Here is a 55280-nt window from a genome sequence, read left to right on the forward strand (position 1 = left end):
GGATGAAGAGGGGCGGGGCGTCGTCCTGACCCTGCATGATCTGGACGCCGCCCTGCGCGTGGCGGATCGGGTGATCGTCCTGGCTGAGGGACGCGTGCTGGCCGACGCCGCCCCGGCCGAGGCCCTGTCGCCCGAGGTGCTCAAGACGGCGTACGGCGTCGAGGCGCGCACCCTGGACGGCGCGCGCGGCCCGGTGCTGGAGATGGTCGGCCGTGCCCGTTAGCAGCCTGCCCACGCCCTGGATCGTCGCGGGCGCCCTGCTGGTCGAGGGCGTCGTCGGCTGGCCCCGGCGCCTGTCGCATCCGGTGGCGTGGATCGGCGCCCTGATCGCCGTGCTGGAGCGGCGCTGGAACAGGGCGGAACGGCCGGAGCGGGCGCGCCGCATCCTGGGCGTCGTCACGGTCCTGACCCTGATCGCCGTCGCAGGCGGCGCGGGGTGGGGCGTGCAGGCGCTGGCCGCCGCCTCGTCCTTCTGGCCGGGGGTGGCGCTGCTGCTGGTCTGCGGCGCGACGGGGCTGGCGGCGCGCAGCCTGTTCGACCACGTCCGCGCGGTGGCTCGACCGCTGAAGGCAGGCGACCTGCCCGCCGCGCGTCTGGCGGTCGGCATGATCGTCGGCCGCGACGTCGAGGCGATGGACGAGAACGAGATCGCGACCGCCGCCCTGGAAAGCCTGGCCGAGAGCTTCTGCGACGGCGTGGTCGCGCCGGTCTTCTGGTTCGTGATCGGCGGCCTGCCGGGGCTGTTCATCTATAAGGCGGTCAACACCGCCGACAGCATGATCGGCCACAGGGAGCCGCGCTGGCGAGCCTTCGGCTGGGCCGCGGCGCGGACCGACGATGTGATGAACTGGATCCCGGCGCGGATCGCGGGCGCCCTGATCGCCCTGAGCGGCGCAGGCGGCTGGCGCATTATGTGGCGCGACGCGGGCGCGCACGCCTCGCCCAACGCCGGGTGGCCCGAGGCGGCGATGGCGGGCGCGCTGCGGGTTCGACTGGGCGGGCCGGTCCGCTATGACGGCGTCATGACCGACCGACCTGTCTTCGGCGACTGGGCGCCGCCGTCCGCCCATGATCTGAAACGCGGGCTGAAGGTTTACGGCGTCGCCTGCGCCCTGTTGCTGATGCTGCTGATCGGCGGGGGCTTCGCATGGCCGCGCTGATGATCCAGGGCTGCGGCTCGGACGTGGGCAAGTCGGTGCTGGTCGCCGGTCTGTGCCGCGTCTTCGCCAATCGCGGCCTGACAGTGCGGCCGTTCAAACCGCAGAACATGTCCAACAACGCCGCCGTCACTGCGCCCGATCCTGAGGGCCGCATCGGCGAGATCGGCCGCGCCCAGGCGCTTCAGGCTTTGGCCTGCCGCACCCCGGCGACCGTCGACATGAACCCTGTCCTGCTGAAGCCGCAGAGCGACACGGGCGCCCAGCTGGTCGTGCGCGGTCAGGTCGAAGGCGTGTGGCAGGCGGCGGGTTATCAGGACCGCAAGGCCGCCCTGCTGGACGTGGTGCTGGACAGCTTCCGCCGTCTTCAGGCCGAGGCCGACCTCGTGATCGTCGAGGGCGCGGGCAGTCCGGCCGAGACCAACCTGCGCGCCGGGGACATCGCCAACATGGGCTTCGCCCGCGCGGCGGACGTGCCGGTGGTGCTGGTCGGCGACATCGACCGGGGCCATGTGATCGCCTCCCTGGTCGGCGCCCATGCGGTGCTGGACGACGAAGACCGGGCGATGATCCGAGGCTTCATCATCAACAAGTTTCGCGGCGATCCGGCCCTGTTCGATCAGGGCCGGGCCGAGATCTCGCGGCGCACAGGCTGGGCGGATCTGGGCATGGCGCCTTGGCTGGCGGATGCGCGGTCGCTTCCCGCTGAGGACGCCGTGGTGCTGGAGCGGTCGGGCGGCGCGCGCGGGGGTAAGGTGCGGATCGCCGCGCCCATGCTGTCGCGCATCGCCAATTTCGACGACTTCGATCCGTTGCGGCATGAGCCGGGCGTCGACTTCGGCTTCGTGCCGCCGGGGCAGGCCCTGCCGGGCGATGCGGACCTGATCATCTTGCCGGGGACCAAGGCGACGTTGGCCGATCTGGCGTTTCTGCGGGCGCAGGGCTGGGACGTGGACATCGCCGCCCATGTGCGGCGCGGCGGGCGGGTGCTGGGCGTGTGCGGCGGCTATCAGATGTTGGGCCGCACGATCAGCGATCCTGACGGCGTCGAGGGCGTGGCGGGTTCGGCGCCGGGGCTGGGCCTGCTGGACGTCGAGACGGTGCTGGCGGGGGCCAAGACCCTGCGCCGGGTTGAGGGACGGCTGACGCCCTCGGGGGCGGCGGTTCAGGGCTATGAGATTCACATCGGCCGCACCGACGGGCCCGACACGGCGCGGCCGGTCGCCGTGATCGACGGAACGGCGCACGGCGCGCGCTCATGCGACGGGCGGATCGCGGGCCTCTATGTCCACGGCCTGTTCGACCGGGCCGAGGCGCGGGCGGCCCTGTTGGCGGAGGCCGGGGCCGCATCCGACGGCGTGGATCAGGGCGCGCGGGTGGATCAGGCGGTGGACCGCATCGCCGCCGTTCTGGAAACCCATTTCGACATTCCGGCGCTGGCCCGGATCGCAGGACTGACATGACCGAACTGACCGAGCTTTTCTCCGTTCCGCCGCTGGATCAGGGGCTGCGCGCGCCGCTGCGGCAGGCGCTGGACGGCAAGGCCAAGCCGGTCGGCGCCCTGGGGCGGATCGAGGATCTGGCCCTTACGCTGGGCCTGATCCAGCAGACTCTGCGTCCGACCGTGACCCAGCCGGTGCTGCTGGTCTTCGCCGGGGATCACGGGCTGACGCGCTCGGGCGTGGCGGCCTATCCGTCGGGCGTGACCGTGGCCATGGTCGACACCCTGCTGACGGGGCGGGCCAGCGCCAACGCCTTCGCCGGGGTCGTCGGGGCCGAGGTGCAGGTGATCGACGCGGGCGTCGCCGCCGACCTGTCGGACCGTGCGGGCCTGATCCACGCCAAGGTCGCGCCGGGTACGAAGGACGCCTCGGTCGAGCCCGCCATGACACGTGATCAGGCCGAGGCCGCCCTGTTGGAAGGCGCGGCCATGGCGCGGGCCGCCATCGACGAGGGCGCCGATGTGATCGCCCTGGGCGAAATGGGCATCGGCAACAGCGCTTCGGCGGCCCTGTTGATGCACCGGCTGGCGCCTGCGCCGCTGGCCGACTGCGTGGGGCAGGGGGCGGGGCATTCGCCCGAGGGCATGGCGCGCAAGCAGGCCGTGCTGGCCAGGGCCGCCGTCCGGTCGGGCGCGACGGCTCCGCTGGAGGTGTTGACCCAGTTCGGCGGCTTCGAGATCGCCATGATGGCCGGGGCCCTGCTCGGCGCGTCCAAGGCGGGCGTGCCCGTCGTCGTCGACGGCTTCATCGGTTCGGCGGCGGCCCTGCTGGCGATCCGGCTGGCGCCGAACGCCCGCGACTACTGCATCTTCGCCCACGCTTCGGCCGAGGCGGGGCATCGTCGGATGCTGGAGGCGGTGGAGGCGCAACCCCTGCTGGGCCTCGACATGCGGCTGGGCGAGGGGACGGGCGCGCTGCTGGCCGTGCCGCTGTTGAAGGCGGCCTGCGCCCTGCTGTCCGACGTGGCCGAGCTGAAGGACATATTGGAGGCCGCGCGATGATCGGGCGCGAGGGGCGGCTGTTCGTCTGCGCCCTGCAGTTCCTGACGCGCCTGCCGACGCCGTCGCTGCGCGATTTCCAGCCGGAGTGGATCCAGCAGAGCGCGCGCTGGTTCCCGCTGGTCGGGCAGGTGGTGGGGCTGATCGCGGCGGCCATCCTGTATGGCGCGGCGCAGGTGTGGAGCCCATGGATCGCGGCCCTGCTGGCCGTGGCGGCGGGCGTGGCGATGACCGGCGGCTTCCACGAGGACGGGCTGGCTGACACCGCCGACGGTCTGGGCGGCGGCCAGACGCGGGCGCGGCGGTTGGAGATCATGAAGGACAGCCGCCTCGGCTCATACGGCGCGCTGACGCTGGGGCTGACGCTGGCGCTGCGGGTTGCGGCGCTGGCGATGTTGGTCGCCGTCTCGCCGTGGATGGCGGCGGCGGCGCTGGTGGCCTCGCATGGCCTGGGCCGGGCGGCGGCGGTCGGGGCGATGGCGCTTATGCCCTATGGCGGCGACCCCGGAATGGCCAAGGAGGGCAGGCCGGACCGGGCCTCGATCGCGGGACTGGCGGTGGCCGTGCTGGTCGCCCTGTGGCCGCTGGCCCTGCTGCCGGTCGCGGCGGGCGTGGTCGGCGTGGCGGCGGGCCTGGTCGTCGGCGCAGTCCCGGCGTGGCAGGCGCAGCGGCTGATCGGCGGACGCACCGGCGATGTGCTGGGCGCGGTCGAACAGATGTTCGAGGTCGGCTTCCTGCTGGCCGTCGCCGGCGTTCTGGCGGCATGAGGTTGATCGTCTCGCCCCTGCCGCAGGTCGAGCGGCTGCTGGCCGAGCACCGGCCGTCGCATCTGGTGACGCTGGCCTCGCCGGAGGCGGAAGCGGCCTTTGACGCCGAGCATCGGCTGGACCTGCGCTTTAACGACATCGCCGCCCCGCGCGAGGGTCTGGTCGCGCCGTCGCTCGAACACGTCGAGGCCCTGATAGAGTTTGCGCAGGGATGGACCGGCGCACGGCCCATGTTGATCCATTGCTGGGCGGGGATCAGCCGCTCGACGGCGGCGGCCTATGTTATCGCCTGCGCCCACACGACGCCGGGGCGCGAGGCCGCGTGGGCCGCGCGTCTGCGAGACGCCGCGCCGACCGCTACGCCCAACCCTCTGATCGTCGCCCACGCCGACCGCCTGCTGGATCGCGACGGCGCCATGATCCGCGCCGCCCACGCCATCGGCCGGGGCGTCGAGACCGACTGGGGCGCGCCCTTTGAACTGGACCTGACCGCCGAAGGAGACGGCCGCCGATGAGCGATCCGCACGACGCCGAACTGAACGCCCGCCACGCCGAGAAGATGAAGCGCATCCAGGCCGCCCGCGCCCGGATGATGCAGTCCAAGACGGTCGAGCGCGGCCTGGTCATCGTCCACACCGGGACGGGCAAGGGCAAGTCGACGGCGGCCATGGGCATGGTCTGCCGCATGATCGGCCACGGGATGAAGACCTCCATCATCCAGTTCATCAAGGGGGCGATGGAGACGGGCGAGCAGACCCTGTTCGACAGCTTTCCCGACCTGGTCGAGATGCGGCCGATGGGCGAGGGCTTCACCTGGGACACCCAGGACCGCGCCGCCGACATCGCCAATGTCCGTTGCGCCTGGGAGGCCGCCAAGGCCCGCATCATGGACCCGGAATGGAAGATGGTCGTCTGCGACGAACTGAACATCGCCCTGCGCTACGACTACCTGCCGGTCGAGGAGGTGCTGGAGGTTCTGGCCGCTCGCCCGGCCGACACCCACGTCGTCATCACCGGCCGCAACGCCCCGGACGCCCTGATCGCGGCGGCGGATCTCGTCACCGACATGCAGATGGTCAAGCACCCATTCCGCAGCGGGGTGAAGGCCCAGGCCGGGGTGGAGTTCTGATGACAGAGGCGACGGCGCGACTGGTCGTCTGCACCACCTGCCGTCTGTCGCCGGACGAGCCCGTGGATGCGGACGGCGTCTCGGGCGGGCGGTTGCTGCTTCAGGCCGTGGCGGCGGCGGCTGAACGCGCGCCCGAGCTGCGTGTCGAGGAGCAGGCCTGCCTGTGGGCCTGCCGCAGCCATTGCACGGTCTATCTGGCCCAGGGCGGCAAGCCCGGCTACCTGGCCGGAACCTTCGCCCCGACGGCCGAGGCGGCCGAGGCCATCGTCGACTTCGCGCGCCGCTACGCCGCCAGCCCGGACGGCGCCGTGCCCTATCGCGACTGGCCCGAGGGGATAAAAGGGCATTTCATCGCCCGCCTGCCCCAGGACGCCTGATTTAGCACGCTTGACCTTCCCTTGATGGGAAGGTTTACAGGTGTCGTCGTCAAAGGTTTACGAGGACGACGTCATGGCCGCCGAAGGCTTGAGAACACTGGATCTGCCCGTCCTGGGCATGACCTGCGCCAGCTGCGTGGGGCGCGTCGAAAAGGCCATCCGCGCCGTGCCGGGCGTGACGGAGGCCCAGGTCAATCTGGCCGCCGAGCGGGCGCAGGTGTCCCTGTCGCCCGACGGTTCAGCCGCCGCCGTCGCGGCCGCCATCAAGAGCGCCGGCTATGAGCCGATGGAGGAAGAGGTCGTCTATCCCGTGCGGGAGATGACCTGCGCCTCCTGTGTCGGCCGGGTCGAAAAGGCGCTGGCCGCCGTGCCGGGCGTGCTGTCGGCCAGCGTCAATCTGGCGACCGAGCGGGCGACGGTGCGCTTCCTGTCGGGGGCGACGACGTTCCAGGATCTGGCCGCCGCCGTCGAACAGGCCGGCTATGTGCTGGAGGCGCCCGAGGACGCCGGGCCGGACGCCAGCGACCGCGAACAGGCCGCCCGCGACGCCGAGATCAAGAAGCTGGCCCGCGCCGTGCTGATCGCGGGCGCGGCGACCCTGCCGCTGTTCGTGCTGGAGATGGGCTCGCACTTCGTGCCGGGGATGCACCACTGGGTCAATGAGACCATCGGCGCCTTCAACTGGAAGGTCATCAGCTTCGTGCTGGCGACCTTCGTGCTGTTCGTGCCGGGGATCATCTTCTACCGCAAGGGCGTGCCCGCCCTGCTGCGCTGGGCGCCGGACATGAACTCCCTCGTGGTGTTGGGCGCGACGGCGGCCTGGGCCTTCTCGACTGTGGCGACCTTCGCGCCGCAGTGGCTTCCTGCGGGCACGGCCAACATCTATTTCGAGGCGGCGGCGGTGATCGTCACCCTGATCCTGGTCGGGCGCTGGATCGAGGCGCGCGCCAAGGGCCGCACCGGCCAGGCGATCCGACGCCTGATGTCGCTTCAGGCCAAGACCGCGCGCGTGGTGCGCGACGGCGTCGAGCAGGACGTGGCCGTTGATGCGGTCAGGGTCGGCGACGTGGTCGTGGTGCGTCCTGGCGAGCGGGTGCCGGTCGATGGCGTGGTCACGGACGGGGCCTCCTTTGTCGATGAATCCATGCTGACGGGCGAGCCGATCCCGGTCGAGAAGACCGCCGGCGCCGACGTCACGGGCGGCACGCTGAACACCACGGGCGCCTTCCGTTTCGAGGCGCGTCAGGTCGGCTCGCAGACCGTGCTGGCCCAGATCGTCAAGATGGTCGAGGCCGCCCAAGGGGCCAAGCTGCCGATCCAGGCGCTGGTGGACAAGGTGACGGGCTGGTTCGTGCCCGCCGTCATGGCCATCGCGGCCCTGACGTTCGCCGTATGGTTCCTGTTTGGGCCGGACCCGGCCTTGGGCATGGCCCTGGTCGCGACCGTGGCCGTGCTGATCATCGCCTGCCCGTGCGCCATGGGCCTGGCGACGCCGACCTCCATCATGGTGGGCGTGGGCCGCGCGGCGGAACTGGGCGTGCTGTTCCGCAAGGGCGAGGCGCTTCAGGCCCTGCAGGGTGTGGACGTCGTCGCCTTCGACAAGACCGGCACCCTGACCGAAGGCAAGCCGACGCTGACCGATCTGGTCACGGCCGAGGGCTTTGATGAGACGACGGTGCTGGCCCAGGTGGCGGCGCTGGAGATCCGTTCCGAGCACCCGGTGGCCCGCGCCCTGGTCGCCGCCGCCGAGGCGCGCGGCGTGACGTTGGCCCGGCCGCAGGACTTCGCCTCCATCCCCGGCAAGGGGGTGACGGGTCTGGTCGAGGGCGCGCGCGTCGCCGTCGGCGCCGACCGCTACATGGCCGAGTTGGGCTGCGACGTGGCCGTGTTCGCCGAGGCGGCGGCCCGTCTGGGCGACGAGGGCAAGACGCCGCTCTACGCCGCCGTGGATGGTCGATTGGCCGCCATCATCGCCGTGGCCGATCCGGTCAAGGCGACGACGGCCGAGGCCATCGCCGCCCTGCACGAACTGGGGCTGAAGGTGGCGGTCATCAGCGGCGACAATCGCCGCACCGCCGCCGCCGTGGCGCGCCGTCTGGGCATCGATGAAGTCCACGCCGAGGTCATGCCGGACGGCAAGGTGGCGGTGATCGAGGCGCTGAAGGCGGGCGGGCGCAGGGTCGCCTTCGTCGGCGACGGGGTGAACGACGCCCCGGCCCTGGCGGCGGCGGACGTGGGTCTGGCGGTCGGCGGCGGCTCGGACGTGGCGATCGAGAGCGCGGACGTGGTCCTGACGGGCGGCGACCTGCGCGGCGCGGTCAGCGCCATCGGCCTGTCCCGAGCGACGATGAACAACATCCGCCAGAACCTGGCCTGGGCCTTCGGCTACAACGTGCTGCTGATCCCGGTCGCGGCGGGGGTGCTCTATCCGGTCTTCGGCCTGATGCTGTCGCCCATGCTGGCGGCGGGAGCGATGGCCCTGTCCAGCGTCAGCGTGGTGCTGAACGCCCTGCGTCTGCGGGCCTTCAAACCCCATATCGGTTCGAACAGCGTGAAGGGAGCCGCGTGATGAACATCGGCAAGGCTGCACAGGCGACCGGGGTCACGGCCAAGATGATCCGCTACTATGAGGCGCAAGGGCTGATCCGCCCGGCGGATCGGACTGACGGCAACTATCGTGATTTCAGCGAGCGCGACCTGAACGACCTGCGCTTCATCCGACGGGCGCGGGGGCTGGGGTTCTCGATCGAAGAGATCAGCCGCCTGCTGTCGCTATGGCGCGATAACTCGCGGCCCAGCCGCGAGGTCAAGGCGATGGCCCAGAAGCACCTGGTCGACCTGGACGCGCGCATTCTCGAGATGCGCGAGATGGCCGACACCCTGCGTCATCTGGCCAATTGCTGCGCCGGGGACGAACGGCCGGACTGCCCGATCCTGTCCGACCTGGCGGGCGATACGTCGCAGGACGCGGCCGGTGCGACCGCTTGACCTTCCTATGACGGCAAGGGGTCCAATGAACCGTCGCGTATCCAGAAAAGGAGCATCGTCATGATCTCGCTCAACATCCCGAAAATCCGCTGCGGCGGTTGCGTCGCCTCGGTCGAGAAGGCCGTCCTGTCCGTCGATCCGGCGGCCAGGATCACGGCCGATATTCCGGCGCGCCGGGTCGAGGTCGAGACGACGGCGTCCCCGCAATCCCTGGCCGACGCCCTGGCGGCGGCCGGTTATCCCGTCCAGGAGAACTGAAGATGAAGATGCCTGTTAAGCTGGCGGCGATCGCTGTCGGGGCCGTGGCCGTCGGCGGCGGCGTATTTCTGGCCGAGGGCTTCGCCCGGCCCGCCGAGGCGGCCGAGATGACCGTCTACAAGAGTGATTCCTGCGGCTGCTGCGGCGGTTGGGTCGAGCATATCCGGCGTTCGGGTATCGAGGTGAATGTGATCGCGACCGATGACCTGGCGCCGGTCAAGCAGCGGCTGGGCGTACCGCAGTCGCTGTGGAGCTGCCATACGGCCGTGATCGACGGCAAGGTGATCGAGGGCCATGTCCCGGCGGCGGGCGTGAAGGCTTTTCTGAAGAAGCCCGGTCAGGCGCGGGGCATCGGCGTGGGCGGCATGCCGACCGGCTCGCCCGGCATGGAGGCGCCCGGTTATGCGCCCGAACGCTATGACGTCATGAGCTTCGGTGAGGGCGCGCCGGCGCGTTTCATGACCTTCGTCGGCGCTGATCCGGCCTGACCTCGGTTCTGAGCCGAAGACGACGACGGCGGCGCCCCCTGCGGGGACGCCGCCGTTTTTCGTTCCGGCCGGGGCATGAGGCCGGAACGAAAGCCTTCGGCCGTTAGGCCAGCACCATGATGGCGACGCGGCGGTTCTGGGCGCGGCCTTCACGGGTGTTGTTGGGAGCCACCGGCTTGGCGGCGCCATAGGAGATGGTCGCCATACGGTTCAGGGCGATGCCCTGATCGCTCAGGAAACGACGCACCGCTTCAGCGCGCTCCTGGCCCAGACGCTCGTTGATCTGGTCGGTGCCGGTCGAATCGGTGTGGCCCTGGATCTCCAGATAGACGTTGGCGTTTTCGGCGCGCAGGCGCTGGACCAGTTCGGTCAGGCGCTGCTCGGCTTCCGGCGACAGCTCGGTGTGGTTGACCGGGAACTTCACCGAGTCATCCGACAGCACGACCTCGTACAGGAACTTGCCTTGGGCCAGTTTGTGCGCGGCGTTGGCGCGGGCCAGGGCTTCGCCCGCCGTGCCTTCGACCTGGGTCAGGTGGGCGTCGACGCCGTCGACGCGCTCATTCACGACCTGCACGTTGTCGCGGACGAACCGGTGGCTGGCGCAGCCGCTGACGGCGATGCCGAGAACGGCGACGGCGCCGATGACAGCGGTCCTAGATGCCAATTTGATCAAATTCAGTCTCCTTCGTGCCCGGCCCAACTCCGGGGGATGTTACGCGCCGCACCGGTGTCGGTTGCAAAACGGCGGAGCAAAGACGCGCGAAGAAGTGAAAAGGTTCAGCTTGACTGTAAAAAAATTTCAACAATCGACGTTTTTGCTGTTCTGCGCCGATTTATGGTCTGGCTTGTTGTCGCCATTTTCCTGACGTGCTGGGATGGTCATTGTCGAATATCAAAGGGCGAGGAGAATCTATTGATAGCTTTGGTGTTTGCGGCCGTCGACAACTATCAGGCCCATGACGGCAAGGCTTGGGGCGCCTTTAGGTGAAGGCGGGGCCTCGTCGCCGTCGGAACAAGGTCGGCCCGATCCTGGGCAGCCTGATCGCGCACGGTTTGATCCTGGCGCTGATCATTGCTGCGCCGGTTGAACGACGGCCGCCGGCTCCGGTTCCGCCGGCAGTCGAGGTGATGCTGGTCGAGCCGCCTCCTCCTCCGCCGCCGCCGCCTTCAGAACCTGCGCCGGGCGACGCGCCTGCGGGCGGCTCGGAGCCTGCGCCCGCGCCCAAGCCGGAACCGGCGCCCGCCGCGCCTGCGCCTGTTCCCGCCCAGACGCCAGAGAGGGCGCGCCGCACCGCGCCGACGCCGCCGACCCCGCGGCCCAGCCGTCCGACGCCGCGCCAGGCTCCGGTCGAGCCCCTGCCCATCTCCGCGCCGGAGCCCAGCGTCTCCTTCGTCCTGCTGGGCGAGGGGGCTCTGAGCGGCGCCCTGACCGCAGGACAAGGCTCAGGCGGGGGCGGCGGCGCAGGGGCGGGCGTCGGCGGCGGCAGCGGCGGCGGGTCCGGTTCAGGCGTGGGGGGCGGCTCAGGCCAGGGATGCGACATGGTCAAGCGCATCCAGGACGCCCTGCGTAACGACGCGCGCATCAACGCCGCCATCGGCCAGGCCTATCGCACCTCCGGCGCCTCGGGCCGCGCCATCCTGATGTGGAACGGCGACTGGCTGCAAAGTCCCGGCGAGGAGGGCAAGGGTCTGGCCGGGGTGCGTCAGGCCATCGCCGTGACAGTCGGTTTTTCGTCGCGCGCCTGCAAGGCCGAGACGGTCAACGGCTATGTGCTGCTGACGCTCAGCGACCAGCCCGGCGCGCCGCGCGTGGCGCTGGGCGGCGGGCGCTGGCGCTGGTCCGACCTGCTGTCGCTCTAGGCGCCGAAGCCCAGGCCCAAGGGGCCATAGAGCCAGGTCAGCCAGGCTCCGACGGCCAGGAAGACGCCGAACGGCAGGCGGTCGGTGGAGGCGACGGGGCGACGCAGCACAAGCTTGGCCGCCACAAGGCTGAGGCCGGTCAGCGACGCCCACAGCAGCACGCTGGGCAGACCCATCCACCCGACCCAGGCGCCGATCGCGCCCAGCAGGAAGGGGTCGCCCCCGCCCAGACCGTCGCGTCCGCGCAGTCGCTTGTAGAGGAAGGCCAGCAGCCACAGTCCGCCGAAACCGGCGGCCGCCCCGATCAGGGGCGTCTTCAGGGGCACGATCAGCGACCATTGCAGCCCGCTCTGCACATTCGCCGGGTCCAGGGCCACAGCGGCGAACAGGCCGCTGAGGAACAGGGGCAGGGTCAGGGCGTCGGGCAGCCAGAAATGCTCGGCGTCGATCACGGCGATCAACAGAAGCTGCCAGCCCAGCACGGCCCCGGCCAGGGCCCAGGCCGGATCGGGAAAGCACAGGGCCGCCCAGACGCCGACGGCGCCGGACGCCAGCTCGATCAAGGGATAGCGCAGGGGAATGACGGCGCCGCAGTCGCCGCACTTGCCGCGTGACAGCGCCCAACTGACCACCGGGATCATCCGCCAGGGCTTGAGCGGACGCCCGCAGCCGCCGCACCGCGACCGGCTGACCACGATGTCCTCGCCGCGCGGCAGGCGCAGGCTGACAAGTCCCAGGAAGCTGCCGACGATCAGTCCCAGTCCGCCCATCAGAAGCGCCAGCAACATAGAAGTCGGTTCCCCCGTTTGAATGATCCCCTAATGCGACGCCGGATCGAAGGGACGCAATCAAAATGCCGCCTCGCGCGCGAGTTGTGTCGCGCGGTGGCGACACTGAAGGCGGATCGGCCCCTGAGTAATAGCGTAGGGCTGGACGTCAGACGGGTCTGCTGGATAGTGACATTGTTGTGAGAAACCTTTCGCCCATCGACAGCCTGACGCCGCGCGAACTTGAAGTTTTGCGCCTCGCCGCCGGCCGTTTGGGCGACAAGGAGATCGCGCAGCAGTTGAACCTCTCGCCTCGGACGGTTCAGAACCACCTGCACCGAGCCTATGAAAAGCTGGGCGTCTCCAACCGGATTCAGGCGGCGCGGCTCCTGAGTGATCATTACTCAGGGGAATCAATCCCACTGTCGTCGCCCCCCGCCGTATCGTCAGAAAGAGGCGTCCTTGCAGGTTCCGCGGAACATGTCGGGGACGGGAAAACGCCGTGGCCGACACCCTTCTTTCGGTCATATGCGAGTCTCAGAGCTTGGCGGAGGCCTCGAAAGATCGGAGGCTCGGTCTTGTGGCTGATCTTGGGGTGGGCTTTCGCCTGGATCCTGATCGCCGTGGTCGCCGCCTCTTTGGTGCTTCCCGTCCTGGAGATGATCCACAGCCTGCGCTGACGCTTCAAATAAGGCGAAGGAGCGCGTGAATGATGGGAAATAGCGGCTAGGCGCCTGGATAGGCCGGCCTGCGGGAGGCGTTGATGGACTTGGTTCAGTTGGCTTTGCTGTTCCTCGGTTTCGCGGGGCTGGGCCTGCTGTTGTGGCGAGGCGGTCCTGGCGACCGTGCGGCCGCCGCCGTCATGCTGATGACCGTAGCCGCCTCCTATGCCGTCGAGGATCTGACATGGAACGGGCTCTACTTCGGTCTGATGATCGTCGACAGCCTGGCCTTCGTGGCGCTGTGGCTGATTGCAGAGCGTGCGGGTCGCTGGTGGATTGTTTTGGCGTCTGCGTTTCAGCTTGTGGGTGTTCTGGCCTACTGCGCCCCGCTCCTGTCGTCGGAGCCTCTGGCATGGGCGCTGTTCACGCTGATCTGGGGGCTGTGGTTCCTGATCGTGCTCACATTATTTTTTGGCGTCTGGGAGGTCGAGGCCGACCGGCGCTACGCCCTGGGGGGGCGAGATGGCTCAACACTGGACGATGGAGGCCGCGCGCGCGCTGCTCCGTCAATGGAATGACAATCGGCTGGAGGCCTCCGTTCGTGAAGGAGGGCTGACGGTTGAATTGGGCGCGCTTGAGGTCTGGCTTCTGGAGCAGCGGCCGGAGACCCTGGCCGAAGCCGAGCGTCTTCTGGATCTGATCACGTCGCATCAGAGCGGCGGCGGCCGGGGCCTGGAGCAGCTCTGCCGGGTCGGCGGCGCGGTCCGCAATGACGTTGATTTCCACCGCAGCCGGGTGGAGCACAGCTTCGCTCCGCGCGCTTCGGGACCGCTGGCCGGGCGGGCCTGAAAGTCATCGTTTGATGATCGTCGGCCGGGGTTCCGCCCCGCCGACGGGGCTGTTACATCCGCTGACAGTCCGCGACGAAGCCTTGCGCCGTCGCTCCGCAAAGCGGTTTTTCCTCCCATGATTTCTGCTGTTCGCGCCGCGTCCCTCGCGTCCGCCTCCTTGTCCGTGCTCGCTTTCGCCGCGCCCGTCATGGCCGAGGCGGCCATTGACGAAGGACCGACCCAGGTGTCCGAGATCGTGGTGACGGCTGAACGGCGCGAGGCGCCCTTGGCGGCCACGCCCCTGTCGCTGACGGTGGCGAGCCAGCCTCTGCTGGACGGCGTCGGCGTGCGCGACATCAAGGATCTGCAGATCCTGGCGCCGGGCCTGATCGTGGCCTCGACCTCGAACCAGACTTTCACCACCGCCCGCATCCGCGGCGTCGGCACAGTGGGCGACAATCCGGGCGTCGAAAGCTCGGTCGGCGTCATGATCGACGGCGTCTATCGTCCCCGCAACGGCGCCGCCCTGGGCGATCTGGGCGAGGTCGAGCGCATTGAGGTGCTGAAGGGGCCGCAGGCGACCCTGTTCGGCAAGAACACCTCGGCGGGCGTCATCAACGTCGTCACCGCAGCGCCGTCGTTCGATACGCGCATGGCGGGCGAGGCGACCTTCGGCGACTATGGAACGCACGGCGGCTCCGTCTCCCTGACCGGCCCGATCGTGGACGAGGTTCTGGCCGGGCGGCTGTATGTCGCCGCGCGTCGTCGCGACGGCCTCTATGACGTGAAGACCGGGGAGGGGCCGCGCACCTCGACCGACGATCAGACCGAGAATTACGACACCGTGCGCGGTCAGTTGCTGTGGCGCGCCACGCCGAACCTGACCGCCCGCCTGACCGCCGACTGGACCGAGCGGGACGAGCGTTGCTGCGTCGGCGTGCAACTGGTCACGGGCGCCACCGCGCCTCTGCTGGCGACCTTTGCGCCCGACGGCGGCGTGGCGGCGACGCCGAAGCCGTGGGATCGCACAGCCTATTCCAACCGCGACACCAACACCCGCATCCGCGACAAGGGCCTGGCCCTGCACCTGAGCGCCGACCTGGGCTGGGCGACGTTGGAGAGCACCTCGGCGGTGCGCGACTGGCGCGGCGTCATCAGCCAGGACTGGGATTTCACCTCGGCCGATCTGGCCTATCGCCCGGACGACGGCAGCTGGTCGAACCGCTTCCGCATCCTGACGCAGGAGTTCCGCCTGTCGGGCCAGAACGGAAAGCTGGACTGGTCGGCCGGCGCCTTCTTCGCCGATGAGAAGCTGACCCGTCGCGACAGCCTGTTCTACGGCGCCGACTACGAAGGCTACGTCAGCCGCCTGCTGTCGCGCTCGGCGTCGAACCCGCTGGGCGACCCGGCCTTCGTGTCCGGCATCACGGGGCTTCCCGTCGGCGCGAGCTTCGTCGAGGGCGAGGGCCAGCTGGACCGCTATTGGCAGACGGCCCGCAGCGCCGCCCTGTTCGGCCAGGTCTCCTACGCCGTGACCGACCGCCTGACCCTGACCGGGGGGCTGCGCCGCACCCATGAGACGAAGGAGATGACGGCCGCCTATCACAACACCGACGGCGGCCGCGCCTGCGCGGCGGCGCTGGCCAACGGCGTCAGCAACGTCATGCTCTGTCTGCCGTGGTCGAATCCGGCCTTCAACGGCCTGAGCCAGTCCGAGACGGTCAAGGACGAGGCCTGGACCGGCATGGCCCGCGCCGAGTTCAAGGCGACCGAAGGAACGCGCCTCTACGCCTCCTGGTCACGGGGCCGCAAGAACGGCGGTTTCAACCTGGATCGCGGGCAGACCAATCTGGTCCCCGACGCCTCGCGCGCCTTCCCGGCGGAAAGCGCCGACGCCTTCGAGGCGGGGGTGAAGAGCGTGATGCTGGATCGGCGCCTGCTGGTCTCGGCCGCCGCCTTCCGCCAGACCTATGACGACTTCCAGCTGAACACCTTCCTGGGCACGACCTTCCTGGTCCGCTCCATCCCCGAGGTGCGGGCCAAGGGCGTCGAGGCGGACTTCATGTTCCTGCCGTTCGAGGGGCTGTCGCTGCAGGGCGGCCTGACCTACGCCCAGACGGAATACGGCGACGACGCCGTGCCGGGCTTGCCGCTGCTGGCGGGCAGGCGGATGAATTTCGCGCCGTTGTGGAGCGGGTCTCTGGCCGGAACCTATGAACGGCCGGTGGCGGCGGGGCTGACGGGCCGCGTCACCCTGGCGGCCAAATATTCGTCGGAATACAACACCGGCTCGGACCTGGACCCGGCCAAGAGCCAGCCCGGCTTCTGGCTGGTCGACGGCCGCGTCGCCCTGGCCAAAAACGATTCTGGCGACGACGCCTGGAGCGTGGAGTTGTGGGGCCGCAACCTGTTCGATCAGGACTATCGTCAGGTGGCCTTCGGCGCGCCGTTCCAGACGGGCACGCTGGGCTCCTTCCTGGGGGCGCCGCGCACGGTGGGCGTGACCCTGCGGATCATGCGCTGATGGTGGGCGAGGGGAGCAGGCGGGAGACCGCCCGCTCCCCCCTTCCACTGATGCAAAATGGCCTCCACCTGACGGCATATTGCGTCTGCGAAAGCCCCCGAGGGCGGCAAGCCTTGACTTGAGACCCGCGTGTCCCAGATAGGCGGGATCAGAGGACGACCTCTCCCATCTTGGGCATGACGCTGGGACGACCCGGCACGCCATGCAAGGGAGTACGTCATGGCCTGGATCTTCCTTCTTCTCGCCGGTCTGTTCGAGATCGTCTGGGCCTTCCTGATGAAGGCCTCCGAGGGCTTCACCAAGCCCTGGCCGACGATCGGCACCATCGGCTTCATGATCGTCAGCTTCGGCCTGTTGTCGATCTCGATGAAGACCCTGCCGCTGGGCACCGCCTATGTGATCTGGACCGGCATCGGCGCCGTCGGGGCCTTCGTGGTCGGCATCGCCGTGCTGGGCGAGCCCGTCACGCCGATGCGCGTCATCGGCGCCGTGCTGATCGTCAGCGGCCTGGTTGTGCTGAAGCTCGCCTCCAGCCATTAATCACGGCGACAGCCTCGGAGCTTCGCCATGGAACTGATCGTCGGACCGCGCCTCTTCTCCACCTGGTCCCTGCGGCCGTGGCTGGTGTTGAGGCGCGCGGGCGCCGTCTTCGACACGCGCGAGGTCTGGTATCGCTCCGAGGCTGAAAAGGCTGAACTGCGGCGCCTGTCGCCCTCGGGCTTCGTGCCGCTGCTGAAGGTCGAGGGCGAGACGATCTGGGACACCCTGTCCATCAGCGAATGGGCGGCCGAACGCTATCCCGAGGCGCATCTATGGCCGGTCGATCCGATCGCGCGCGCCCTGGCCCGTTCGGCGACGGCCGAGATGCACTCCGGCTTCCACGCCCTGCGCGACCTGTGCGGCATGGGGCCGGATCATCCGATGGCCGGGGATGCGCGCAGCCCGGCGCCGTCCGATCCGGGCCTGGACCGCGACCTGGCGCGTCTGGTCGTGCTGTGGACGCAGATGCGTGAACGCTTCGGCGCGGGCGGGCCGTGGCTGTTCGGCGACTGGTCGATCGCCGACGCCTTCTTCACCCCGGTGGCGGCGCGGGTGCGCCACTATCAGATCGACCTGTCGGCCCACGGCGACGACGGGACGGCCGCGGCCTATGTCGCCGCCCTTCTGGCCCAGCCGCACTTCCGCGAGTGGGAGGCGGCGGCGCTGTCATCTAACGTTGATTAACCGATCCTGAGAACGCGGGTTTAAGAGAGCGTCCCTATAGTCCAGCTTGTTCTCGGAGGGGCGGAGCCATGCGTACGATCAGCAGGAACACCGACTGGGGCCGCACGGCCAGAGGCTACGCCCTGGCGGCGGTGGTCATGGCCCTGGTGTGGACGTCGCTTCTGACCCTGATGGTCTGAGGCTTCAGCCCTAACCGCGCCTCAACGCGATCCGCCGCCCAGCACGGCCTCGGCCACCTGCAAGGGGGCGGGAGGCGGCGCGACGTAATCCAGGCGGATCGGCACGGCGCGCGCGCCCGAAGCCACGGCGTCCAGCGTCTTCACCGGCCCGCCCATCATGCGCTGATAGATCCAGTAGGCCGCGACGACTTTCTCGACGTATTCGCGCGCCTGAGGCACGTCGATGGTCTCGATCAGCAGCAGGGGATCGGCGTCGGCGCCCAGCTTGCGGATCGCCGCCAGCATCGGCCCCGGCCCGGCGTTGTAGGAGGCCACCGCCTTCAGCAGGTCGCCTTGGAAGGACTCGATCTGGAACAGGCGGTTCACATAGTCCTGGCCCAGCTTCATGTTCACCGCCGGGTCCAGCAGGCGCTGGGGCGTGCGGACATAGCCCTGGTCGCCGGTCATGTGGGCGGCCGTGGTCGGCATGACCTGCATCAGCCCATAGGCGCCGGCGCCGGAACGGGCGTTGGCGTTGAAGTCCGTCTCCTTGCGCGCGATGGCGTAGACGAGGGCCTTCTCGATGGTGAAGCCGCCCATGGGCTGCAGGTCCGGCATCGGATAGCGGACGGCGTCGATGCGGCTGGCCTCGGACTGGGCGGCGCGGCCGGGCGCGACCAGGCGGTAGAGGCCAGCCCACATCTGGCGCGCGGCGCTGTCGCCGCTGGCGGCGCGCAGGCCGTTGCGAGCGGCCAGTTCGGCGTCGTTGCGGCGGCCGACCTCGTACAGGGCGACGGTGCGGCGGGCGTCCTCGTCCGAGCGGATGAAGGCGTTGAGCGCGCGCGCATCCACGCCGATCGGCTCGGGCGTGAATGAGGCGCGTTGCAGCGTCGCCTCATAGGGACGCGGCCCCTGGTTCTCGATCACCGGCTCCTCGCCCAGCTGACGCAGGGCGATCTGGCCGTAGAAGGTGGCCGGCCAGCGCGCGGCCTGGCGCAGGTATTCGTTCACGCGGTCTTGTCGGCCCGACTGGCCCGCCGCCCGCGCCGCCCAGAAGGCGCCGCCCGAGCGGACCCACGGATCCTCGGTCGGATCCTGGGCGACGTGCTCGAAGGCCTGGAAGGCGTCGGCGTGCTGCTCCATGCGCCAGGCGGCCAGACCCGCCGTCCACCAGTCGCCGATCTGCCGGCCCATTGTGTAGGCGCCGGGCAGGTCGTCGTTGTTCAGGGCCACGCGCGCGGCCTTGGCCGGGTCGTTGACGCCGCCATCGCCAGAGCCGGAGCTGGTCAGGCTGGCCCAGGTGCGGGTCAGCAGCCCGCCGGGGCGCTTGGGCTCGGCCGCGCCGTCGGGCAGGCGGCGCATCGCCAGGGTATAGACCCGCTCGGCCATCGGCAGATCGGAATAGGTCTCGAGCCAGGCCGCCAGTTCGTCATAGGTAGCGACGTGGCTGGGGTGGAACAGGCGCTCGAACTCGACCTGACCCAGCAGGACGCGGTCCTTGGCCTGACGCGCCGAGGCGCGGGCCAGCTCCAGGTCGCCGCGCCGCAGGGCGTCGAAGGCGGTGGTGTAGCTGAGCCGGTCCTCGCTGCTCAGCGCCGTGGGCGACGGCGAGGCGTCTGCGCCAAAATCTGCACCGGAATCTGCGCCAGCGGCGGCATAGGGGCGGGAGGCATCGACTTCTTCAGCCTGGACTGCGGTCGCAGCAAGGGCGCTGAGCGCAAAGGCGAACAGAGACGCACGACGCGTCCGGCGGAAAGAATACATGACGCGGCGGCCCCCTTCGTCGGCGTCGGCCCCGTCTCGATTCGGGATTCTGCGACGCTCTGCGGACTGGTCTCCAAGAGTTCAGGATGCCTGAATCAGGCGCCCGGCTCAACCACTTCGCCGCGCAGGCGAGCGGACAAATCTAGAATGTCTTTCCAAACCAAACCCTTGGCCTGCGGCTGTCGCAGCAGGAAGGCGGGGTGGAGGGTGGCCATGACGGGGGCGGCGATTCCGTCTTCGGACAGTCGCCATTCGCGCCACTGGCCGCGCGTCCGCATGATGCCGTCGTCAGTCTTCAGCACGGCCTTGGCCGCCGCCGCGCCGACCAGCAGCACGGCCTTGGGCTTCAACAGGGCCAGGGCGCGTTCAAGGAAGGGGGCGCAGACCGCCTGTTCCTGCGGCGTCGGGGTGCGGTTGCCGGGCGTCTTCCAGAAGACGGTGTTGGTGATGAAGGCGTCGTCCAGCAAGCCCGCCGCCGTCAGGATGCGGTCCAGCAGTTGCCCGGCTTGGCCGACGAAGGGCTGGCCGCGCAAGTCTTCCTCGGCGCCGGGGCCTTCGCCGACGATCATCAACGACCCTTGCGGATTGCCGCGCGCGAAGACGGATTGCCGGGCGCCCATGGCGCGCAGGGGGCAGCCTTCGAAGGCGGCGATGGCCTCGGCCAGTTCGTCCAGGGTGGTCGCCGTCGCCGCGAGGCGACGCGCCTCCACGGCCGCCTCATCGACGGACGGCGGGGCGCCGGGGACGCGCAGGGGCGTGATCGTGGCCGGACCCTTGGCCGCGACGGGGGCGACGAAGACGGTGCGGTCGACCGGCGCGTCCTCGAAACAGGCGTCCACGCCTGCGTCGCGCCAGAAGGCGAACAGAGCCTCTGCGGCAGCCATGTCGAGGGAAGGGGCGTTCATCTGACTATAGGCAATAGGCCTTGACCGCCCCCGCGTCACCTCCCGATAAGGCGGATAACCACGACGACAACGAGGATTCAGGGGACATGGCCGAGGAAATGATCGAAGGCGGCGCCAAGAACGCATGGCAGGAAGCCGTCATCGACAACCTGCCGCCGCTGGAGGCCCTGGCGGGCGTCGAGCGCGAGGTCATGGAATATGACGTCGTCATCGTCGGCGGCGGCCCCGCCGGCCTGTCCGCCGCCATCCGCCTGAAGCAGCGGGCGGAGAAGGACGGCAAGGAGATCTCCGTCGCCGTGCTGGAGAAGTCGGCCGAGATCGGCGGCCACGTCCTGTCGGGCGCGGTCATCGACCCCAAGGCGCTGAACGAGCTCTTCCCCGACTGGAAGGAACGCGGCGCCCCGCTCGAGACGCCGGTGACCAAGGACAAATTCCTGGTCCTGGGGCCGCAGGGGCAGGCCTCCTTGCCGATGTTCGCTCTGCCGCCCTTCATGCACAATGACGGCTGCTACATCGCCTCGCTGGGCAATGTCGCGCGCTGGCTGGCCGAACAGGCGGAAGGCTTGGGCGTCGAAGTTTATCCCGGCATGGCCGCCAGCCATGTGGTCTGGGAAGAAGAAACCGGCCGGGTGAAGGGCGTCGTCGCCGGCGTCTTCGGCATCGACCGCGAGGGCAAGCCGACCGGCGAGTTCCAGCCGGGCCTCGAACTGCACGGCAAATACGTCTTCATCGCCGAGGGCGTGCGCGGCTCGCTGGCTAAGACCATCATGGCTCGCCACAACCTGTGCGACGCCGCTGATCCCCAGAAGTTCGGCATCGGCCTGAAGGAGTTGTGGCAGATCCCGGCCGAGAAGCACCAGCCCGGCCTGGTCCAGCACACGACCGGCTGGCCGCTGGACGACAAGACGGGCGGCGGATCGTTCCTGTACCACTTCGGCGATCGCTATGTGTCCGTCGGCTTCGTCGTTCACCTGAACTACAAGAACCCCTTCCTGTCGCCGTTCGACGAGTTCCAGCAGTTCAAGCACCATCCGGCCATCGCCGAGCATCTGGAGGGCGGCACGCGCATCTCCTACGGCGCCCGCGCCATCACCGAGGGCGGCTTCCAGTCGGTGCCCAAGCTGGCCTTCCCCGGCGGCGCCCTGATCGGCTGTTCGGCGGGCTTCGTGAACGTGCCGCGCATCAAGGGCAGCCACAACGCCATGAAGACCGGCATGCTGGCCGCCGACGCCGCCTATGACGCCGTCATGGAAGGCCGCGAGGGCGACGTGCTGAGCGCCTATCAGGCGGCATACCTGCGCTCGTGGGTCTATAAGGAGCTGAAGGTCGTCCGCAACGCCAAGCCCCTGCTGTCCAAGCTGGGCACGATGATGGGCGGGGCGGTTGGCATGTTCGACCTGTGGGTCAACCATCTGACGGGCGGCTTCTCCTTCTTCGGCACCATGCGCCACGGCAAGACGGACGCAGCCTCGACCGAGCCCGCCTCGCAACACAAGCCGATCGCCTATCCCAAGCCGGACGGGAAGCTGTCGTTCGACAAGCTGTCGAGCGTCTTCATCTCCAACACCAACCACGCTGAGGACCAGCCCGCGCACTTGAAGCTGCTGGACCCGTCCGTGCCGATCAACGTCAACCTGCCGAAGTACGGCGAGCCTGCGCGGCTGTATTGCCCGGCGGGCGTGTATGAAGTCGTCTATGCGGACGAGGCGAACCGCGCCGATCCGCGCTTCGTCATCAACGCCCAGAACTGCGTCCACTGCAAAACCTGCGACATCAAGGACCCGTCGCAGAACATCGTCTGGACCACGCCCGAAGGCGGCGGCGGTCCGAACTATCCGAACATGTAAGCCGCCAACCCTCTCCCGGCGGGAGAGGGATTTGCGTTTTCAGACTCTTGCGGGCGAAAGGGAAAGCGTGAAGGGTCCGGCCATGCGTTTCGTCTCTTCTCGTCCTGTCCTGTTCCTGGCGGCTTCCGCCCTTACGCTGTCGCTGGCCGCGCCGTCCCTGGCGCAGCAGGCGCTCGAGCCTGCGCCGGAAACGCCGGCCGAAGCTCCGGCGGGGCAGGACGCCGAGCCGAACGGCGATCCCGTCCCGCACATCATCATCGCCGACGAGCCGGAAACGCCCGAAGAGCCGAAGGTCGCGCCCATCCCCGCCGTGTGGGCGCCGATCCCGCTCGACGCCCACAGGAACAGCGCCTTCGGCCTCTACCTGGCGGGCCGCAACGCCCTGACCAGCGGCGAGAGCGCGGTCGGGGCCGATTATCTCAGCCGCGTCTACGCCCTGACGCCGGAACAGCCGCGCGTGCGCGAACAGGCCTTCACCGCCGCCCTTCTGGCCGGTGATCTGGACGAGGCGGGGCGCATCGCCCCGACTGACCCCGAGGTGTCGCCGGTCATCGTCCAGGCCGGGCGCCTGGTTCAGGCGGTGCAGGCCTATGCTGGCGGCGACGCCCGGCGCGCCGACGCCCTGCTGAAGGACGCCCCGGTCGGCGAGCCGCATGACCGGGCGGGCTTCTACGTCCAGGGCTGGATCGCCGCCGCCGCCAAGGACTGGGATCGCGCTCTGGCCATGCCGCCCGCCGATTTTGATCCGGTCAGCGCCATGGTGGCCCGGGCCAACCGCGCCCGCCTGCTGGAGCAGCGCCGCTGCTATGACGAAGCCGACGCCGAATGGCGCGACCTGACCAGCCACGCCATCACCGGCGCCTTGTTCCGCCAACCGTACGGCGAGTTCCTGGAGCGGCGCGGTCGGCGCGACGACGCCCTGGTCCAGTATGACGCCGCCATCACCGCCGGAACGGCCGACCGGCGCGTGATCCAGGGGCGCGAGCGGGTGCTGGCCAAGGGCCGCCCGCCCGCCTTGCCCAGCTTCCGCCAGGGCGCCGCCCAGGCGCTGCGCACCGCTGCGGACCAGATGATCGCCCAGCGCGCCCATGAGTTCGGCGTCGTCTATCTGCGCCTGGCCCAGAACCTGGACCCCAACGACAACACCCAGCTTCTGATCGGCCAGACCCTGATCCAGGGCGGGATCGAACCGGCGGGCCGGGCGGCCCTGGCGGACGTCAGCGAGGCCTCGCCCGCCCTCTACGCCGCCGCTCGTATCCAGACGGCTATAAGCCTGGGCAAGGCGGGACGGGATGAAGAGGCCCTGGTCGAACTGCGCCGCGCCGCCGCCGCCCGCCCCGACGAGGCGGGCGTGGCCTATATGCTGGCCAGCCAGTTGATGCAGATGGAACGGCACGAAGCGGCGCTGGAGCTGCTGAACGGCCCGCTGCTGAATACGGCGGATCAGGGTTTCGAGGTCCATTTCTTGCGCGGCGCCGCTTATGAATCCCTGGACCGGGACACCGAGGCCGAGGCCGAGTTGTGGGCCGCCCTGCAGATGCAGCCCGACAATCCGACCCTGCTGAACTACCTCGGCTATCTGTGGGTCGACACCGGGACGCGGGTGCAGGAGGGCGCCGCCATGATCGCCCGCGCCCACGCCGCCGAGCCCAAGGACGGCAATATTCAGGATTCCCTCGGCTGGGCCCAGTACCGCCAAGGGCAGTATGAGGCGGCGGTGGTCAATCTGGAGGGCGCCGTCGACAAGGAGCCCGCCAACGCCGAGATCAACGACCACCTGGGCGACGCCTACTGGGCCGTGGGCCGCCAGCGCGAGGCGGGCTTCCAGTGGAACCGTGTCCTGACGCTGGAGGTCGACGACAAGCGCCGCGGCGAGGTCGAGGCCAAGCTGCGCGACCGCCTGGGCCAGGATCCGACCGGGGACAAGGGGCTGGGGTCTGCGGGCGGCGCGGCCGACTGACGCCGCCATGTCCGTTTCCGACGCTCTGAGCGGCCTGGCGCCGGCCAAGATCAACCTGCTGCTGCACGTCGGGCCGGTGCAGGCCGACGGCTATCATCCCCTGGTCAGCCTGGCCGTCTTCGCTGATGTCGGCGACCGGGTGGCGGTGCGCCGCGCCGAGGCCCTGTCCCTGACGGTCGAGGGGCCGTTCGCCGCCGGTCTGGACGGGCAGGGCGACAACCTGATCCTCAAGGCCCTGCGCGCCCTGGGCGCGGCGGCCGGGATCGGTGATCCGCCTGTGGCCGTGACCCTGGACAAGCGCCTGCCGATCGCCGCCGGGCTGGGCGGCGGTTCGGCGGACGCCGGCGCGGCGCTGCGGCTGACGGCGCACCTGCTGGGCCTCGACAGGGCTGAGGCGGAACTGGAGCGACTCGCCCTGGCCGCCGGGGCGGACGGCCCCATGTGCCTGCGCGCGCGTCCGGCCTGGGCGTCGGGCGTCGGCGAGGCGCTCGAGGACGAGCCGCGCCTGCCCACGCTGCACGGCGTGCTGCTGAACCCCGGCCTGCCGTCGCCGACGGGGGCGGTCTATCGCGCCTATGACGCCGCGCCCGCAGGGGACGCGGATCGGCCGCAATCGCCGGCTGACTGGAATGTCGCCTCCGTCATCGACTGGCTGTCGGCCCAGCGGAACGACCTGGAGGCGCCCGCCCTGGCCGTCACGCCGGGCATCGAAGAGGCGCTGGCCGCCATGCGCGCCGCGCCGGGCTGTCGGCTGACGCGGATGTCGGGATCGGGCGCGACGGTCTTCGGCCTGTTCGACGGCCGCGCGGCGGCGATCGAGGCGGCCTTCGCCCTGGATCGGCCGGGCTGGTGGTCGCGGCCGGTGGTGCTAGGCGCGCCGGATATCGAACCGCGTGCGGTTATTTAACCGGATTTACAGCCCCTGCGGCCAAGCTGGCGGTCATGACCCAGCTCACGCCCGAACAGACCGCCGCCTTTGAACGCGCCCTGTCGCGCCTGTCGCCCGCCGACCGCGCCCGCGTGAACGAGATCAAGGACGCCGCCGCCCGCGCCGCCGCCGAGGTCGCCCCGCACTGGGATTTCGAGCTGGCCGCCCGCACTGTGGACAGCCTTCTGGGGGAGGGCGCGAACGACGACCAGAGGCGCGGCCTGATCGCCGCCTGGGCGCTGGAGCTGCCCGGCCGCATCGCCGCCGAACGCCTGCCGCAGGCCGTGCTGGCGGGCTATCCGACCTATATCGACCGGCTCGCCGCCTATCTGGACAGCGGCGTCGACCCTTATGACCCTGACTTCTGGGCCAAGGACGTGCGCGTGTCCCTGGCGCTCAGCGTGCCGGGCAGCAACACCCAGATGCTGGACCTGTCCTCGCCTGTCGGGCCGGGGCTGGTGGTGCGGCACATGCTGGGCGGGCGCGGTCCCGGTCCGCTGATCGGCTGGGTCCAGGCGGGCGGCTGGCGACCTTGGCTGGAGACGCATACGGAGGCGCGCGACCTGTCGGACTTCAACGAGGCGGGCTGGGAGCGCAACTGGGCCGCCGCCGCCGCCCTGTTGAAGACGCGGCCCGAACTGGCGGGCGTCATCGGCTCCAGCTGGTTCTTCGATCCGCCGCTGGAGACCATCAGCCCGCGCCTGACCTATCTGCGCACCACGCCCGTGAACAACGGCGCCTTCATGATCCATCAGGGCGGCGGCGAAATCCACGATGAGCGCGCCTCCGCCTCATCGCCTACCCGCCGCGCCATGATCGAGGCGGGCGAATACAGCGCCTGCTCCTGGCTGCTGTGCTGGCCTCGCAAACCGCTGATTCGCTGGGCCGAGGCGAGAGGGCTGCTTCAACCCTAAGGCGAAGTGCGGCGGAGTGACGCGGTTGTGGCTCAATTTGGGCGAGGAGAAGGCCGATTGAGGCGGCGCCCAAACCCCTGTGAGTCATGAAGGGCGGGGGTTGGAGGGAAATTCTAATTTCGGGACACTCAAGCGTGACCATTTTGGCTGACAGGCGTTTTGGTGAATGATCTTCGTTCCATGATTGACAGTAGGCGGAGGTTTCCGTCTCAAATGGTGCGGAGAGGGGCGCGTGGAGCGGCGGTCAAGGGCTGTCGAGACGGAGGCGGCCCCTCTTCGAATAGCCATTGTCGCTCTTGTGGGGATCTATGATTAACGCGTTCAAGGCTGGCCTCTTGGTTGCAGCCGCTGGTTCCGCCCTGGTTTGGGCGAGTGATGTTTCCGCTCAGACGAATGTCACGTCGCCGCCGGGCGGGTTCTACATGGCGGACGGGTCGCGCACTGCGAACTACGACACGGCGCTGACGTCCTGGCGCGAAGACGCTCAATTTTCGGTCGACTACTCCAAGGCCTATCTGGGGCTGGAGCACGCCTACGCCCTGGGCCTGACGGGCAAGGGGCTGACGATCGGCGTCAATGACGCAGGCGTCTACATGGATCACCCGCTGTTCGGCGGGGAAGGCAAGATCAAGGGGCTGAACACGGTCGTTTCGAGCGACTACGGCAACGACGGCCGCATCAACCCGCGTCGCGGCTGGGAAGGCCACGGCACCCACGTCGCCGGCACCATCGGCGGCGCCCGCATCGACGGCGAGGCCATGTTCGGCAACGCCTTCGGCGCCAACATCTATTCGGCCACGACCAACTTCGCCGCCGGCGACTTCCTGTGGTTCCGCGACGTCTTCATCAACGGCGACATCGTCAGCACGGCCCAGACCAACATCGTCGACCTGGCCGTGACGGGCGAGGTGCGGATCATCAACAACAGTTGGGGTTCGAGGAATAGTATTCCTTATGATGCGCCGGCTGATGTCGTGAAGCTGTTGCTCGGCGAGGATCTCGGCGATTTCTTTAAGCCGGTTCTGGACAATGATGTCCTGGTCGTCTTCTCGGCCGGCAACGGCTACGGCGTTCATGCGGGCATTGATGCGCTGGCTCCCATGTCGGACCCGCGCCTTCGCTCCAACTGGCTGTCCGTGGCCAACTATACGGGTGATTTGACGCCGAGCGCCTCGACCAGCTTCTGCGGTCAGAGCGCCACCTGGTGCGTCGCCGGGCCGGGCCACCAGATCGTGTCGGCCGTGCCGGGATTCCAATACGACTATGAGGCTCTGCTCGCAGCCTATGCCTGGGACGACTATCTGCCGCTGTATACGGCGACGACGGTCGGAGAAGTGCAAAATGCGGTGATCTATGGCTTCGTGGGTGTTCTCAACGACTACCTGGACGCCAAGGAAGCCGCCGAACTCGCCGGTCAACCCTTCGACGAAGCGGCCGCCCGCCGTTATGTCGCTGAGCAGGCGGCCGCTTTCACGGTTATCTCAGGCGCGCTCTTTACCGATCCCGACGGTCTGACCGCCGATCTGGCGAGCTTGCTCACGTCAGCAGGCAATATGGCGGAGCTGACGCCGGAGTTCTCGTCCGAGGTGCTGACCTTGGCCAACAGCATCCTGGTGGAGAAGCTGGAGACGATCCTCAACTACACGGGGCCGGACTACGCCGCCTATACGGGCACGTCGATGGCGGCGCCGAACATCTCGGGCTTCGCCGCCTTGCTGATGGAGCATTTCGCCGAGTACGACACGGCCCTGATCGGCGACATCCTGGTGTCCAGCTCGCTGGATCTGGACACGCCGGGCGTGGACCTGAAGTCCGGCTGGGGCGCGCCGCAGATGGAGGTCGCGCTGAAGGGCCCGACGGCCCTGCGCGACGTGCGCGACGTCAATGTCCGCGTCGGCACGGTCGATGTGTGGAGCAACGACATCGGCGACGCGCGCGACCGCTACTCGGCCGAGGTGCTGGCCGAATACCCGGACGACATCGGCGGCATCGTCAAGAAGGGCGGCGGCGAGCTGATCCTGACCGGCGCCAACGACTACACCGGCGCGACCCGCGTCGAGGGCGGCCTGCTGACCGTCAACGGCAGCCTGATCAACTCGACCTCGACCGTGGCCGATCTGGGCATGCTGGGCGGCGTGGGCCGTCTGGCCGACGTGATCGTCGACAAGGGCGGCGTCCTGGCGCCGGGCGACAAGGCCAATCCGTTCGGCACGCTGACCATCGCCGACAATCTGGTGTTCAAGGACGGCTCCTATCTGTGGATCCGCTCCAGCGTGAACGGCGCCCAGCACTCGCGCGTCGCCGTGGAAGGCGCGACGACGCTGGAAGGCGGCAAGGTCATCCTGAAGGCCGACCAGGGCGAGTGGAACCTGCGCACGCGGATGAACATCCTGCAGTCCGAGGGCGGCGTCACCGGCGTCTTCGCGGGGGCGGAAAGCGATCTGGCCTTCCTGAAGCCGATCCTGACCTACAGCGACAAGGCCGTGCAGCTGACGCTGGCGCGCAATGATGTGACCATCGCCTCGGTCGGCGTGACGCCGAACCAGAAGTCGGTCGGCGCGGCGCTCGACGTCATGACCGGCGCGGTTCTGACTCCGTCGTCGCAGGCAGGTGCGGCGTCGACGCGCACAGCGGCGCCTTCAGCGGTCCGCAACACGGCGCTGGAAGACGCCATTCTGGACGGCAGCGTCGCCAATGTCCGCGGCGCTCTGAACAGCCTGACGGGCGAGGTTCACGCCACCCTGGCGGGCGTCGCCACGGGCGACTCGCGCTTCATCCGCGACGCCATGCTGACGCGCGGCCGCAACGGCGCGACGGAAGCGACCGACGGCCGCGGCGTCGCCGTCTGGGCCTCGGGCGTCTTCGGCAGCGGGCGTCAGGACAACGGCGAACTGGCCGGTTTCCGCAGCGAGGCCACCGGCTATCTGGCCGGTGTCGAGAAGACGCTGAACGGCCGCGCCCACATCGGCGTCGCCGTCGGTGAAAGCCAGTCGGAAATCCGCGCCAGCCGTCTGCTGTCGACGGGCGAGGTCAAGACCCAGCACATCGGCGTCTACGGCGCCGCCAGCCTGGGCAGCTTCGACTTCCGCCTGGGCGGCGCCTGGATGGACTCGCGCACCCGCACCGACCGTTCGGCCTCGCTGAACCGCTTCAACGAGCAACTGACCGGCCGCTACGACGGCGAAGCCTGGCAGGCCTACGGCGAAGTGTCGTGGCGCAAGCCGGTCATGGCCTCGACCGTGCTGGAGCCGTACCTGAACTACACCCGCGTCGAATATGACGCGGACGTGGTCGAGCGCGGCGGCGACGCGGCCCTGTCGGGCGACGTCTCCCAGACCTCGGACCTGCTGACGGCGGGTCTGCGCTCCGAGACGCATCTGGCGGGCGGCAACGGACGTCCGGCGCTGTCGGCGATCGGCCACCTGGCCTGGACCGAAGACCTGAGCGGCGACGGCCCTGTGTTCAACGCGGCCTTCGCGGACGGTCCGGTGTTCCGCGTCGAGGGCGCCGACCTGAACTCGGGCGCGCTGCAGGCGGGCCTGGGCTTCAACATCGAGGCGTCCAAGTCGACCAATATCGAGGTCGGCTACTCGGGCGTCTTCAACGACGACTACAAGGACCACCGCCTGACCGGCCGCGTCAGCTTCCGGTTCTGATAAGGCGGGCGTCGGGGCTTCGGCCCCGGCGATCCTGACGGACAGACGCCGTCGCCCTCAGCGGGCGGCGGCGTTTCTCTTTGGGCGGGATGAGCGGAACCTAGAGGCTGCCGCCCAATCGCTCCCACGCCTCGCCGACCGGCAGGATCTCCAGCCCCGCCGCCTTGGCCAGGCGGATCAGGCGGTCCAGATCCTCCGGCGTGCAGCCGTAGGGGGTGGGATCGCTCTCCACATCGTGGCCATAGGCGATCAGCCAGCCGGGCGCCTCGGCCGCGCGGGCGACCAGCGCCTCCAGGTCGTAGTGGGGCAGGCGGCGCGACTCCAGGCCGATGGCCTGCAGATTGGCCCGGTCGGCGCGCCCGGCGTTGACCCCGTCACGCACGCCGCGTCCCAGCAGGAAGCGCTCGTCGATCACCGCCTTGCCGCTCAAGGCCACGTCGCCGAAGGGCCAGGCGAAGGTGGTCATGACGTGGCCGTCCAGCCGCTCGGCCACCCATTCGGCGTTGCGCGCCAGCTGATCCGTCAGTTCGGCGGGGCTCAGGCGCAGGGCGCTGACGTGGTCGAAGGTGTGGCAGCCGACCTCATGGCCCGCCTCATGCGCGGCCTGCAGGTGTTCGACCTCGAACTGGGCCTTGCCGATGTTCTCGCCGCCGCACAGGCCGCCCGCGACGTAATAGGTCGCCTTGATCCCGTGCTCGGCCAGGATCGGCCCCGCCTCGGTCCAGGCGCTGGCCGGGAAGTCGTCGAAGCTGAGGCTGAGAATCCCGCGCGCAGGCGCGACTGTCACCGGCCTGACGCCCATATAGCGCGCCGCCCGGCGGCGCATCTGATCGATCCGTTGCTGCATCATGGGCGCCTTCTAGCGCAGATGCGCTTGCAGAAGGGTGAAGGATTGCACCGCCTCGCCTTGCTGGCGAAGCGTGGCGGCCCTATGGTCCGCGCCTCCCGAAATCGGACCGAAATGTCGACCGTGGCCGCTGCTGAACCTCTTTCGTTTCAGGATCTGATCCTGACCCTGCACCACTATTGGAGCGAGCAGGGCTGCGCCATTTTGCAGCCCTATGACATCGAGGTCGGCGCCGGCACCCTGCACCCCGCCACCGTGCTGCGGGCGCTGGGCAAGAAGCCGTGGAAGGCCGCCTACGTCCAGCCGTCGCGCCGCCCCGGCGACGGCCGCTATGGCGAGAACCCCAACCGGCTGCAGCACTATTACCAGTATCAGGTCATCCTGAAGCCGAACCCCGACAACCTGCAGGAACTGTATCTCAACTCCCTGCGCGCCATCGGCATCGACCCCAGCCTGCACGACATCCGCTTCGTCGAGGACGACTGGGAGAACCCCACCGTCGGCGCCTGGGGCCTGGGCTGGGAAGTCTGGTGCGACGGCATGGAGGTGACGCAGTTCACCTATTTCCAGGGCGTCGGTGGCATCGAAGTCGACGTGGTTTCGGGCGAGCTGACCTACGGGCTGGAGCGTCTGGCCATGTATGTTCAGGGCGTCGACAACGTCTATGACCTGAAGTTCAACAAGGAGGGCCTGACCTACGGCGAAGTCTTCCTCGAGAACGAGCGCCAGCAGTCGGAAGCCAACTTCCACGGCTATGATGTCGCCGCGCTGAAGCGCCGCTTCGAGGACATGGAGCGCGAGGCCGCGCACTTCCTGACCATGAAGGGGCCGCAGGGGCAGCCGCTGGTGCTGGCCGCCTATGACCAGGTGCTGAAGGCCTCGCACCTGTTCAACCTGATGGACGCCCGCGGCGCCATCGCCGTCGCCGAACGCCAGAGCTACATCGGCCGCATCCGCGACCTGTGCAAAGCCTGCGCCCTCGCTCAAGTCGAACACGAACGGGCGACGGCGTGACGATTGATGGTCGAGCGCAGGCTCCCTTCCCCCTTGATGGGGGAAGGGTCGGGGATGGGGGTGACGCCGCAAGCCGGCCGCGCGTCCACCATCTGACCGGCGCTGTCGGCCGCGCTCGACGTCTGCGGTGCGACATGACCTTCCCCGAACGTATTCTCTGGGATGAACTGCGCCGCCTGAAACTCAACATTCGCCGTCAGGCGCCGATCGGTCGCTACATCGCGGACTTCGCCCATCATGACAGCCGTCTGATCGTGGAAATCGACGGGCCGTTGCATGACGAACTCGAAGCCGCCGCCTATGACGCCGAACGCACCGCCTGGCTTGAAAGCCAAGGCTTTCGCGTGATCCGCTTTTCCACCAAACAGGTGACGGACGGCTTGCCGGACGTGGTCGATGCGATCCGTTCGGCCGTGCTGTCACCCCCATCCCAACCCTTCCCCCATCAAGGGGGAAGGGCTCTCTGGCGCGCCCGCGATCAATGGGTGCGGGACGAAAACTGATGCCCCAGCTTCTCCTCGAAATCTTCTCCGAAGAAATCCCCGCCCGTATGCAGCCCGGCGCTGCGCGCGATCTGGAGCGCATGGCGTCCGACCGTCTGAAGGCCGCAGGCCTGACCTGGGAGGCGCTGACCACCTACGCCGGGCCGCGCCGCCTGACGCTGGTGATCGACGGCCTGCCCGCCGCTACGCCCGACCGCAATGAAGAGCTGAAGGGCCCGAAGACCTCGGCCCCGGCGCAGGCGCTGGAAGGCTTCCTGCGCAAGACCGGCTTGACGCAGGATCAACTGGTCGAGCGCGACGGCGTCTGGTTCGCCGAAATCAGCAGCAAGGGCCGCGCGACCACCGAGGTCGTGGCCGAGAGCGTCGACGACATCATCCGCCACTTCCCCTGGCCCAAGTCGATGCGCTGGGGCACGGGAACCCAGCGCTGGGTGCGGCCGATCAAGCGCATCCTGGCCCTGTTCGACGGGGCGGTGATCCCGTTCGAGGTCGACGGCATCCCATCGGGCGACGTGACCGAGGGCCACCGCTTCATGGGCGCGGGCCAGCCGTTCGCGGTCAAGGACTTCGCCGACTATCGCCAGAAGCTGGAGCGCAACTTCGTCCTTCTGGACGCCGCCGACCGCAAGCTGCGCATCCTTGAGGGCGCCAAGGCCGTGTGCGCGGCCAAGGGGCTGGCCCTGGTCGATGACGACGGCCTGCTGGACGAGGTGTCGGGCCTGGCCGAATGGCCGACGCCGATCCTGGGCGACATGGACCCGCAGTTCCTGGCCCTGCCGCCGGAAGTGGTCCAGCTGTCGATGAAGGTGCACCAGAAGTATTTCGCCGTGCGCGAACCGGGCAAGGACGGCCTGGCCCCTCACTTCGTCGTCGTCGCCAATGTCGAGGCGACCGACGGGGGTCAGGCTCTGGCCGCCGGCAACGCCAAGGTGCTGTCGGCGCGTCTGAGCGACGCCGAGTTCTTCTGGACCGAGGACCAGAAGGTCGGCTTCGACGCCTGGAACGCCAAGCTGAAGGACGTCACCTTCCACGCCAAGCTGGGCACCCTGGCCGAGCGGGTGAACCGCATCGCGGCGCTGGCGCGCGAGATCGCCCCGCTGGTCGGCGCCGATCCGGCTCAGGCCGAACAGGCCGCGCGCCTGTCCAAGGCCGACCTGGCCTCGGGCATGGTGGGCGAGTTCCCGGAACTGCAGGGGATCATGGGCGGCTACTACGCCCGTCTGGCCGGTCAGCCCGACGCCGTGGCCGACGCCATCCGCGACCACTACAAGCCGCAGGGACCGGGCGACACCGTCCCGACCGCCCCGGTCACGGTCGCCGTCGCCATGGCCGAAAAGCTGGACACCCTGGTCGGCTTCTTCGCCATCGATGAAAAGCCCACGGGCTCGAAAGACCCCTATGCGCTTCGCCGCGCCGCGCTGGGCGTGATCCGACTGGTGCTGGAGAATGGGGTGCGGATGCCGTTGCAAGGCATGACGTTCGTCGCTGGCGAATATCTGTCAGGCATGCGCAACCTTGAGAAACTGCCGAACTACGACCGCGCCTCTGTGGTTCGTCAGGCGGTTCTGCACAAGGAAGAGATCGAAGCGGATCGCATCCGTATCGCAGCCATGCTTGACGGAACTGATGATGCCGATTGGGGACATGGGGCGCTGGGTTATCAGGCTGGCCTCACGCAACTTGGGTGGGACGTTCTCGCCTTCTTCGCCGACCGCCTGACTGTCCTGCTGCGCGACAAGGGCCAGCGTCACGATCTCGTGGCGGCCGTCTTTGCGCTGGGCGACGACGATCTGGTGCGGATCGTGCGTCGGGTGGAGGCGCTGACCGCCTTCCTGGCCACGGACGACGGGGCGAACCTGCTGGCGGGCTACAAGCGCGCCGCCCAGTTGCTCAAGGCCGAGGAGAAGAAGGGGCCGCTGCCCGAGGGCGCCGTCGCCACCGGCCTGCCGAACCAGCCGGCGGAAGAGACCGCCCTGGCCTTCGCCGCCGCCGCCGCCGCCTCGGCCGTGGACGCGGCGCTGGAGGCCGAGGATTTCGCCGCCGCCATGACGGCGCTGGCCGCCCTGCGCGGCCCGGTGGACGCCTTCTTCACCGCCGTCATGGTCAACTCCGACGTGGCCGAAGAGCGCGAAAACCGCCTGAAACTGCTGGTTCAGGTGCGCGGCGTGATGAACCGGGTGGCTGACTTCGGCCAGATCGCGGGCTGATCCATCGTCCTTCTCCCCTTGTGGGAGAAGGTGGCTCGCGAAGCGAGACGGATGAGGGGTTGCGGGACATTCTTCTCGCCCTTCATTCGCCGTCGCAAGACCCCTCATCCGGCCCTGACAGGCCACCTTCTCCGACAAGGGGAGAAGGGAGGTTTAGGCCGTGAACGGTCCCAGCATCTCGGCGGGAATGCGGGCGGGGCGCAGGGTCTTGGCGTCGACCAGGCACCATTCGGACAGGCCTTGCGCGCACAGGCGGCCCTCGGCGTCCTCGATGCGGACATAGCGGTTGAAGCGCGGTCCCTGCGGATCGCCGACCCAGGTGCGGGCGACGACGCCGGTCGCGTCGGGGGCGATGGCGCGCAGATAGTCGATCTCGTGCCTCAGGGCGATCCACGACCAGCGGGCGCGCGTCTCGTCGTCGAAGCGCGCGTTCCAGTGAGCCGTGCCCACGTCCTGCAGCCAGCCGACGTAGACGACGTTGTTGACGTGATTGTTCTCGTCGATGTGTTCCGGCCGCACGTCCAGCGGGACGACGAAGACCTCGCGGTCCTCACGCGGTTGCAGCTGCGGCCGGGCCATCGGCGCTTAGGCTTCGCCGAGGGCGACGCCCTTTTCAGACATCAGGGCGGCCAGTTCGCCCGACTGGAACATCTCGCGCACGATGTCCGAACCGCCGACGAATTCGCCCTTCACATAGAGCTGGGGGATGGTCGGCCAGTCGGTGAAGGCCTTGATGCCTTCGCGCAGGGCTTCGTCTTGCAGCACGTCGACGCCGACGAAGGGGGCGCCCACGTGGTCCAGGATCTGGACCGTGACCGAGGAGAAGCCGCAGCGCGGCGAATCCGGCGTGCCCTTCATGAAGAGCACCACGTCATGCTCGGCCACCGTCTGGGCGATGAAGGCGTGGACGGGATCGGCGGCGGTTTGTTCGGTCACTGTGTCGGAACCCTTCTGCGAAGCCCGTGAGCTAGGCGCCCAATGGGGCCGGGTCAAGGCCGGGCGGCGTCTCGGCCGCGTTCGATCAGACGGTTTGTGGGCGCGGCGTCAGCCGTTCGGCGCGTTCGGCCAGGCCAGCGGCGCCGTGCTCGCGCGCGGTCTGGGCCGCCTCGGCCAGCATCAGGCCGACGGCGCGGGGCGTTTCGCCGGTCCAGCGGGCGCGGGCCAGGGCGATGCGCGCCAGGCCGATCTGCTCGGCCGCCCAGTCCAGCGGCGTGGCCGAGACCGAAGGCCGCACCAGGCGCCGCCGCAGGGCGCCTTCGATCTCCAGCAGGGCGGTCAGGTCGCCGGCGGCGCCCGCGCGCGCGGCCTCCTGGGCCACGCGCTGCTCATGGGCCAGGGCGCCCAGGATCAGGCCCCCGCCCTCGGTCAGGGCCTCGGCCTGGATCAGCACCAGCGGCGGCAGGGTCTCGCGTTCGGCCCGCATCACCTGGATGGCGGCCCAGTCCAGCGGGCTGTGGTCGGGGGTGAACAGCTGGGCGGCGGCGTCGAACAGGGCCTGGGCCTGATCGCGGGCGGCGGCGTCCTCGGCCACGGCGGCCAGGGCGGCCATGCCCGCGCCGCACAGGGCCAGGGCGCGGGCGCGGCTCAGCGGGCGCTGTTCCGGCGAGGCGGCCTCGACCAGGGCGCGCAGGTCGCGGCCCGCCTGATCCAGCAGGCGCGGGTCGCGGGCGATCAGCCCGGCCTCCAGCGCCACGACGGCGCGATCCATGCGCAGCTCGTCCTCGGCCGCGCGCCCGGTCTTCATTCGCGCCAGGGCGGCGTCCAGCAGGGCCGTCGCCTCGGTCAGGTCGGGCAGGCGGCCGGACAACAGGGCCTGACGTGCGCGCAGGCGGGCGTGCAGGCCGGCCATGGCGGCGGCGGTGTCGGCGCGCCGCGCGGCGGGCAGGTCGCCCAACAGGCCCAGCGCCGCCGTCAGGCGTTCAGGGCCGCCGCGCAGATCGAACGCCAGCATCCCGGTTTGAGCCAGGTCCAGAGCGGCGCGCACGGCCTGATCGTCGTTGGCGGCGATCTTGACGGCGTCGCGTCCGGCGGTCTCGGCGCGGTCGATGCTGGCGGCGGCGCCGCAGCGGCGGGCGTGCTCGCGCCACAGGGCGGCTGCGCGCAGGGCGGCTTCGAAGGGGCGGGCGCAGGAGACGCGGCCCGCATCCGTGGCCTGCTGACGGGCCTCGACCTCCACAAGCCCTGCGCCGATCAGCTCCAGCCAGCCGAGATCGTCGCTGTCGCGCGCCTTCTCGAACAGCCGTCTCAGATCTCTGCCGAATTCGAACATGGCGCTCCGTCGTCCCGCTTCGGGATCACGAGGGTGATCCGGGGGGCGTCCAAGCAAACGCAGCGCCGTTCGAAGGGTTCGGCTTAACCATATGATGAGAAAAACGGGGGGAGGCCGATTTTTCGTCTCTAGCCCAGGCGAGGCGCGGCCTTGCGGCAGCGCTGCAGGGCGGTGCGCGCCTCGGCGTCGCCTGCCGACAGGCGGCGCACGGACTGAAGTCGGGCGCGGGTCTGGTCGTTCTCGGCCGCCGTCGGGTTGCGCCCGGCGGTCGTCGCCGCCTGCATGGCCGCCAGCGACCAATAGAGGGCGGCGTCGTAGAGTTCGCGGCCGTAACGGCTTTCGCCGCCTTCCAGCTCGGACGCGGCCTGGGTCAGTCCAGCGCACCGCACCGCCTCGTCATAGGAGACGAGCCGAGGGGCCGGAGCCGGGGGCTGGGCCTGAGCCTGACCTTGAACCAGCGCCAGAACGGCGGTGAAGGCGACGAGCAGCATCTGAACTCCACAGGGGCCGCGAACGGCGACGGCCCGGATCATGACGGCGCGGCGCGGCCGATTTGCGTCCTCTTAGAGAACCACGTCCCCGCGACGGATGAAAGCCGTGTTCAGCAAAGCTTCAGGTTGAATCCGGGGGCGCGGGCATGGCGCGGCCCTGGTCGGTGAGCCAGCGCAGGAGCAGGCGACGATCTTGCGACATCTCGCCTGCGCCGGGGATGGCCGCTACGGCTCCGTCGTCGCGGGCGAAGCCGAAGGGCGCCAGCAGCCGTCCGTCCGTCACGGCCTCGGCCGTCAACGCCCAGGGCAGCACCGCCGCGCCCCAGCCCGCCAGGGCGCCGTCCAGGGCGAAATGCAGATGGGCGACCGGCCGCTCGGGCGCGGGGGGCAGCCGCCGTCCGCTCAGACCGGCCCAATCCTTCCAGGCCGTGGCGTGGGTGCGCGGCGTCAGGCGCGGCGCGGTCAAGACCGCCGTCCGCGCGTCGTCCTGGGCCAGGGCGGGAGCGATCACCGGCCCGACCGCATTGGGAATGACGGCGATCGCGCCCAGAGCCTCGATCCGAGGCGTGTCGAGCAACCGCAGCAGCATGTCGGCGCCGCGTCGGCTGACGGCGTGCGGGGCCAGTTCGACCAGGTGGACCCGCACCTGGGGATGCAGGCGGTTGAAGTCGGCCAGACGCGGGATCAGCCATTTGACCGCCAGGCTGGCGTTGACGGCGACATGCAGGTCGCGCCCGGTCCCGCGCGCCTCGGCCACGGCGGCGGCGATCTGGTCGAAGGCGGCGGTCAGGCCGGGCAGCAGGCTGCGACCCGCCTCGGTCAGGGTCAGGGCGTGGCGAGGCCCTTCGAACAGGCGCAGACCCAGCTGCGCCTCCAGCGCCTTGACCTGTCGGCTGACGGCGCTGTGGGTCACGTTCAGCTCGGCCGCCGCGCGGGTGGCGCCGCCCGTGCGCGCCATGGCCTCGAAGGCGCGCAGGGCGTTCAGCGAGGGCATGGCGCCGGAAGCTGTGAGGTTTTCGAACATGAGGTGTTCGATAGGTCGCTTTCGTCGTGCGGGCAAATCCGCTGACAGAGCGCGTCATGTCGCACGCCGCCGTTTCCCGTCTGATCGTCCCCGTGTTGGGGCTGGGGATGATCGTCTCCTTCGCCTCCAGCTATTATCTGATGGGGGTGCTGGCCGAGCCGCTGGCGGCGGGCGTTGGGACAAGTCCGAGCGTGGTGTTCACGGCCCTGTCGGGGGCCTTCCTGGTCTCGGCGGCGCTCAGTCCGTTCGGCGGGCGCTGGATCGACCGGCGCGGCGGACGCGAGGTGCTGTCGGCGGCGGCCGTGACCTTCGCCCTGGCCCTGACCCTGCTGGGGCTGGCGCGCGAGCCGGTCCTCATGGTCGCAGGCGTGCTGATGCTGGGCGCGGGCATGGGCGTGGGGCTGTACGGCCCGGCCTACGCCGTGCTGGTGGTCCTGCACGGCGAGGCGGCGAAGAAGCCGATCGCCGCCGTTTCCCTGTTGGGCGCCTTCGGCGGCGCGCTGGGTTGGCCGCTGACGTTGGCGATGATCGAGGCGCTGGGCTGGCGCGGCGCCTGCTTCGTCTGGGCGGGCGCGCATCTGCTGCTGTGCCTTCCGCTGTATGCGGCGGCGCTGCCGGATGGGCCGGGCGGCGGTCATCGGCCGGCGTCCGACCCCGTGCGCTGGAACGGGACCATGATCCGGCTGGCGATCCTGTTCGCCGGGGCCTGGTGGGTGGCGACGGCCATGAGCGCCCACCTGCCGCGTCTGTTGACCCGGCTGGGCCTGACGCCTGCCGAGGCCGCCCTCGCGGCGGGACTCATGGCGAGCGCCGCCATCGTCGTACGCCTGATCATCCTGGCGGCGCCGGGGAAGGGCTCGCCCGTCGCGGCGGCGCGGGCGGCGACCCTGCTGCATCCGCTCGGCGCCCTGGTCGTCTTCGTCGGCGGCAAGGGCGCGGCAGGCGCCGTCGCCCTGGGGCAGGGGGCGGGCAACGGCCTACTGGCGGTGGCCTCGGGCGTCCTGCCGCTGCATCTGTTCGGGCGCGAGAGTTATGGCGCGCGCCAGGCCCTGATGCTGACGCCCGCCCGTTTCGTTCAGGCGGCGGCGCCGGCGCTGTACGGCGTGGTGCTGGATCATTCGGCGGGTCTGGCTCTGCTGGTCTCAAGCGGCGTCTGCCTGGTCATGTTCGCCATGACCTTCGGCCTCAGACAAAGGCCGGGCCTTTAAATCCCCCGCCGATCGGGCAGAAGGGGTCTATGTTCATGCGTCGTTTCATCCAGCTTCAACTGGGCCTGTGCCTGTATGGCGTGGCCGCCGCCATGATGGTGCGCTCCAACCTCGGGCTGGACCCGTGGAACGTGTTTCACCAGGGCTTGTCGCTGAAGACGGGCATGAGCCTGGGGACCGCCTCGATCATCATGGGCGTTCTGGTGATGCTGGCCTGGATTCCGCTGCGTCAGAAGCCGGGGCTGGGCACGCTGTTCAACATCTTCGTCATCGGCCTGTCGATGGACGCGGCCCTGGCCGTCCTGCCCGAGATCACGGGCTTGCCGCTGCGGCTGGCCTTCATGACGGCGGGGGTGACGCTGACCGCCATGGGCGGGGCGGCCTACATCGGCGCGGGCATGGGCACGGGGCCGCGCGACGGCCTGATGATCGGCCTCAATCAGCGCCTGGGCTGGTCGATCCGCGTGTCCAGAATGCTGATCGAGGTCAGCGTCCTGGTCGGAGGCTGGCTGCTGGGCGGCTCGGTCGGCCTGGGCACGGTGGTCTTCGCCGTGGGCATCGGCCCGCTGATCCAGGTCTTCCTGCCGTGGTTCCAGGCGCTGGGGCGCGGCGAAATCCAGGCGCGGGCCTGATCGGGCGGGCGGTCAATCCGTGTCGTCCGGATCGTCCCGCCCCCTGCCATGGGGGCTGTTGGCGACGACGGCGAGGAGTTCGGCCGCTTCGGCTTCGGCGCCGCCCTTGATCAGCGCCTCGGCCGCCTCCTGCCGCAGTCGCATGACCTGAGGTGCGAAGGCGACCGCCAGCCGCCATGTCTCCAGATCGTTGGCGTTGGGATAGTCGGGCGCGCCCCGGCGGGCCCGCGCCAGGGTCGCGTAAATGCGATAGTCGGTCGGATCGGCGTCCAGAGCGCGAGCCAGATAGCTCTGGGCCTCCCGGATCAATCGGCTGCGGTCGGTCGGATCTTGTTGCTGTTCGGAGGCCGTGAGACGAGCATCGGCCAGCAGCCTCAACGCCTCAGCGTCTTCCGGCGTGACGGAAAGGGCGCGGGCCAGCGCGGCCTCCCCCGCTGCGGCGTCGCCCCACTGCAGCTCCGCCCGGCCCAAGGTCACGAGAGCCAGACGGTCCTGCGGATAGCGCGCCGCGTCGGTCCGCGTGCGCTCCAGCAGGACGGCGGCGTCCTGGGGCGATTGAGGGTAGCGGCTGCGCAGACTGTATAACAACACCCGATCCGCGCTGGGCGGCAAGGTCTGAATCTGGACCTGGGGTTGAACGTCCGTCATGGAAAAGCGGACGTACTTCATCTCGCCGCGCAGATATGTGCGTAGGGCGGCGGTCAGGCTGTCGGGCGTGTGGCCCAGACGGTTGCGCAGGGCCTCGATGGGCGCGACCCCACGGCCCACGTCGGTCAGATAGGCGTCCAGGCCCCGCCGCCGCTCAGCATCGGCCAGCAGGTAATGGGTCAGCAGCCAGGATTGGGCGTAGAAGGCCCAGCGTTGCTCTCGGTCGGTGAAATCGCGGGGCCGTTTGGACAGCAAATCCTCAACCGGCAACCAGCGGGACTGATTCAGCGTATGGATGCGTCCGGGGTTGAAACCGCCCATCTCGACCCTTTCCGGGTTGTCCACCTGGGCGGTCATGAAGAACTCGGCGAAGCCTTCCACAAACCATCCCGGATAGAAGCGGGGAAAGTTCTGATACATGAAGTGGTGGGCGTATTCGTGGAACAGCAGGTCGTCCCCGCTGCGCCGATTCACCACGGCGTAGACATCCGTTTCCGAGGCCGAATAGAAGCCGGCGGCCTTGGCCTCCGCCACAGCGGGGAAGACTTCGGCCAGGTCACGGCGCGTGTGCAGCAGATACACCGGCAGCTTACGCACGCCCACCAGCGCAGGGCGGTTGAACTGACGTCGCAGCAGTGCGTCGAACCGCTCGAGCTTTTCAGCATGCGGACGCAAGTCGTTTTCTGAGCCCTCGCCGTAAATGATGAAGCTGCTCGTTTCCGCTCGCCGCCATTCGGCCTGGGCCGACGTCGCCCACAGCGCCGTTCCCGCAGCGAAGAAAAGGGCGGACATGATTCGGGCGCGGCGTCGATTTTTTGCGCCATTGCATTGAAGCGGCATAAGAGAATTCCCCTGACACGTCGTCAGCTTAGGTCATGTTTATGATGTTCGCAAAACGGTGTTTCGCCGCATCGGCGGGTGCGGCGTCCGAACCTCGCCAGACCGCGGCCTGAGGGCGTGAAAGGAAGGCGGCCTCTTTCACGCACGAGGTCGTCATGCCTGCACTCATCGACAAGGTCGCCGTCATCACCGGAGCCAGCTCCGGCATCGGCGCCGCCGCCGCCCGCCTGTTCGCGCGCGAAGGCGCGGCGGTGGTCGTCACCGCCCGCCGCGAGGCCGAGCTTCTGGCCCTGGTCGCCGCCATCGAGGCCGAGGGCGGGCGCGCCGTCGCCGTGCCGGGCGACGTCCGCGACGAGGCCTTGGCCGAGCGGCTGGTGCTGACGGCGGTCAAACGGTTCGGCGGGCTGGATATCGCCCTGAACAATGCCGGGGCCATCGGCGCCAATGAGCCGACGCATGAGATCGCGCCAGAGCGCTGGCGCGAGACGCTGGACCTGAACCTGACGGCCGCCTTCCTGGGCGCCAAGCATCAGATCCCGGCCCTGTTGGCGCGCGGCGGAGGGTCGCTGATCTTCACCTCGACCTTTGTCGGCCACGCCATCGGCATGCCGGGCATGGCGGCCTATGGCGCGGCCAAGGCGGGGCTGGTCGGCCTGTCGCGGGTCATCGCCGCCGAGTATGGAGCGAAGGGCGTCCGCAGCAACTGCCTGCTGCCCGGCGGCACGGACACCGAGGCCGGGCGCGAGTTCGCCCACACGCCCGAGATCATCGCCTTCGTCGAAGGGATGCACGCCCTGAAGCGGATGGCGAGCCCGGAGGAGATCGCGCGCGCCGCCCTGTTCCTGGCCTCTGACGCCTCCAGCTTCATGACCGGGACGGCCATGCTGGTCGACGGCGGGGTGTCTATCAGCAAGACCTGAGACCGCCCTTGACCGCTTTCCGGTGCGGAGCGAGGCTGGCGCGTTCACCATGAGGCAGGAGGCCATCGTGCAACGTGTGTTCATATCCGGCGCCGCGGCGGCTGGGCTTCTGGCTTTGGCGGCTTGCGGGCAAGGCGATCGGGATCAGGCCCTCGCGCCTGTCGAGGCGTCTTCGGTCGAAGCCGCCTCGGCGGACAGGCCGAGCCAGACGGCCTCTACGCCCGCTCCAGGCGATGTTGACGCCCTTGTGGAAGGGACGCCGTTCCATGCGACGAGCATCATTCCCTGCGCCATGGCGGCGGCTCAGCCCATGGCGCAATGCCAGGCAGGGGTGATCCGCAATGCGGACGGCACGGCGGTGGTCAGGGTGACGCTCCCCGACGGCCGTATGCGCAACCTGTTCTTCGACCGCACCGGGGCCGTGGGCTCGGATGTCAGCGAGGCTGACGGGGCCGACGCCCAGGGCTTCAAGGCCGAGAAGATCGAGGATCTCTACAAGATCGCGCTCGGCAGGAAGGAACGCTATGAGGTGCCCGAGGCCCTGATCATCGGCGGCTGAGGCCGGCCTCAGCCGCGTTCCTTGGTCTTGGTGAAAGCCACCTTGGGGAAGCGTTCGGAGACGTAGCCCGTCTCCCACGCCGACTTGGCCAGGAAGACCGGGTTCTGGTCGATGTCGGCGGCCATCTGGGGCCGGTATTTTCCGGCGAAGTCCTCAAGGTCGGCCTTGGCGCCCGACACCCAGCGGGCCTCGGCGTAAGGCGACGGCTCGAAGACGACGTCCAGGCCGTATTCCTCGCCCAGGCGGTCGGCCATAACCTCGAACTGCAGCTGGCCCACGGCGCCGACGATGAAGTCCGCGCCCAGTTCCGGGCGGAACAACTGGGTCACGCCTTCCTCGGCCAGACCGACAAGCGCCTTCTGCAGGTGCTTGGCCTTCAGCGGATCCTTGACGCGGACGCGCTGCAGGATTTCCGGCGCGAAATTGGGCAGGCCCGCAAAGCGCACCAGACCGCTCTCCGACAGGCTGTCGCCGACGCGCAGCACGCCGTGGTTCGGAATGCCGATGACGTCGCCCGCATAGGCTTCTTCGGCCAGTTCGCGGTCCGAGGCGAAGAACATGATGGGGGCGTTCACCGACAACTGCTTGCCGGTGTTCTGGACCTTCAGCTTCATGCCGCGCTTGAAGCTGCCCGAGGCCATGCGAAACATGGCGATGCGGTCGCGGTGGTTGGGGTCCATATTGGCCTGGACCTTGAAGACGAAGCCGGTGACTTCGTCCTTGCTCGGCTCGACGGTGATGTCTTCGGGCGCGGGGGCGTTGCGGGTTTCGGGCGGCGCCTCCTTTCGGGCGGTCATGGTCTTGGGCGACGGGGCCCATTCGCCGATGGCCTTAAGCAGTTCCTCGATGCCGAAGTGGCGCAGGGCCGAGCCCCACAGCACGGGCGTCATGTGGCCTTCCAGAAACGCCTGACGGTCGAACGGCTTATAGCCCGCCTCGACCAGCTCCAGCGCATCGACCATGTCAGCCTGCTCCGTGCCTTCGAAGAAGGCGGCGGCGTCTGCGAAGGGCAGGGGCGCAGGGTGTTCGCCGTCATTGTCGGAGGTCTTGCGGGTGTAGGGTTGGAACCGGCCCTGGCCGCCGACCTCGGCCAGGCCGCGCAGGCGGTTGCCGCTTTCGGCGGGCCACCAGATGGGCGAGGGGTCCAACTGCAGACGGGACGCGATTTCGTCCAGCAGGGCCATCGGGTCTTGCGCCTCGCGGTCCAGCTTGTTGATGAAGGTGATGATCGGAATGTCGCGCAGGCGACAGACCTCGAACAGCTTCAGCGTCTGCGGCTCGATACCCTTGGCGGCGTCCAGCACCATGATGGCGCAGTCGGCCGCGGTCAGGGTGCGGTAGGTGTCTTCCGAGAAGTCCTCGTGGCCCGGCGTGTCCAGCAGGTTGAACATCTTGCCGTCGTGCTCGAACGTCATGACCGAGGCGGTGACCGAAATGCCCCGTTCCTTCTCGATCTTCATCCAGTCCGAGCGCGCCCGACGGTTCTCGCCGCGCGCCTTGACCGCCCCGGCCGCGCGCACGGCGCCGCCCGCCAGCAGGATGTGCTCGGTCAGAGTCGTCTTACCGGCGTCCGGGTGGGCGATGATGGCGAAGGTCCGACGGCGGTCGGCCTCCTGGGCGAGGGTCAGTTTGGACATGGAGCTTCCTTTAGGACGCGCGACCTACCGCGCCGGGGCTCAATTGTCGACGTTCACGATGCCGTGAGAGACCCTTCGCCTATGAGGGTTATTCGAGGCATGCTCGTTTTCGGGAGACGGCGGGCCATGAGTCCGCTGCACGAGGGAAGGGAAACGTCATGGCTCTGGCCCATCCAGGCAAGGTCGCGCCCGTACGGAACGAGCGCAAGATTCATCCGCTGGTCTGCTTTCTGGCCGGGTTCGCCCTGATCGTCACAGCCGCCGCCGTGGTGCACACGGTGTTCGGCATCCTGCTCTAAACGCGCCGAAGTCTTTTTAATCGTCGCCTGCGGGCTCCGACTGCGCCTGATCGCCATCGTCAATGAACGTTTCTTCGTCCTCGTCGGCTTCGGCGCGACCTTCGATCTCTCGTAGCAGGGCGCGCGCTGAGGCATTGGGCGCGTGGGGATTGTTCACCAGCGGTTGCAGCAAGGTCGCCGCCTCGGCCTTGCGGTCATGCTCCAACAGAGCCTGAGCCAGATTGAAGCGAACCGTGCCCAACTGCGGCGCCAGGATAAAGGCCTGCTCCAGCACGGCCACGTCGTTGTCATTTGGGTAGCTGTGGGCGTCGGCGCGGTTCTCGGCGATCAGGAGCAGGCTGGCGAAGTTGGCGTCGTCCGCAGCGTAGGCGCGTGACAGATAGTGTTGCGCTTCGATTTTAAGCTTCAGGGCGGCTTCCGCGTCGTCTTCCTCGGCGGCGGCGTCCATTCTAGCGCGTGCGAGGTATTGCAGGCCTTCAACGTGGTCCGGCTGGATCGTGAGCAGCCTTTGCAGCGGCGCCTCCGCGGCGGCGGCGTCGCCGAAATGCAACTCGGCGTGGCCCAGCGCCAGCAAGGCCAGCGGATCGTCCGGGTGACGGGCGGCGACGCGGCGCACGTCTTCGGCGGTGGCCGCGCGTCGCTCCTCTGGCACGCCGACCTTCAGTCTCTGGTTCAGCAGCAAGATGTCGTCGGCGGATTTGGGCATTGGGGTGACGGCGATCTCGACCTGATCGAAGGAGGTCTTCATCACCACATAGGTCATGCGATCACGCATGTAGCGGCGGAGAGTGCGTTGCAACTCCGTCGTCGTCATCCCCGTGGCGTCCTGCATGGCCTGGACCGGATCCGCGCCGTCGCCTACCGCCGCCAGATAGACGCCCAGGGTCTTGCGTCTTTCGGTGTCGCTCATGAACCAGTGGGTCAGCAGCCAGGCCAGCGGATAATAGGTCTCGCGATGGCGCAGCGAGGCGCCGGGCCGCTCGGCCAGAAGCTGCTCCATCGAGACCCAGGTTCCGTTGATCAGCCAATAGGCCTGGTTCTGATTGTAACGTCCGACGTGAATCTCGTCGCGTTTGAAGTCGGCTGTGGCGAAGTACTCGGCGAACCCCTCGATGAACCACGATGGATAGGCGTGGGAGAAATTCTGCATCATGAAGTGATGCGCGTATTCATGCTTGAGGGTGTGCATCTCCTCGTCGCGGCGAGCGACGCCGAAGATGTCTTCATCCGTCGCCATGTAGAATCCCGCGAGTTCTTCGGGCGCGTCCGGTTTGATCTGCAGCATCGCCGATCGCGAGCCCAACAGGTAGACGGGCAGTTTGCGATAAGTCGGCTGATCGAGATTGACGCCCAAGCGAATCCGCAACAGCCGGTCGAAGGACTCCAATTCCTGGGTGAAGCGACGCAACTGGTTCGCATTGCCGTCGCTGTAGACGATGAAGCGTTCGCTCTCGGCCTTCAGCCACCCGGCCTGGGCGGGGTTTGCTGCGGCCAGGGTCGCAAACACAAGCGCGCCGAAGCCGAGAGCGCCTTGCACCAGCCGCTGTCTGAATGCCTGAAACATCGATCTTCCCCCTGAAGTGGCAAGGAATATCGAACGATGTTCGGTTTTGGAAGAGGTCAGGCGGCCAGTCGGCCCCAGACCGCCTTGTCCGCCGTGGCGGCGTTCAGGGCGCCGCGACGGGCGCGTTGTTGCAGGTGGCGCAGGACGACTTCCGGCAGGACGCAGAAGCGCGGCTCGACCAGTTCGGGCGCGCAACCGGGTTCGGGCGCGGCGAACAGGGCGGCGTTGACGCCCTGAGCCTTGTGCGCGATCAGCCAGGCCAGACGGCGCGCGCGGGCCGGGTCCGTGCGGTGCAGGAGCGGGTCTTCGGCGAACAGCTCGCAACCCATCTCCAACACATAGTCGCAAGACAGGGTCTCGAACCGGCGCACGTCATGGCTCGGGGCCGGGCAGGCCTCGTCCAGATCAAAGACGACATCGTTCAAGAGAAACAGCATGGACCGCGCCCGCTCGCAGGACCGTTCTGGCCCCATGCGACGGGTTGTAGGGCGCCTGCGCTTGCGGTCCGGTTCACGAACGCGGTGAATGAGCCGGTTACCATTTTGGGCGGCCCTAACGCGCTTTGCGCTGCTTGGGGCGGCCTGTTTGAAGGCCGGCGAACCCATCGGGCGAGGGTCAGCCCTGCGTCTTTTCGGTCAGGAAGTGTCGCCCCTGGCGGTCCTCGATCTCGATGATCCAGAGGTCGGGGTCATAGCGGCGCTGGCGGTCCAGATAGGCGTCCAGTTCACTTTCGAATTCGCTGGCGACGGGCTGAATCCACAGGGGCTCGCCGTCCTGGCCGGTCGCCTCGGTCCACAGGCGGGCGGTGCGGGTCGCGGTGTCATAGGCCTTGACGATGACGGCCCCGGCGCGGGCGTCGCCCTTCTTCACCACCACGGCGTTGGCGCCCTCCAGTTCGGCGCGGCGGATCAGGGCGCTGACCCAGACGTCAGTGGAAAGAAGCAATTGGTTCACCCTGTTTGGACACGGACCCGGAACCGGCGGCGGCTAGGGTGGCGGCATGAAGATAGCGCCGTCGCCCCGCATAGTCAGCAGAACGCTGGCCGCGATCGTCGCCCTGACCCTCGCGGCCGGGACGGCGACGGCGGCTGGCGACGTCTATTATGAGCGGGCCTTCGTGCGGGCGGCGCAGGACAAGTGCCGCCTGTTCGAGCCGCGTCTGACGCAGGCGCTGGAGGCGGCGACCCTGCAGGCGCGCGGGGCGGCCCTGCGCGCCGGGCGCCCGGCGACCGAACTGGCCGCCACGGCCGGGCGGGCCAGGGCGCGGGCCGAGGCCACCCCCTGCGACGACGCCGAGCTGGGCCGGGTCAAGACGCGGGTGCGCCACGCCTTCGCCGGATGGTCGCGCGCGGCGCGGATCAATTTCCCCGGCGACAAGGCCGTGTGGAGCGCCGACCGTTTCGAGAGCAGCCGCGACGGCTGGCGCCTGTTTCAGGACGGGGCGACCGGCGCCTCGCCCGTGCGGTTCGGCCTGACCGGAAAGGCGCCGCAGGATGCGCGCCCGGCGGCGGTCGTCTCGTTCGTCGGCAAGCCTCGGCCCTATGCCGCGCGCATCGTCATGCGCGATGCGGCGCGTTCGCCCCGGCCGTGGCTGGCGGGGGACGGCCTGCCGCCCGAGGCCGCGCGCCGCGCCGTCTTCGCCGCCGGGTCCGATCTGGCGCCGCGCGACCTGCTGGCGTCCAGGGCGCGGGCGGGCGAGGTCTGGCGCTTTCCCGACAGCGCGGCTGAGGCTCTGGCGACGCTGGATCCACGCGAGCCTTTCCTGATCGAGTTCCTGTTCCGCGACGACAGCGTGGCGACGGCCCGCTTCGAGGCGGGCGACTTCGCCGCCGCCCGCGCCTTTCTGGCCATGGGGCCGGTCTAGGGCGTCAGCTGACGCGGGGTGGTGGGGCCGTAGTCCTCGTCGCCATAGATCATGACGGGGATGGGCGCGCGTCCGGCGCGCGGCCACAGGGCCTCGATCCAGTCGGCGGCCGTGTCGACGATGGCGTCCTGAACGCTGAAGCCGGGATCGCGTCCGAACATGGGCAGGTTTGGCTCGAAGCCTTCCTCGCCGTGGACGACCTCGAACAGGGTGCGGTGGGGCTCGATCGCCCGGTTCAGGACATAGAGGTCGGGGCCGTCCAGACTGACGTGGACGCTGAAGGCGCCTTCGCCGTCCTGATCGGGAAAGACGACGACGTGGATTTCGCGCGCCGCCTCGGGCAGGGCGGCCAGCAGGGCGCGGATGCGCGCCAGCGCCGGACCGTCGTGGGCGTCGAGCGTGGCGCGCAGGGCGGCGCGATAGGCGGTTTCGTCCATGAGCGTCCTCGTCGGGCCGGAGGCGCCTTTCCTATGCCGGGCGCGGCGGCGCCGTCCAGTTTGGCGGTTGCGGCGGGGCGATGCGGCGTGTTCCAGTGCGCGTCATGTTCGATCCCGCCCTGTTCGCCGCCTTTCTGGTCGCCATCACCATCCTGACCATCACGCCGGGGGTGGACACGGCGATGGTGCTGCGCTCGGCGGCGGCCGAGGGCGGGCGTTCGGCCGTCTTCGCCGGGGCGGGCATCCTGCTCGGCTGTCTGATCTGGGGCGCGGCGGTGTCGCTGGGCTTCGGGGCGCTGCTGCGGGTGTCGGAGCTGGCCTATACGGTGGTGAAGTGGGCGGGCGCGGCCTATCTGGTCTGGCTGGGGGCGCAGATGCTGTTCAAGCCGCGCAGGGGCCTGGGCGAGCCGGGCGCCGCATTACCTCCCAGTGGTCCCGTCGCCTTTCGGCGCGGCCTGCTGACCAATCTGCTGAACCCCAAGGTCGGCGTCTTCTACGTGACCTTCCTGCCCCAGTTCGTGCCGCAGGGGGCCAATGTGGCGGCCTTCACCTTCTTCCTGGTCGGGGTCCATGTGGCGCTGACCATCGTCTGGTTCGCCGGGCTGATCCTGGCGACGGCGCCGCTGGGTCGGTTCCTGCGTCGCCCCGCCGTGGTGCGGACGATGGATCGGGTTGTCGGCGTCGTCTTCATCGGCTTCGGGCTGAAGCTGGCCGCCTCGCGCGTCTGAGGCTCAGGCGTCCGGCGTCTCGAGCGGCAGGCGCACCGTCGCCGCCGTGCCGACGCCCAGCGCGCTGTCCAGCGCCAGCGTCCCGCCGTGCAGCCCGGCCAGGGCGCGGACCAGGGCCAGGCCCAGGCCTGACCCTTGCGCCCGCTGTTCGGCGTCGCCTGCCTGTTCATAGGGGCGGCCCAGGCGGGCCAGATCTTCGGCCGAAATGCCGACGCCGGTGTCGGCCACCGTCACCTCCAGCGCGTCGTCGGCCGCCTGCACCGAGACGGTGACGGTTCCGCCGGACGGCGTGAATTTCACCGCATTGGCCAGCAGGTTCAGCGTCATCTGCTTCAGCGCGCGGCGGTCGGCGCGGACGCTCAGCGCCTGGGGCGGCAGGACGGCGGCCAGTTCGACGCCCTTGTCGTCGGCCTGAATGCGGACCAGGGCCAGCGCCGCCAGCACGGGCTCGCGCGCGTCGAAGCGTTCCAGCGACAGCTCATAGCGGTCGGCCTCGATGCGGCTGACGTCCAGCACGTCGTTGATCAGGTCCAGCAGGTGGCCGCCCGCTTCGTGGATGGAAGCGGCGTAGTCGGCGTAGCGCGGCGGAACGGGGCCGAACAGCTCCTGTCGCATGGCGTCGGAGAAGCCGACCACGGCGTTCAGCGGCGTGCGCAGTTCGTGGCTCATGTGAGCCAGGAAGCGGGTCTTTCCGAGGTTCTGGGCCTCGGCCTCGGCGCGGGCGGCGTGCAGTTCGGCCTCGCGCGCGTGCTGCAAGGTGGCGTCCAGCGCCTGGACGATCAGGCGCGGCCCCTTGTCGAGCCGTCGCGCGACCAGCAGGATGCGCCGGTCCAGCGCCAGGCGCGGGGTGAAGCGGACCTGGGCCTCGCTTCCGTTACGCGCGCGGGCCAGGGTGGTCAGCACGGCGGCGCGGTCGGCCTCGTCCACTGCGGCCAGCAACCCCTCATCGAACAGCAGATCGACGGGCAGGGCGGCGGGCGCCGCGCCATAGGCGGACAGAGCGCGATACCGACCGTCGGCGTCCAGCGTCAGGGTCAGGCCCGGCTGGCCTGACAGGACGGCCTCGACCCGCGCCACGGCGTCCTCGGCGGCGGTCAGGCGGCGCGACTGGCGACGCAGGCCCAGGGCCAGACCCAGCAGGGCGGCGCTCGCCGTGATCAGGGCCGAGGCGCCGGCCAGGCCGCCGCCCGGCGTCGCCGGTCCGATGGCGACGGTGGAGATGACGCCGACCAGGGCCGCGCCGACCGAGGCCAGGGCGCCGAGGCCCGCGCGGCGTCGTCCGCCCAGCGCCAGCCCCGCCGCCAGGGGGGCGAAGACGAAGCCGGCCAGCGGCCCCGCCGCTCCGCCGGCCAGGGCCGCCGCCGTCAGGGCCGCCAGGGCCCACAGCGTCGTCAAGGCGGTTCTCAACGCCGTCGTGTCGCGCGCCAGCAGGGCCAGGCCCGCCACGCCCGGCGCGGCCATGACGGCCAGGGCCAGCGCCTCGGGCGCGGCCAGGGGGCGCCCTAGCCAGGCGGCGCCCAGGGCGCTCAGCCCGACGACCACCGTCCACCCGGCGTGCCAGGCGGCCACGGCGGCGCCGTCCCCGGCCTCGGCGGCTTCGGGGCGGCGGATGGGATCGAGAAGGGCGGTCCTAGACGTCACGGCCATCCGGGCGCAGGGGTTGAATCAGCCTTATAGATTAGACTGCGCCCCAGGCGCCCCCTAGCGCGCTCGCCTGTCGGGGGAGCGCCGAAGCGTTGAGAGAGGGGCGGTTGTGGCGAGGGCGCGCGCGGCCTATGTCGCGCCCATGACTTCCACCGCTGCTCCCGCCCGCTCCATCGACGAGACCCTGGCCGAACTGGTCGAGGAGTTCGACCTACTGGGCGATTGGGAGGGACGCATCGAATACGTCATCGATCTGGGCAAGGACTTGCCGCCCCTGCCCGAAGAGGCGCGGATCGAGGCGAACAAGGTGCCGGGCTGCGCCGCCCAGGTCTGGCTGTCGACGCGGGCCGAGGGCGATCGCCTGTTCTTTGACGCCGACAGCGACAGCGCCCTGTCCAAGGGCAACATCGCCCTGCTGCTGCGGCTCTATTCGGGACGGCTCCCGGCTGAGATTCTGGATTTTGACGCCAGGGCGGCGCTGGACCGGCTGGGCCTGCCTTCGGCCCTGACGCGGCAACGCGCCAACGGTCTGAACAGCATGGTCGGCCGCATCCGCGAAGCGGCGCTGGCGGCGGGCTGACCGCGCTTCTCGCTTCCGGTCGAACGCGATCGGGCGCATGATGGGGCGTCCTATCCTGTGCGGAGCGGTCCGATGCCGGTCCCGATGAAACGCGCGCCCGCCTTCTTCAATCCGATCCGAACGGCCGGCTGGAGCGCGGTCGGGCTGATCCTGCTGACGCCGCTGGCGGCCATGCAGTTCACCTCCGAGGTCGCCTGGGACGCGCAGGACTTCCTGTTCGCCGCCGTCCTGCTGATCGGGGCGGGCCTGCTGCTGGAGCTGCTGCTGCTGTGGAAGGCGCGGACGCCGTTGGTGCGGCTGGCGCTGGCGGGGGCGGTGGTCCTGGCCGTGTTGGTGATTTGGGCCGAGGCGGCGGTCGGGATCTTCTGAGCCCCGACCGCCTTGTCGCGGCCTACTGTTGCGGGCCGAGGAAGGGGAAGGCCCGCGCGTTGCTGAACTTGGCGGTGGCGTCGCCCGCGTGGGTGTTGATCTGGTTCTCGCCCAGCTCCAGCCGTTTGACCGGGGCGCGCGCAGAGAAGTCGATCTTCTTCAGGTCCACCCAGAAGGTGTTCGGCGTCAGGGCCGACTCGAAGAAGTAGAGCTGACGCTTGTGATCCACGACCGTGCGCCAGCGCGTCGAGGAGATGTTCGGCTGGTCCGGCGTCGAAATGCCGAACGGCACCGAGACGTTGCGGATCACGCTGAACACGCTGGCCACGGCCATGTTCTGGTCTTCGAACTTGGGAATGGCGTTGGCGTAGAAGGAGGCCCGCGCATAGCGATCGGCCGCCCGGTTGGTGCCCGGCAGCATGACCGTGCCGCCGATGCCCTGCCAATAGGTGTTCAGGGCCAACTGCTGATCGAAGGTCGGCGAGTTGGTCATCACCTGATAGTCGCGGCTGTGATGCACGACCAACTTGCCGTCGATGTATTCGAAGATGGCGCTGTCGCCGCTGCTGTCCGACAGGGACAGGTGCAGGGTGGTCAGGCGTTCCTGCCCCGGCACATTGTCGCTGACCAGAACGAACGGCTCGTCGCGCAGGCCTTCGACCGCCTCGGCCACGGTGGCGAAGTTGTCCAGCGCGTATTGCGCCCAGGCGGCGATGCTCAGGGCGGGCTTGTTCGGGTCGTGGGCCGGGTATTCCGACTCCACCAGCCACAGCACGTTGGCGACCAGGCCCATCTCGTTCACGCCGTCGACGGTCGAGATGTCATAGCCGCTGGCGATGACGCTGCCGTATTTGGACGTCCAGGTCAGGGAGTTGGGACCGCCAGACCCGTCCCGCGCCATGCCGCGCGGAAAGATCCAGAGGTTGGTCATGATCTCGTCCTTCCAGTCCATCGACCGGGCGGTGATCACCGCGCCGTCGTGGCCGTGGTAGACTAGGCGGGTGCAGGCCTCGGCCGCCGGAACGGCCAGCATGAAGGCGGCGGCCAGGGCGGCGACGCCCTTCTTCATTCCATTACGCATGTCGTCTCCTTGGGGTGAGGGCAGGGATCAGTAGGTCAGCGACAGGCCCAGCACCGGGCCGTGGCGCGTCACCTTCCAGTCGAAGCGCTGGCCGGTGAAATCGTCCTGCTCATAGTTCTGATGCAGCATCCGATAGCCGGCGTTGACCGAGACGGCGCCGCCCGCCAGCGGCGTGCGATAGGAGGCCAGGGCCTGCCAGGCCAGGCTGTGACGGTCGTCGTCGCCCAGGCCGCCGGCGTCGACCTGGGTGCGCAGGGTCCAGCGTTCGGACACGTCGCTCTCGACCCGCAGGCCCAGCAGCAGGTCGGTCCACTCGGCGCCCTTCTGCGTGGCGCCCAGCGGCGTGTTCAGCTCCGCCCGCAGCTTGCTCCAGCGAGCGCCGATCAGCGGCTCGACGCGGAAGCTGCGCGCGTCGCCGAAGGCGGTGCGACCGCCCACGGGATCGTCGATCAGGCGGAACAGCACCCCGCCCGAGACGGTGGTCGAGCGGGTGCCCAGCTCGGCCGGAACGCCCATCAGGGACACGCCCTCATTGGTCTTGGCGTACTGATAGTCGACGAAGGCGCCCCAGCGGCCCTTGCGCACCTCGACGTCGCCCATGACGACGCTCTCCAACTGGTCGAAGGCGTCCGAGGCGGACACGTCCACCGGCGCCTTGTGCCCGGCCAGGGTGACATTGCCGTCCAGCGAAGTCGCCCAGACATAGGGGCTGACGGTGATGCGCCACTGGTTGTCGGCGCCGGCTTGAGCGCTGGCGGAACCGGCGACGGCGAGGCCCGCCAGTCCTAGAAAGAGCGAGGCGGGGCGGAGGAACGTCATGGGGTGTCTACTCACTGCGACCGAGAGGATCGCCCTTGGGTAGAACGGCCATGCTTAAGTAATCGTAGATCAGCAATCTTTGATTGTGCGTCCCACATGACGGCGGCGCGCCGTCATGCGAGGCCGTAGTGCTCGGCCAGAGCCTGCAAACCCTGTTTCAGCAGGGTCTTGCCCTGTCGGCGGCGCAGGGACAGGGCCTGCTCCGCCAGTTGCAGCGACGTGCCGTGGATGCAGACCTGTTCGACCATGGCGCGCAGGCGCGGGCCGCAGGCGTCCAGCGCCGCCTGCACCCGCGCCGAGGCCGACAGCGCGCGGTCGCCCGGCTCGACCCGCCTCGCGCCGCCGCCCGAACGCGAGGTCGGCAAGGCGTCCCAGCGCATGGTCAGGGACGGACCGGCCGCCGCGATCTCGGCCTCGGCGCGCAGCCGTTCGCCCGCCGCGACCTCGGCCGGGGTCAGCCACGGACGGCCCGACTGGTCCTTGCGCCGGGCCAGCCACAGGATCGGGCTCTCGCCCAGATTGGCGCGGCGCATCGTCAGGCGGCCGTCGCTCTCCATCACCGCGCGCTCGCCCTCGATGACGCCGGGGCGGCCGGGCGGAGGAGCGGCGGGAGCATGGTCGTTGGCCGCCCGGGGCAGCCAGCCGCCGCCTTCGCGCAGGCGCAGGCCCGGCTGCTCGATCACGGCGCGGAAGACGGCCTCGTCCAGGGTCAGCACCACCCGGCTGCGCCGATCGCCGCCGAGGCGCAGGGGATAGGCGCCGTTCGCCTGATCCAGCCAGGCGCCGGGGCGTTGCAGCAGGCTGCGGGCGCGTTCCAGTTGACGGTTCATCGACGGCCTCCGATCTCGGGCGCCAGATCGACCAGGGGCAGCTCCATCACGGCCCGCAGCGCCCCCTCCAGCCCGTCCATCAGGGCGTCGTAGTCGGGCCGGTCGCGCTCGTCCTCGGCCCAGCGGCAGGCGGCGCCCGCCGTCGCCCGGTTCAGGCCGAAGGCGTGGGCCACCCGCTCCAGCGGCCAGCCGAACGAGACGTGCGCCAGATACATGGCCGACCAGCGCGCCCGGCAGGCCCGAGGCCGCACCCGCTCGCGCCGCGTCATCTCGGCGGTCGGCACGCCTAGGGCCAGGCCCGACAGCGACAGGGCCGCGTCCGCCCGGATGCGGTCGCCCTCCGTCACCGGCACGCGATAGGGTTCCATGATCTGCGCTTCCTCCCGTCATTCCTGTGGATGTCGCCATTATGAGTGCGTTCGGCGACCGAGATAGGAATGTTGTCCTATCAAACGTCAGAAACGGTCGCTTCCCCAGGCGGGGTCCGGTATCGGCGAGGGCGGTTGTGCACGTCCCCTGTGGAAGACGCGCCAGACGTCAACAGGGGAATGAGGGGACGGCGCCAAATAAATTAACGAATCCTTGACTCAGGACTCTGGACGG

General features: G+C 69.3%; 55 protein-coding genes and 2 pseudogenes. 36 read left to right on the forward strand and 21 right to left on the reverse strand.

Features of this window, described 5'->3' with window-relative positions:
• The 12 genes and pseudogenes from B3D50_RS05070 to B3D50_RS05125 form a co-directional block, all read left to right on the forward strand.
• A pseudogene (locus tag B3D50_RS05070) lies at window positions 1-223 on the forward strand (ABC transporter ATP-binding protein); the annotation flags it as partial.
• Window positions 213-1160, forward strand: a complete 948-nt coding sequence (gene cbiB / locus B3D50_RS05075) for an adenosylcobinamide-phosphate synthase CbiB (protein WP_286949850.1) — start codon at window positions 213-215, stop codon at window positions 1158-1160. The pseudogene B3D50_RS05070 and the gene cbiB, both read left to right, overlap by 11 nt.
• Window positions 1148-2620 (forward strand): cobyric acid synthase, encoded by a 1473-nt coding sequence (locus B3D50_RS05080; RefSeq protein WP_286949852.1) that lies wholly within the window; start codon window positions 1148-1150, stop codon window positions 2618-2620. Before cbiB ends, B3D50_RS05080 begins: the two co-directional genes overlap by 13 nt.
• Entirely contained in the window at window positions 2617-3660 is a 1044-nt protein-coding gene (cobT, locus tag B3D50_RS05085; protein WP_286949853.1) for a nicotinate-nucleotide--dimethylbenzimidazole phosphoribosyltransferase, read from the forward strand. Before B3D50_RS05080 ends, cobT begins: the two co-directional genes overlap by 4 nt.
• Complete coding sequence (gene cobS / locus B3D50_RS05090) at window positions 3657-4424, forward strand: adenosylcobinamide-GDP ribazoletransferase (protein WP_286949855.1); 768 nt, start codon at window positions 3657-3659, stop codon at window positions 4422-4424. Before cobT ends, cobS begins: the two co-directional genes overlap by 4 nt.
• Complete coding sequence (locus B3D50_RS05095) at window positions 4421-4939, forward strand: tyrosine phosphatase family protein (protein WP_286949856.1); 519 nt, start codon at window positions 4421-4423, stop codon at window positions 4937-4939. Before cobS ends, B3D50_RS05095 begins: the two co-directional genes overlap by 4 nt.
• Entirely contained in the window at window positions 4936-5553 is a 618-nt protein-coding gene (gene cobO / locus B3D50_RS05100; RefSeq protein WP_286949858.1) for a cob(I)yrinic acid a,c-diamide adenosyltransferase, read from the forward strand. Before B3D50_RS05095 ends, cobO begins: the two co-directional genes overlap by 4 nt.
• Window positions 5553-5930 (forward strand): DUF1636 domain-containing protein, encoded by a 378-nt coding sequence (locus tag B3D50_RS05105; protein ID WP_286949860.1) that lies wholly within the window; start codon window positions 5553-5555, stop codon window positions 5928-5930. The genes cobO and B3D50_RS05105 overlap by 1 nt, the downstream gene beginning before the upstream one ends.
• Window positions 5931-6003: 73 nt before the next feature.
• Complete coding sequence (locus B3D50_RS05110) at window positions 6004-8499, forward strand: heavy metal translocating P-type ATPase (protein WP_286949862.1); 2496 nt, start codon at window positions 6004-6006, stop codon at window positions 8497-8499.
• Window positions 8499-8918 (forward strand): Cu(I)-responsive transcriptional regulator, encoded by a 420-nt coding sequence (gene cueR / locus B3D50_RS05115; RefSeq protein WP_003165897.1) that lies wholly within the window; start codon window positions 8499-8501, stop codon window positions 8916-8918. Before B3D50_RS05110 ends, cueR begins: the two co-directional genes overlap by 1 nt.
• A gap of 60 nt (window positions 8919-8978) precedes the next feature.
• The gene (locus B3D50_RS05120; RefSeq protein ID WP_128720605.1) at window positions 8979-9176 is read left to right on the forward strand and encodes a heavy-metal-associated domain-containing protein; all 198 of its coding nucleotides are present in this window, start codon (window positions 8979-8981) and stop codon (window positions 9174-9176) included.
• Window positions 9177-9178: 2 nt separating this feature from the next.
• The gene (locus B3D50_RS05125) at window positions 9179-9664 is read left to right on the forward strand and encodes a DUF411 domain-containing protein (RefSeq protein ID WP_286949866.1); all 486 of its coding nucleotides are present in this window, start codon (window positions 9179-9181) and stop codon (window positions 9662-9664) included.
• 103 nt (window positions 9665-9767) lie between these two features.
• On the opposite strand, the gene B3D50_RS05130 is transcribed toward B3D50_RS05125, so the two are convergent.
• On the reverse strand, window positions 9768-10328 hold the full coding sequence (locus tag B3D50_RS05130; protein WP_375854742.1) for an OmpA family protein: 561 nt from the start codon (window positions 10326-10328) through the stop codon (window positions 9768-9770).
• A 320-nt stretch (window positions 10329-10648) separates the two neighbouring features.
• Between B3D50_RS05130 and B3D50_RS05135 the strand changes: the two genes are divergently transcribed.
• Window positions 10649-11524: a hypothetical protein gene (locus B3D50_RS05135; protein WP_286949868.1), complete on the forward strand. Its 876-nt coding sequence runs from the start codon at window positions 10649-10651 to the stop codon at window positions 11522-11524.
• Here B3D50_RS05135 and B3D50_RS05140 read toward each other — a convergent pair.
• Window positions 11521-12312 (reverse strand): prepilin peptidase, encoded by a 792-nt coding sequence (locus B3D50_RS05140; protein WP_286949870.1) that lies wholly within the window; start codon window positions 12310-12312, stop codon window positions 11521-11523. The genes B3D50_RS05135 and B3D50_RS05140 overlap by 4 nt on opposite strands.
• A gap of 179 nt (window positions 12313-12491) precedes the next feature.
• Between B3D50_RS05140 and B3D50_RS15760 the strand changes: the two are divergent.
• The 6 genes and pseudogenes from B3D50_RS15760 to B3D50_RS05165 all read left to right on the forward strand — a co-directional run.
• Window positions 12492-12668: pseudogene (locus B3D50_RS15760) on the forward strand (helix-turn-helix domain-containing protein); the annotation flags it as partial.
• Window positions 12669-13054: 386 nt separating this feature from the next.
• Window positions 13055-13531, forward strand: coding sequence for a hypothetical protein (locus tag B3D50_RS05145; protein ID WP_252865482.1), 477 nt, complete (start codon window positions 13055-13057; stop codon window positions 13529-13531).
• Between the two features lie 46 nt (window positions 13532-13577).
• Entirely contained in the window at window positions 13578-13802 is a 225-nt protein-coding gene (locus B3D50_RS05150; RefSeq protein WP_223850897.1) for a hypothetical protein, read from the forward strand.
• A gap of 117 nt (window positions 13803-13919) precedes the next feature.
• Window positions 13920-16307, forward strand: a complete 2388-nt coding sequence (locus tag B3D50_RS05155) for a TonB-dependent receptor (RefSeq protein ID WP_414632909.1) — start codon at window positions 13920-13922, stop codon at window positions 16305-16307.
• 219 nt (window positions 16308-16526) lie between these two features.
• Complete coding sequence (locus tag B3D50_RS05160; RefSeq protein ID WP_003165889.1) at window positions 16527-16847, forward strand: DMT family transporter; 321 nt, start codon at window positions 16527-16529, stop codon at window positions 16845-16847.
• Between the two features lie 27 nt (window positions 16848-16874).
• On the forward strand, window positions 16875-17531 hold the full coding sequence (locus tag B3D50_RS05165) for a glutathione S-transferase (protein ID WP_286949875.1): 657 nt from the start codon (window positions 16875-16877) through the stop codon (window positions 17529-17531).
• A 200-nt stretch (window positions 17532-17731) separates the two neighbouring features.
• Here the strand turns inward: B3D50_RS05165 and B3D50_RS05170 are convergent, their stop codons facing one another.
• Entirely contained in the window at window positions 17732-19453 is a 1722-nt protein-coding gene (locus B3D50_RS05170; RefSeq protein ID WP_286949878.1) for a lytic transglycosylase domain-containing protein, read from the reverse strand.
• Window positions 19454-19548: 95 nt separating this feature from the next.
• Window positions 19549-20358, reverse strand: a complete 810-nt coding sequence (locus B3D50_RS05175) for a uracil-DNA glycosylase (protein WP_286949879.1) — start codon at window positions 20356-20358, stop codon at window positions 19549-19551.
• A gap of 191 nt (window positions 20359-20549) precedes the next feature.
• Between B3D50_RS05175 and B3D50_RS05180 the strand changes: the two genes are divergently transcribed.
• From B3D50_RS05180 to B3D50_RS05200, 5 genes are all read left to right on the forward strand, one after another.
• Complete coding sequence (locus tag B3D50_RS05180; protein WP_286950007.1) at window positions 20550-22205, forward strand: electron transfer flavoprotein-ubiquinone oxidoreductase; 1656 nt, start codon at window positions 20550-20552, stop codon at window positions 22203-22205.
• An 82-nt stretch (window positions 22206-22287) separates the two neighbouring features.
• Window positions 22288-24165, forward strand: a complete 1878-nt coding sequence (locus B3D50_RS05185) for a tetratricopeptide repeat protein (RefSeq protein WP_286949881.1) — start codon at window positions 22288-22290, stop codon at window positions 24163-24165.
• 7 nt (window positions 24166-24172) lie between these two features.
• The gene (locus B3D50_RS05190) at window positions 24173-25072 is read left to right on the forward strand and encodes a 4-(cytidine 5'-diphospho)-2-C-methyl-D-erythritol kinase (protein WP_286949884.1); all 900 of its coding nucleotides are present in this window, start codon (window positions 24173-24175) and stop codon (window positions 25070-25072) included.
• 35 nt (window positions 25073-25107) lie between these two features.
• On the forward strand, window positions 25108-26007 hold the full coding sequence (locus tag B3D50_RS05195) for a hypothetical protein (RefSeq protein WP_286949886.1): 900 nt from the start codon (window positions 25108-25110) through the stop codon (window positions 26005-26007).
• A 422-nt stretch (window positions 26008-26429) separates the two neighbouring features.
• The gene (locus B3D50_RS05200; protein ID WP_286949888.1) at window positions 26430-29663 is read left to right on the forward strand and encodes an autotransporter domain-containing protein; all 3234 of its coding nucleotides are present in this window, start codon (window positions 26430-26432) and stop codon (window positions 29661-29663) included.
• 100 nt (window positions 29664-29763) lie between these two features.
• Here the strand turns inward: B3D50_RS05200 and B3D50_RS05205 are convergent, their stop codons facing one another.
• Window positions 29764-30513 (reverse strand): polysaccharide deacetylase family protein, encoded by a 750-nt coding sequence (locus tag B3D50_RS05205; protein WP_286949891.1) that lies wholly within the window; start codon window positions 30511-30513, stop codon window positions 29764-29766.
• Between the two features lie 111 nt (window positions 30514-30624).
• Between B3D50_RS05205 and B3D50_RS05210 the strand changes: the two genes are divergently transcribed.
• From B3D50_RS05210 to glyS, 3 genes are read left to right on the forward strand one after another with little or no spacing between them, the layout of a single operon-like run.
• Window positions 30625-31524, forward strand: a complete 900-nt coding sequence (locus B3D50_RS05210) for a glycine--tRNA ligase subunit alpha (RefSeq protein ID WP_003165881.1) — start codon at window positions 30625-30627, stop codon at window positions 31522-31524.
• Window positions 31521-32027, forward strand: a complete 507-nt coding sequence (locus B3D50_RS05215; RefSeq protein ID WP_286949896.1) for an endonuclease domain-containing protein — start codon at window positions 31521-31523, stop codon at window positions 32025-32027. The genes B3D50_RS05210 and B3D50_RS05215 overlap by 4 nt, the downstream gene beginning before the upstream one ends.
• Window positions 32027-34234 (forward strand): glycine--tRNA ligase subunit beta, encoded by a 2208-nt coding sequence (glyS, locus tag B3D50_RS05220; RefSeq protein WP_286949897.1) that lies wholly within the window; start codon window positions 32027-32029, stop codon window positions 34232-34234. The genes B3D50_RS05215 and glyS overlap by 1 nt, the downstream gene beginning before the upstream one ends.
• 153 nt (window positions 34235-34387) lie before the next feature.
• Here the strand turns inward: glyS and B3D50_RS05225 are convergent, their stop codons facing one another.
• The 5 genes from B3D50_RS05225 to B3D50_RS05245 all read right to left on the reverse strand — a co-directional run bounded on the left by B3D50_RS05225 (window position 34388) and on the right by B3D50_RS05245 (window position 38018).
• Window positions 34388-34813: an acyl-CoA thioesterase gene (locus B3D50_RS05225; protein ID WP_088410192.1), complete on the reverse strand. Its 426-nt coding sequence runs from the start codon at window positions 34811-34813 to the stop codon at window positions 34388-34390.
• 6 nt (window positions 34814-34819) lie between these two features.
• Complete coding sequence (gene grxD, locus B3D50_RS05230) at window positions 34820-35170, reverse strand: Grx4 family monothiol glutaredoxin (RefSeq protein ID WP_003165880.1); 351 nt, start codon at window positions 35168-35170, stop codon at window positions 34820-34822.
• 85 nt (window positions 35171-35255) lie between these two features.
• Window positions 35256-36503 (reverse strand): hypothetical protein, encoded by a 1248-nt coding sequence (locus tag B3D50_RS05235; protein WP_286949901.1) that lies wholly within the window; start codon window positions 36501-36503, stop codon window positions 35256-35258.
• Window positions 36504-36631: 128 nt separating this feature from the next.
• Complete coding sequence (locus B3D50_RS05240; RefSeq protein WP_269299146.1) at window positions 36632-36994, reverse strand: hypothetical protein; 363 nt, start codon at window positions 36992-36994, stop codon at window positions 36632-36634.
• Window positions 36995-37115: 121 nt separating this feature from the next.
• Complete coding sequence (locus B3D50_RS05245) at window positions 37116-38018, reverse strand: LysR family transcriptional regulator (RefSeq protein WP_286949904.1); 903 nt, start codon at window positions 38016-38018, stop codon at window positions 37116-37118.
• 56 nt (window positions 38019-38074) lie between these two features.
• On the opposite strand from B3D50_RS05245, the gene B3D50_RS05250 reads away from it, so the two are divergent.
• Both B3D50_RS05250 and B3D50_RS05255 read left to right on the forward strand, forming a co-directional pair.
• Complete coding sequence (locus B3D50_RS05250; RefSeq protein WP_286949905.1) at window positions 38075-39226, forward strand: MFS transporter; 1152 nt, start codon at window positions 38075-38077, stop codon at window positions 39224-39226.
• Window positions 39227-39255: 29 nt separating this feature from the next.
• Complete coding sequence (locus B3D50_RS05255) at window positions 39256-39858, forward strand: YczE/YyaS/YitT family protein (RefSeq protein WP_286949907.1); 603 nt, start codon at window positions 39256-39258, stop codon at window positions 39856-39858.
• Between the two features lie 12 nt (window positions 39859-39870).
• On the opposite strand, the gene B3D50_RS05260 is transcribed toward B3D50_RS05255, so the two are convergent.
• On the reverse strand, window positions 39871-41298 hold the full coding sequence (locus B3D50_RS05260) for a hypothetical protein (RefSeq protein ID WP_286949909.1): 1428 nt from the start codon (window positions 41296-41298) through the stop codon (window positions 39871-39873).
• Between the two features lie 203 nt (window positions 41299-41501).
• Here B3D50_RS05260 and B3D50_RS05265 point away from each other — a divergent pair, with 203 nt between their 5' ends.
• A complete protein-coding gene (locus B3D50_RS05265) occupies window positions 41502-42266 on the forward strand; it encodes an SDR family oxidoreductase (RefSeq protein ID WP_286949911.1) in 765 nt (254 codons plus the stop codon).
• Window positions 42267-42333: 67 nt separating this feature from the next.
• Window positions 42334-42825, forward strand: coding sequence for a hypothetical protein (locus B3D50_RS05270; protein WP_128720586.1), 492 nt, complete (start codon window positions 42334-42336; stop codon window positions 42823-42825).
• Window positions 42826-42833: 8 nt separating this feature from the next.
• On the opposite strand, the gene B3D50_RS05275 is transcribed toward B3D50_RS05270, so the two are convergent.
• Window positions 42834-44462: a peptide chain release factor 3 gene (locus B3D50_RS05275; protein WP_286949914.1), complete on the reverse strand. Its 1629-nt coding sequence runs from the start codon at window positions 44460-44462 to the stop codon at window positions 42834-42836.
• Window positions 44463-44620: 158 nt separating this feature from the next.
• Between B3D50_RS05275 and B3D50_RS05280 the strand changes: the two genes are divergently transcribed.
• Window positions 44621-44761, forward strand: a complete 141-nt coding sequence (locus B3D50_RS05280) for a hypothetical protein (protein ID WP_286949915.1) — start codon at window positions 44621-44623, stop codon at window positions 44759-44761.
• A 16-nt stretch (window positions 44762-44777) separates the two neighbouring features.
• Here B3D50_RS05280 and B3D50_RS05285 read toward each other — a convergent pair whose 3' ends face one another.
• The 3 genes from B3D50_RS05285 to B3D50_RS05295 all read right to left on the reverse strand — a co-directional run bounded on the left by B3D50_RS05285 (window position 44778) and on the right by B3D50_RS05295 (window position 47270).
• Window positions 44778-46298, reverse strand: a complete 1521-nt coding sequence (locus B3D50_RS05285) for a hypothetical protein (protein ID WP_286949917.1) — start codon at window positions 46296-46298, stop codon at window positions 44778-44780.
• Window positions 46299-46381: 83 nt separating this feature from the next.
• Window positions 46382-46762: a hypothetical protein gene (locus B3D50_RS05290; protein ID WP_286949918.1), complete on the reverse strand. Its 381-nt coding sequence runs from the start codon at window positions 46760-46762 to the stop codon at window positions 46382-46384.
• A 178-nt stretch (window positions 46763-46940) separates the two neighbouring features.
• Entirely contained in the window at window positions 46941-47270 is a 330-nt protein-coding gene (locus B3D50_RS05295) for a DUF1491 family protein (protein WP_286949919.1), read from the reverse strand.
• 55 nt (window positions 47271-47325) lie between these two features.
• Between B3D50_RS05295 and B3D50_RS05300 the strand changes: the two genes are divergently transcribed.
• Window positions 47326-48189: a hypothetical protein gene (locus B3D50_RS05300; protein WP_286949920.1), complete on the forward strand. Its 864-nt coding sequence runs from the start codon at window positions 47326-47328 to the stop codon at window positions 48187-48189.
• Here B3D50_RS05300 and B3D50_RS05305 read toward each other — a convergent pair.
• A complete protein-coding gene (locus tag B3D50_RS05305) occupies window positions 48186-48626 on the reverse strand; it encodes a DUF6389 family protein (RefSeq protein ID WP_286949921.1) in 441 nt (146 codons plus the stop codon). The genes B3D50_RS05300 and B3D50_RS05305 overlap by 4 nt on opposite strands.
• A gap of 104 nt (window positions 48627-48730) precedes the next feature.
• On the opposite strand from B3D50_RS05305, the gene B3D50_RS05310 reads away from it, so the two are divergent.
• The gene (locus B3D50_RS05310) at window positions 48731-49354 is read left to right on the forward strand and encodes a LysE family translocator (protein WP_409516087.1); all 624 of its coding nucleotides are present in this window, start codon (window positions 48731-48733) and stop codon (window positions 49352-49354) included.
• Between the two features lie 3 nt (window positions 49355-49357).
• Here the strand turns inward: B3D50_RS05310 and B3D50_RS05315 are convergent, their stop codons facing one another.
• The gene (locus B3D50_RS05315) at window positions 49358-50995 is read right to left on the reverse strand and encodes a sensor histidine kinase (protein WP_286949925.1); all 1638 of its coding nucleotides are present in this window, start codon (window positions 50993-50995) and stop codon (window positions 49358-49360) included.
• A 145-nt stretch (window positions 50996-51140) separates the two neighbouring features.
• Here B3D50_RS05315 and B3D50_RS05320 point away from each other — a divergent pair, with 145 nt between their 5' ends.
• A complete protein-coding gene (locus B3D50_RS05320; protein WP_138142359.1) occupies window positions 51141-51578 on the forward strand; it encodes a SufE family protein in 438 nt (145 codons plus the stop codon).
• Between the two features lie 72 nt (window positions 51579-51650).
• Window positions 51651-51947, forward strand: a complete 297-nt coding sequence (locus tag B3D50_RS05325; protein ID WP_286949928.1) for a hypothetical protein — start codon at window positions 51651-51653, stop codon at window positions 51945-51947.
• A 22-nt stretch (window positions 51948-51969) separates the two neighbouring features.
• On the opposite strand, the gene B3D50_RS05330 is transcribed toward B3D50_RS05325, so the two are convergent.
• The 4 genes from B3D50_RS05330 to B3D50_RS05345 form a co-directional block, all read right to left on the reverse strand.
• The gene (locus B3D50_RS05330) at window positions 51970-53028 is read right to left on the reverse strand and encodes a linear amide C-N hydrolase (protein WP_286949931.1); all 1059 of its coding nucleotides are present in this window, start codon (window positions 53026-53028) and stop codon (window positions 51970-51972) included.
• Window positions 53029-53055: 27 nt separating this feature from the next.
• A complete protein-coding gene (locus B3D50_RS05335; RefSeq protein ID WP_286949934.1) occupies window positions 53056-53847 on the reverse strand; it encodes a hypothetical protein in 792 nt (263 codons plus the stop codon).
• 113 nt (window positions 53848-53960) lie between these two features.
• Window positions 53961-54677, reverse strand: a complete 717-nt coding sequence (locus tag B3D50_RS05340; protein WP_286949936.1) for a DUF6456 domain-containing protein — start codon at window positions 54675-54677, stop codon at window positions 53961-53963.
• Window positions 54674-55045 carry a chromosomal replication initiator DnaA gene (locus B3D50_RS05345; RefSeq protein ID WP_087139310.1) on the reverse strand — a complete coding sequence of 124 codons (372 nt, stop codon included), beginning with the start codon at window positions 55043-55045 and terminating at the stop codon, window positions 54674-54676. Before B3D50_RS05345 ends, B3D50_RS05340 begins: the two co-directional genes overlap by 4 nt.
• Between the last annotated feature and the right edge of the window lie 235 nt (window positions 55046-55280).

Origin of the sequence: Brevundimonas sp. UBA7507, assembly GCF_002478355.1 — a bacterium.
Lineage (GTDB): Bacteria > Pseudomonadota > Alphaproteobacteria > Caulobacterales > Caulobacteraceae > Brevundimonas > Brevundimonas diminuta_D.

Coding starts and splice junctions, on each gene's coding strand:
- glyS (WP_286949897.1), top strand. CDS start 32,027: ATGCCCCAGCTTCTCCTCGAAATCTTCTCCGAAGAAATCCCCGCCCGT.
- B3D50_RS05265 (WP_286949911.1), top strand. CDS start 41,502: ATGCCTGCACTCATCGACAAGGTCGCCGTCATCACCGGAGCCAGCTCC.
- B3D50_RS05205 (WP_286949891.1), bottom strand. CDS start 30,513: ATGATGCAGCAACGGATCGATCAGATGCGCCGCCGGGCGGCGCGCTAT.
- cobT (WP_286949853.1), top strand. CDS start 2,617: ATGACCGAACTGACCGAGCTTTTCTCCGTTCCGCCGCTGGATCAGGGG.
- B3D50_RS05225 (WP_088410192.1), bottom strand. CDS start 34,813: ATGGCCCGGCCGCAGCTGCAACCGCGTGAGGACCGCGAGGTCTTCGTC.
- B3D50_RS05210 (WP_003165881.1), top strand. CDS start 30,625: ATGTCGACCGTGGCCGCTGCTGAACCTCTTTCGTTTCAGGATCTGATC.
- B3D50_RS05240 (WP_269299146.1), bottom strand. CDS start 36,994: ATGCTGCTCGTCGCCTTCACCGCCGTTCTGGCGCTGGTTCAAGGTCAG.
- B3D50_RS05200 (WP_286949888.1), top strand. CDS start 26,430: ATGGCGGACGGGTCGCGCACTGCGAACTACGACACGGCGCTGACGTCC.
- B3D50_RS05105 (WP_286949860.1), top strand. CDS start 5,553: ATGACAGAGGCGACGGCGCGACTGGTCGTCTGCACCACCTGCCGTCTG.
- B3D50_RS05170 (WP_286949878.1), bottom strand. CDS start 19,453: ATGTATTCTTTCCGCCGGACGCGTCGTGCGTCTCTGTTCGCCTTTGCG.
- B3D50_RS05190 (WP_286949884.1), top strand. CDS start 24,173: ATGTCCGTTTCCGACGCTCTGAGCGGCCTGGCGCCGGCCAAGATCAAC.
- cobO (WP_286949858.1), top strand. CDS start 4,936: ATGAGCGATCCGCACGACGCCGAACTGAACGCCCGCCACGCCGAGAAG.
- B3D50_RS05080 (WP_286949852.1), top strand. CDS start 1,148: ATGGCCGCGCTGATGATCCAGGGCTGCGGCTCGGACGTGGGCAAGTCG.
- B3D50_RS05185 (WP_286949881.1), top strand. CDS start 22,288: ATGCGTTTCGTCTCTTCTCGTCCTGTCCTGTTCCTGGCGGCTTCCGCC.
- cobS (WP_286949855.1), top strand. CDS start 3,657: ATGATCGGGCGCGAGGGGCGGCTGTTCGTCTGCGCCCTGCAGTTCCTG.
- B3D50_RS05140 (WP_286949870.1), bottom strand. CDS start 12,312: ATGTTGCTGGCGCTTCTGATGGGCGGACTGGGACTGATCGTCGGCAGC.
- B3D50_RS05245 (WP_286949904.1), bottom strand. CDS start 38,018: ATGTTCGAAAACCTCACAGCTTCCGGCGCCATGCCCTCGCTGAACGCC.
- B3D50_RS05180 (WP_286950007.1), top strand. CDS start 20,550: ATGGAATATGACGTCGTCATCGTCGGCGGCGGCCCCGCCGGCCTGTCC.
- B3D50_RS05145 (WP_252865482.1), top strand. CDS start 13,055: ATGGACTTGGTTCAGTTGGCTTTGCTGTTCCTCGGTTTCGCGGGGCTG.
- B3D50_RS05195 (WP_286949886.1), top strand. CDS start 25,108: ATGACCCAGCTCACGCCCGAACAGACCGCCGCCTTTGAACGCGCCCTG.
- B3D50_RS05335 (WP_286949934.1), bottom strand. CDS start 53,847: ATGACGTTCCTCCGCCCCGCCTCGCTCTTTCTAGGACTGGCGGGCCTC.
- B3D50_RS05325 (WP_286949928.1), top strand. CDS start 51,651: ATGCCGGTCCCGATGAAACGCGCGCCCGCCTTCTTCAATCCGATCCGA.
- B3D50_RS05305 (WP_286949921.1), bottom strand. CDS start 48,626: ATGGACGAAACCGCCTATCGCGCCGCCCTGCGCGCCACGCTCGACGCC.
- B3D50_RS05250 (WP_286949905.1), top strand. CDS start 38,075: ATGTCGCACGCCGCCGTTTCCCGTCTGATCGTCCCCGTGTTGGGGCTG.
- B3D50_RS05110 (WP_286949862.1), top strand. CDS start 6,004: ATGGCCGCCGAAGGCTTGAGAACACTGGATCTGCCCGTCCTGGGCATG.
- B3D50_RS05340 (WP_286949936.1), bottom strand. CDS start 54,677: ATGAACCGTCAACTGGAACGCGCCCGCAGCCTGCTGCAACGCCCCGGC.
- B3D50_RS05165 (WP_286949875.1), top strand. CDS start 16,875: ATGGAACTGATCGTCGGACCGCGCCTCTTCTCCACCTGGTCCCTGCGG.
- B3D50_RS05280 (WP_286949915.1), top strand. CDS start 44,621: ATGGCTCTGGCCCATCCAGGCAAGGTCGCGCCCGTACGGAACGAGCGC.
- B3D50_RS05320 (WP_138142359.1), top strand. CDS start 51,141: ATGACTTCCACCGCTGCTCCCGCCCGCTCCATCGACGAGACCCTGGCC.
- B3D50_RS05260 (WP_286949909.1), bottom strand. CDS start 41,298: ATGTCCGCCCTTTTCTTCGCTGCGGGAACGGCGCTGTGGGCGACGTCG.
- B3D50_RS05330 (WP_286949931.1), bottom strand. CDS start 53,028: ATGCGTAATGGAATGAAGAAGGGCGTCGCCGCCCTGGCCGCCGCCTTC.
- B3D50_RS05290 (WP_286949918.1), bottom strand. CDS start 46,762: ATGCTGTTTCTCTTGAACGATGTCGTCTTTGATCTGGACGAGGCCTGC.
- B3D50_RS05310 (WP_409516087.1), top strand. CDS start 48,731: ATGTTCGATCCCGCCCTGTTCGCCGCCTTTCTGGTCGCCATCACCATC.
- B3D50_RS05345 (WP_087139310.1), bottom strand. CDS start 55,045: ATGGAACCCTATCGCGTGCCGGTGACGGAGGGCGACCGCATCCGGGCG.
- B3D50_RS05235 (WP_286949901.1), bottom strand. CDS start 36,503: ATGTTCGAATTCGGCAGAGATCTGAGACGGCTGTTCGAGAAGGCGCGC.
- B3D50_RS05255 (WP_286949907.1), top strand. CDS start 39,256: ATGTTCATGCGTCGTTTCATCCAGCTTCAACTGGGCCTGTGCCTGTAT.
- B3D50_RS05300 (WP_286949920.1), top strand. CDS start 47,326: ATGAAGATAGCGCCGTCGCCCCGCATAGTCAGCAGAACGCTGGCCGCG.
- B3D50_RS05175 (WP_286949879.1), bottom strand. CDS start 20,358: ATGAACGCCCCTTCCCTCGACATGGCTGCCGCAGAGGCTCTGTTCGCC.
- B3D50_RS05125 (WP_286949866.1), top strand. CDS start 9,179: ATGAAGATGCCTGTTAAGCTGGCGGCGATCGCTGTCGGGGCCGTGGCC.
- B3D50_RS05120 (WP_128720605.1), top strand. CDS start 8,979: ATGATCTCGCTCAACATCCCGAAAATCCGCTGCGGCGGTTGCGTCGCC.
- B3D50_RS05095 (WP_286949856.1), top strand. CDS start 4,421: ATGAGGTTGATCGTCTCGCCCCTGCCGCAGGTCGAGCGGCTGCTGGCC.
- cueR (WP_003165897.1), top strand. CDS start 8,499: ATGAACATCGGCAAGGCTGCACAGGCGACCGGGGTCACGGCCAAGATG.
- B3D50_RS05155 (WP_414632909.1), top strand. CDS start 13,920: ATGATTTCTGCTGTTCGCGCCGCGTCCCTCGCGTCCGCCTCCTTGTCC.
- B3D50_RS05275 (WP_286949914.1), bottom strand. CDS start 44,462: ATGTCCAAACTGACCCTCGCCCAGGAGGCCGACCGCCGTCGGACCTTC.
- B3D50_RS05160 (WP_003165889.1), top strand. CDS start 16,527: ATGGCCTGGATCTTCCTTCTTCTCGCCGGTCTGTTCGAGATCGTCTGG.